51 protein-coding genes (1 of these 51 cut by a window edge) are annotated in these 55,885 nt (G+C 74.1%); 25 read left to right on the plus strand and 26 right to left on the minus strand.

Features of this window, described 5'->3' with window-relative positions; translation table 11 throughout:
* Positions 1–185 precede the first annotated feature (185 nt).
* The 3 genes from ACIA6B_RS02545 to ACIA6B_RS02555 all read right to left on the minus strand — a co-directional run bounded on the left by ACIA6B_RS02545 (position 186) and on the right by ACIA6B_RS02555 (position 5,205).
* The gene (locus tag ACIA6B_RS02545; protein WP_396770227.1) at positions 186–1,190 is read right to left on the minus strand and encodes a twin-arginine translocation signal domain-containing protein; all 1,005 of its coding nucleotides are present in this window, start codon (positions 1,188–1,190) and stop codon (positions 186–188) included.
* A 65-nt stretch (positions 1,191–1,255) separates the two neighbouring features.
* On the minus strand, positions 1,256–4,174 hold the full coding sequence (locus ACIA6B_RS02550) for a BTAD domain-containing putative transcriptional regulator (RefSeq protein WP_396770230.1): 2,919 nt from the start codon (positions 4,172–4,174) through the stop codon (positions 1,256–1,258).
* 56 nt (positions 4,175–4,230) lie between these two features.
* Complete coding sequence (locus ACIA6B_RS02555; protein WP_396770232.1) at positions 4,231–5,205, minus strand: Acg family FMN-binding oxidoreductase; 975 nt, start codon at positions 5,203–5,205, stop codon at positions 4,231–4,233.
* A gap of 176 nt (positions 5,206–5,381) precedes the next feature.
* On the opposite strand from ACIA6B_RS02555, the gene ACIA6B_RS02560 reads away from it, so the two are divergent.
* Positions 5,382–6,020: a response regulator transcription factor gene (locus tag ACIA6B_RS02560; RefSeq protein ID WP_107159411.1), complete on the plus strand. Its 639-nt coding sequence runs from the start codon at positions 5,382–5,384 to the stop codon at positions 6,018–6,020.
* Positions 6,021–6,032: 12 nt separating this feature from the next.
* On the opposite strand, the gene ACIA6B_RS02565 is transcribed toward ACIA6B_RS02560, so the two are convergent.
* A complete protein-coding gene (locus ACIA6B_RS02565) occupies positions 6,033–7,700 on the minus strand; it encodes a GAF domain-containing protein (protein WP_396771189.1) in 1,668 nt (555 codons plus the stop codon).
* Between the two features lie 92 nt (positions 7,701–7,792).
* Complete coding sequence (locus ACIA6B_RS02570) at positions 7,793–8,803, minus strand: Acg family FMN-binding oxidoreductase (protein ID WP_396770234.1); 1,011 nt, start codon at positions 8,801–8,803, stop codon at positions 7,793–7,795.
* 170 nt (positions 8,804–8,973) lie between these two features.
* Between ACIA6B_RS02570 and ACIA6B_RS02575 the strand changes: the two genes are divergently transcribed.
* Positions 8,974–11,313, plus strand: coding sequence for a heavy metal translocating P-type ATPase (locus tag ACIA6B_RS02575; protein WP_396770236.1), 2,340 nt, complete (start codon positions 8,974–8,976; stop codon positions 11,311–11,313).
* A 46-nt stretch (positions 11,314–11,359) separates the two neighbouring features.
* Here ACIA6B_RS02575 and ACIA6B_RS02580 read toward each other — a convergent pair whose 3' ends face one another.
* The 6 genes from ACIA6B_RS02580 to ACIA6B_RS02605 form a co-directional block, all read right to left on the minus strand.
* Complete coding sequence (locus ACIA6B_RS02580) at positions 11,360–12,223, minus strand: universal stress protein (protein WP_396770238.1); 864 nt, start codon at positions 12,221–12,223, stop codon at positions 11,360–11,362.
* Positions 12,220–14,622 (minus strand): phosphoketolase, encoded by a 2,403-nt coding sequence (locus ACIA6B_RS02585; protein WP_396770240.1) that lies wholly within the window; start codon positions 14,620–14,622, stop codon positions 12,220–12,222. The genes ACIA6B_RS02580 and ACIA6B_RS02585 overlap by 4 nt, the downstream gene beginning before the upstream one ends.
* A 128-nt stretch (positions 14,623–14,750) precedes the next feature.
* Positions 14,751–15,581: a universal stress protein gene (locus tag ACIA6B_RS02590; protein ID WP_396770243.1), complete on the minus strand. Its 831-nt coding sequence runs from the start codon at positions 15,579–15,581 to the stop codon at positions 14,751–14,753.
* 66 nt (positions 15,582–15,647) lie between these two features.
* Complete coding sequence (locus ACIA6B_RS02595) at positions 15,648–16,472, minus strand: oxidoreductase (protein WP_396770245.1); 825 nt, start codon at positions 16,470–16,472, stop codon at positions 15,648–15,650.
* Positions 16,469–17,032 carry a TetR/AcrR family transcriptional regulator gene (locus ACIA6B_RS02600; RefSeq protein ID WP_396770247.1) on the minus strand — a complete coding sequence of 188 codons (564 nt, stop codon included), beginning with the start codon at positions 17,030–17,032 and terminating at the stop codon, positions 16,469–16,471. Before ACIA6B_RS02600 ends, ACIA6B_RS02595 begins: the two co-directional genes overlap by 4 nt.
* Positions 17,033–17,098: 66 nt before the next feature.
* Complete coding sequence (locus ACIA6B_RS02605; protein ID WP_396770249.1) at positions 17,099–17,899, minus strand: PP2C family protein-serine/threonine phosphatase; 801 nt, start codon at positions 17,897–17,899, stop codon at positions 17,099–17,101.
* Positions 17,900–18,001: 102 nt separating this feature from the next.
* On the opposite strand from ACIA6B_RS02605, the gene ACIA6B_RS02610 reads away from it, so the two are divergent.
* From ACIA6B_RS02610 to ACIA6B_RS02635, 6 genes are all read left to right on the plus strand, one after another.
* Positions 18,002–18,238, plus strand: coding sequence for an HTH domain-containing protein (locus tag ACIA6B_RS02610; protein WP_107159391.1), 237 nt, complete (start codon positions 18,002–18,004; stop codon positions 18,236–18,238).
* Entirely contained in the window at positions 18,238–18,813 is a 576-nt protein-coding gene (locus ACIA6B_RS02615) for a Clp protease N-terminal domain-containing protein (RefSeq protein ID WP_396770251.1), read from the plus strand. The genes ACIA6B_RS02610 and ACIA6B_RS02615 overlap by 1 nt, the downstream gene beginning before the upstream one ends.
* A gap of 91 nt (positions 18,814–18,904) precedes the next feature.
* Positions 18,905–19,912: a diacylglycerol/lipid kinase family protein gene (locus ACIA6B_RS02620; RefSeq protein WP_396770253.1), complete on the plus strand. Its 1,008-nt coding sequence runs from the start codon at positions 18,905–18,907 to the stop codon at positions 19,910–19,912.
* A complete protein-coding gene (locus tag ACIA6B_RS02625) occupies positions 19,905–20,906 on the plus strand; it encodes a YihY/virulence factor BrkB family protein (RefSeq protein ID WP_396770255.1) in 1,002 nt (333 codons plus the stop codon). Before ACIA6B_RS02620 ends, ACIA6B_RS02625 begins: the two co-directional genes overlap by 8 nt.
* Before the next feature lie 76 nt (positions 20,907–20,982).
* On the plus strand, positions 20,983–22,473 hold the full coding sequence (locus tag ACIA6B_RS02630; RefSeq protein ID WP_396770257.1) for a phosphatase PAP2 family protein: 1,491 nt from the start codon (positions 20,983–20,985) through the stop codon (positions 22,471–22,473).
* A 5-nt stretch (positions 22,474–22,478) separates the two neighbouring features.
* A complete protein-coding gene (locus tag ACIA6B_RS02635) occupies positions 22,479–23,276 on the plus strand; it encodes an endonuclease/exonuclease/phosphatase family protein (RefSeq protein WP_396770259.1) in 798 nt (265 codons plus the stop codon).
* Between the two features lie 58 nt (positions 23,277–23,334).
* Here the strand turns inward: ACIA6B_RS02635 and ACIA6B_RS02640 are convergent, their stop codons facing one another.
* A complete protein-coding gene (locus tag ACIA6B_RS02640) occupies positions 23,335–24,213 on the minus strand; it encodes an alpha/beta fold hydrolase (protein ID WP_396770261.1) in 879 nt (292 codons plus the stop codon).
* The gene (locus ACIA6B_RS02645) at positions 24,210–25,172 is read right to left on the minus strand and encodes a TIGR03557 family F420-dependent LLM class oxidoreductase (protein ID WP_396770263.1); all 963 of its coding nucleotides are present in this window, start codon (positions 25,170–25,172) and stop codon (positions 24,210–24,212) included. The genes ACIA6B_RS02640 and ACIA6B_RS02645 overlap by 4 nt, the downstream gene beginning before the upstream one ends.
* 298 nt (positions 25,173–25,470) lie before the next feature.
* Between ACIA6B_RS02645 and ACIA6B_RS02650 the strand changes: the two genes are divergently transcribed.
* On the plus strand, positions 25,471–26,847 hold the full coding sequence (locus tag ACIA6B_RS02650) for a cellulase family glycosylhydrolase (RefSeq protein WP_396770265.1): 1,377 nt from the start codon (positions 25,471–25,473) through the stop codon (positions 26,845–26,847).
* 509 nt (positions 26,848–27,356) lie between these two features.
* Positions 27,357–27,926: a hypothetical protein gene (locus tag ACIA6B_RS02655; RefSeq protein ID WP_396770267.1), complete on the plus strand. Its 570-nt coding sequence runs from the start codon at positions 27,357–27,359 to the stop codon at positions 27,924–27,926.
* A 50-nt stretch (positions 27,927–27,976) separates the two neighbouring features.
* On the opposite strand, the gene ACIA6B_RS02660 is transcribed toward ACIA6B_RS02655, so the two are convergent.
* The 6 genes from ACIA6B_RS02660 to ACIA6B_RS02685 all read right to left on the minus strand — a co-directional run bounded on the left by ACIA6B_RS02660 (position 27,977) and on the right by ACIA6B_RS02685 (position 35,135).
* A complete protein-coding gene (locus tag ACIA6B_RS02660) occupies positions 27,977–29,224 on the minus strand; it encodes an RNA polymerase sigma factor (protein ID WP_396771191.1) in 1,248 nt (415 codons plus the stop codon).
* Between the two features lie 2 nt (positions 29,225–29,226).
* Positions 29,227–29,619 (minus strand): YciI family protein, encoded by a 393-nt coding sequence (locus ACIA6B_RS02665; protein ID WP_396771193.1) that lies wholly within the window; start codon positions 29,617–29,619, stop codon positions 29,227–29,229.
* A 102-nt stretch (positions 29,620–29,721) separates the two neighbouring features.
* On the minus strand, positions 29,722–31,947 hold the full coding sequence (locus ACIA6B_RS02670; protein ID WP_396770269.1) for an alpha-galactosidase: 2,226 nt from the start codon (positions 31,945–31,947) through the stop codon (positions 29,722–29,724).
* The gene (locus ACIA6B_RS02675; RefSeq protein WP_396770271.1) at positions 31,944–32,828 is read right to left on the minus strand and encodes a carbohydrate ABC transporter permease; all 885 of its coding nucleotides are present in this window, start codon (positions 32,826–32,828) and stop codon (positions 31,944–31,946) included. The genes ACIA6B_RS02670 and ACIA6B_RS02675 overlap by 4 nt, the downstream gene beginning before the upstream one ends.
* Complete coding sequence (locus tag ACIA6B_RS02680; protein WP_281935113.1) at positions 32,825–33,781, minus strand: carbohydrate ABC transporter permease; 957 nt, start codon at positions 33,779–33,781, stop codon at positions 32,825–32,827. The genes ACIA6B_RS02675 and ACIA6B_RS02680 overlap by 4 nt, the downstream gene beginning before the upstream one ends.
* Positions 33,782–33,803: 22 nt before the next feature.
* Positions 33,804–35,135, minus strand: a complete 1,332-nt coding sequence (locus ACIA6B_RS02685) for an ABC transporter substrate-binding protein (RefSeq protein WP_396770273.1) — start codon at positions 35,133–35,135, stop codon at positions 33,804–33,806.
* 228 nt (positions 35,136–35,363) lie between these two features.
* Between ACIA6B_RS02685 and ACIA6B_RS02690 the strand changes: the two genes are divergently transcribed.
* The 3 genes from ACIA6B_RS02690 to ACIA6B_RS02700 all read left to right on the plus strand — a co-directional run bounded on the left by ACIA6B_RS02690 (position 35,364) and on the right by ACIA6B_RS02700 (position 39,212).
* Positions 35,364–37,355, plus strand: a complete 1,992-nt coding sequence (locus ACIA6B_RS02690) for a beta-galactosidase (protein ID WP_396770275.1) — start codon at positions 35,364–35,366, stop codon at positions 37,353–37,355.
* Positions 37,355–38,131, plus strand: a complete 777-nt coding sequence (locus ACIA6B_RS02695) for a DeoR/GlpR family DNA-binding transcription regulator (RefSeq protein ID WP_396770277.1) — start codon at positions 37,355–37,357, stop codon at positions 38,129–38,131. Before ACIA6B_RS02690 ends, ACIA6B_RS02695 begins: the two co-directional genes overlap by 1 nt.
* 94 nt (positions 38,132–38,225) lie before the next feature.
* Positions 38,226–39,212: a sporulation protein gene (locus tag ACIA6B_RS02700; protein ID WP_396770279.1), complete on the plus strand. Its 987-nt coding sequence runs from the start codon at positions 38,226–38,228 to the stop codon at positions 39,210–39,212.
* Positions 39,213–39,275: 63 nt separating this feature from the next.
* On the opposite strand, the gene ACIA6B_RS02705 is transcribed toward ACIA6B_RS02700, so the two are convergent.
* Positions 39,276–39,656, minus strand: a complete 381-nt coding sequence (locus ACIA6B_RS02705; RefSeq protein ID WP_396770281.1) for a hypothetical protein — start codon at positions 39,654–39,656, stop codon at positions 39,276–39,278.
* A gap of 276 nt (positions 39,657–39,932) precedes the next feature.
* On the opposite strand from ACIA6B_RS02705, the gene ACIA6B_RS02710 reads away from it, so the two are divergent.
* Entirely contained in the window at positions 39,933–40,355 is a 423-nt protein-coding gene (locus ACIA6B_RS02710; RefSeq protein WP_281935104.1) for a hypothetical protein, read from the plus strand.
* Between the two features lie 55 nt (positions 40,356–40,410).
* Here the strand turns inward: ACIA6B_RS02710 and ACIA6B_RS02715 are convergent, their stop codons facing one another.
* The gene (locus tag ACIA6B_RS02715) at positions 40,411–42,627 is read right to left on the minus strand and encodes a HelD family protein (protein WP_396771195.1); all 2,217 of its coding nucleotides are present in this window, start codon (positions 42,625–42,627) and stop codon (positions 40,411–40,413) included.
* A gap of 245 nt (positions 42,628–42,872) precedes the next feature.
* Positions 42,873–44,027 (minus strand): outer membrane lipoprotein carrier protein LolA, encoded by a 1,155-nt coding sequence (locus ACIA6B_RS02720; RefSeq protein ID WP_396770283.1) that lies wholly within the window; start codon positions 44,025–44,027, stop codon positions 42,873–42,875.
* A 97-nt stretch (positions 44,028–44,124) separates the two neighbouring features.
* Between ACIA6B_RS02720 and ACIA6B_RS02725 the strand changes: the two genes are divergently transcribed.
* Together ACIA6B_RS02725 and ACIA6B_RS02730 are read left to right on the plus strand one after the other, a co-directional pair.
* Positions 44,125–44,781: a response regulator transcription factor gene (locus ACIA6B_RS02725; RefSeq protein ID WP_107159334.1), complete on the plus strand. Its 657-nt coding sequence runs from the start codon at positions 44,125–44,127 to the stop codon at positions 44,779–44,781.
* The gene (locus ACIA6B_RS02730) at positions 44,778–46,178 is read left to right on the plus strand and encodes a sensor histidine kinase (protein WP_396770285.1); all 1,401 of its coding nucleotides are present in this window, start codon (positions 44,778–44,780) and stop codon (positions 46,176–46,178) included. The genes ACIA6B_RS02725 and ACIA6B_RS02730 overlap by 4 nt, the downstream gene beginning before the upstream one ends.
* Positions 46,179–46,182: 4 nt before the next feature.
* On the opposite strand, the gene ACIA6B_RS02735 is transcribed toward ACIA6B_RS02730, so the two are convergent.
* Both ACIA6B_RS02735 and ACIA6B_RS02740 read right to left on the minus strand, forming a co-directional pair.
* On the minus strand, positions 46,183–47,886 hold the full coding sequence (locus ACIA6B_RS02735; protein WP_396770287.1) for a tetratricopeptide repeat protein: 1,704 nt from the start codon (positions 47,884–47,886) through the stop codon (positions 46,183–46,185).
* A 48-nt stretch (positions 47,887–47,934) separates the two neighbouring features.
* Positions 47,935–48,405 carry a MarR family winged helix-turn-helix transcriptional regulator gene (locus tag ACIA6B_RS02740; RefSeq protein ID WP_396771197.1) on the minus strand — a complete coding sequence of 157 codons (471 nt, stop codon included), beginning with the start codon at positions 48,403–48,405 and terminating at the stop codon, positions 47,935–47,937.
* 50 nt (positions 48,406–48,455) lie between these two features.
* On the opposite strand from ACIA6B_RS02740, the gene ACIA6B_RS02745 reads away from it, so the two are divergent.
* Together ACIA6B_RS02745 and ACIA6B_RS02750 are read left to right on the plus strand one after the other, a co-directional pair.
* Positions 48,456–48,977 (plus strand): VOC family protein, encoded by a 522-nt coding sequence (locus ACIA6B_RS02745; RefSeq protein ID WP_396770289.1) that lies wholly within the window; start codon positions 48,456–48,458, stop codon positions 48,975–48,977.
* Between the two features lie 48 nt (positions 48,978–49,025).
* The gene (locus ACIA6B_RS02750; protein ID WP_396770291.1) at positions 49,026–49,925 is read left to right on the plus strand and encodes a hypothetical protein; all 900 of its coding nucleotides are present in this window, start codon (positions 49,026–49,028) and stop codon (positions 49,923–49,925) included.
* On the opposite strand, the gene ACIA6B_RS02755 is transcribed toward ACIA6B_RS02750, so the two are convergent.
* A complete protein-coding gene (locus ACIA6B_RS02755; protein WP_396770293.1) occupies positions 49,891–50,409 on the minus strand; it encodes a potassium channel family protein in 519 nt (172 codons plus the stop codon). The genes ACIA6B_RS02750 and ACIA6B_RS02755 overlap by 35 nt on opposite strands.
* Before the next feature lie 114 nt (positions 50,410–50,523).
* Entirely contained in the window at positions 50,524–50,697 is a 174-nt protein-coding gene (locus ACIA6B_RS02760; protein ID WP_064498970.1) for a DUF4236 domain-containing protein, read from the minus strand.
* A 182-nt stretch (positions 50,698–50,879) separates the two neighbouring features.
* On the opposite strand from ACIA6B_RS02760, the gene ACIA6B_RS02765 reads away from it, so the two are divergent.
* From ACIA6B_RS02765 to ACIA6B_RS02795, 7 genes are all read left to right on the plus strand, one after another.
* A complete protein-coding gene (locus ACIA6B_RS02765) occupies positions 50,880–51,020 on the plus strand; it encodes a putative leader peptide (RefSeq protein WP_281935085.1) in 141 nt (46 codons plus the stop codon).
* A gap of 138 nt (positions 51,021–51,158) precedes the next feature.
* On the plus strand, positions 51,159–52,190 hold the full coding sequence (locus ACIA6B_RS02770; RefSeq protein WP_396770295.1) for an ABC transporter substrate-binding protein: 1,032 nt from the start codon (positions 51,159–51,161) through the stop codon (positions 52,188–52,190).
* The gene (locus tag ACIA6B_RS02775; protein WP_396770297.1) at positions 52,187–53,002 is read left to right on the plus strand and encodes an ABC transporter ATP-binding protein; all 816 of its coding nucleotides are present in this window, start codon (positions 52,187–52,189) and stop codon (positions 53,000–53,002) included. The genes ACIA6B_RS02770 and ACIA6B_RS02775 overlap by 4 nt, the downstream gene beginning before the upstream one ends.
* Positions 52,995–53,852 carry an ABC transporter permease gene (locus ACIA6B_RS02780; RefSeq protein ID WP_396770299.1) on the plus strand — a complete coding sequence of 286 codons (858 nt, stop codon included), beginning with the start codon at positions 52,995–52,997 and terminating at the stop codon, positions 53,850–53,852. The genes ACIA6B_RS02775 and ACIA6B_RS02780 overlap by 8 nt, the downstream gene beginning before the upstream one ends.
* An 11-nt stretch (positions 53,853–53,863) precedes the next feature.
* Positions 53,864–55,198, plus strand: a complete 1,335-nt coding sequence (locus ACIA6B_RS02785) for an LLM class flavin-dependent oxidoreductase (RefSeq protein WP_396770301.1) — start codon at positions 53,864–53,866, stop codon at positions 55,196–55,198.
* Positions 55,195–55,758, plus strand: coding sequence for a flavin reductase family protein (locus tag ACIA6B_RS02790; protein ID WP_281935076.1), 564 nt, complete (start codon positions 55,195–55,197; stop codon positions 55,756–55,758). Before ACIA6B_RS02785 ends, ACIA6B_RS02790 begins: the two co-directional genes overlap by 4 nt.
* Positions 55,752–55,885, plus strand: the 5' portion of a protein-coding gene (locus tag ACIA6B_RS02795) for a malonic semialdehyde reductase (protein ID WP_396770304.1). It continues 481 nt past the right edge of the window; the window shows 134 of its 615 coding nt (coding positions 1–134); it begins with the start codon at positions 55,752–55,754; the stop codon falls past the right edge of the window. Before ACIA6B_RS02790 ends, ACIA6B_RS02795 begins: the two co-directional genes overlap by 7 nt.

The raw sequence follows: 55,885 nt of genomic DNA on the forward strand, positions 1-55,885 counted from the left end.
GGCGCGCTCGCCGAGCCGCTCGAACCGGGTCAGGGCCGCGTCGAGGCAGCGCAGCGCGTCGTCCAGCCGGTCCAGGTCGAGGTACCGCTCGCCGCTCGGGGGCGGTGCGGCGGGGCCGGGTCCCGGCGGCCCCGCCGCTTCCCCGCGCGCCGCCGTCGCACCCGGCGGCGCACCCGGTCCGGCACTCAGGGGTGGGTGCCGACCTGGTTGGCCTCGGTCTCCCAGATGCCGTACTGCCGCTCGGCCGGGGGGAGCCCGTAGAAGCAGACGCTGTCGACCTGCCCGGCCGTCTCGTTCGCCACCGACGAGCCGAAGCTGACGTAGCGGTAGCCGCGGTCGGACTTCGCGCCGTCGATCCCGGCCTCGGTGACCTTCATGCTGAGGCCCGGGTTCCAGCCCCGCACGTAGTCGATCATCTTGTACGGGTTGTGCTCGCCGCCGCCGTCCGCGCCGCGCGTCAGGTAGCTGGAGCTGTAGCAGTGCACGGTGGCGACGTCCGGCCGGTACGGGCCGGTGAGCATCGCGCCCAGCCCGTCGCCGGTGTCCCGGACGAACGCGTCGAACCACTGCCCGGAGTTGCCGAACGTGAACCCGGAGCCGTCGCCGTTCCACCGGCCGGCCGGCATGTTGATCGCCCAGAGCAGGTTGCCCCGGTCCTGGGCCGGCTTGTTGTCGCGGATGGTGGCCAGCCGGTTCCACCGGGCCAGCCACGGGTTGTTCGGCTGGTGCCAGTCGGGTTCGTTGCCGATCTCCCAGACGAAGAGCGTGTTCGGGTGCGCGTCGACGTACGGCAGCAGTTGGTCGAGTTGCCGGCGGGCCAGGGCCGGGTCCGGGTCCTCCGAGGACTGGATGATCATCTCGGTGAGTCCGGTGCCGCGCAGCTCGTCGAGCTGCCCGTCGCTGAACTGCCGCCGGTTCGGGTCGCCCCAGAACATCGAGATGCGGGCGGTCTGCGGACGCATCCGGCGCAGCAGGTCCACCTTGCGGGCGAAGTCGATGTTGTTGGTGGCGCTGCCGGGCGAGACCACCGCGCCCCACTTCATGTAGTACGCGGCGGACGCCGGCGCGGGAACACCGAGCACGCCGCCCGCGCCCAGCACGGCGGCGGACGCGCCGACACCGCCGAGGAAACGGCGTCGGGACAGGCCGGGTCCGCCGGTCGGCGGCGGGACGGTGGTGTGATCGGTCATCGGGAGCCTCCCCTGGTCCGATGGGTTCCGCCCCCACCGTGCCGCCCGCCGGCCGTCCCGTCCTCTCAGCTCGCTCTCACCTCGCTCGCGGCACGCGCCCGCGCCTCGCCGAGCAGTCGCAGCGCCCGCTCACGTTCCTGCTCCTCGCCGTGCACGCGGCACAGCGCCAGGCAGCCGCGCAACGCGGACCGGGCCGCCGGGAGCCGGCCCAGGGCGAGATGGGCGGCGCCGAGACGACGCAGCGCGATCAGCTCGCCGATGCCGTCGCCGACCTCCCGGCTGCCGGCGACCGCCTCGGTCAGCTCCGCCACCGCCCGCTCGTACTCGCCGGTGCGCAGGTGCAGGTCGCCGAGGTGACCCCGGCTGATGGCGGCGCCCCGCCGGTAGCCCAGCTCCTCGCAGAGCGCCAACGCGCGGCGCAGCAACCGGCCGGCGTCCGCCTCCGCGCCGTCGCGCCCCCGCACCAGGGCCAGGCTGGTCGAGGTGTACGCCTCGCCGAACCGGTCGTCGAGCTGCCGGAACAGCGCCAGCGCCGCCCGGAAGGCGGTCTCCGCCGCGTCGGTGCGCCCGGCCACCCGGTGCGCCGCGCCGAGCCCGAACAGCACCTGCGCCTGCCCGGTGGGGTCGCCCAGCTCGACGGTGAGCGCCTCGGCCCGGCCCAGCGCGGTCATCGCGGCGGCGTCGTCGCGGCGCAGCCGGTGCGCGGTGCCGGCGGCCCGCAGCGTCAGCGCCTGCCCGGCGCGCTCGCCGAGCCGCTCGAACCGGGTCAGGGCCGCGTCGAGGCAGCGCAGCGCGTCGTCCAGCCGGTCCAGGTCGAGGTACCGCTCGCCGCGGGCCCGCAGCAGCCACGCCTGCCCGGTCTCGTTGCCGGCCGCCTCGCACGCGGCCAGCGCCGGCCCGATGGTGGCGTCCCAGTCGTCGAGGTGCTCGCGCAGCTCGAAGAAGCGGCCGAGCGTGTTCGCCAGGTTCCAGGCCGCCTCGTCGAGCCCGGCCGACGCGGCCCGCCGGACCGCGCCGGTGAGCGGGCCACGGGCCGCCTCGAACCACGACACCGGATCGGCGAGCACCACGTCCAGCTCGGCCGCCGTCCACCGGGACCAGCGCGGCGCCGCGCCGGCCGGGCCGCGTCGGAAACCACCGGGGGTACGCCGGTAGGCCTCGTCGGCCAGCGTCAGCCAGCCGCCGACCAGCCGGGCCAGCGCCGCCCGTCCGACGCCGGCCGGTTCCTCGGCCGCGCCGCGTTCCCCGGCGTACGCCCGGACCAGGTCGTGCAGCCGGTAACCGGCCGGGTCGACGTCCACCAGCCGGGCCTCGACCAGCCGTTCGGTGAGTTCCTCGGCGGCGGCCAGCGGCAGGTCGAGCAGCGCCGCGGCGGCCCAGGACGGCACCCGGGGCAGGTCCACCGCACCGAGCAGCCGCAGCAGGCGGCGTTCCGCGCCGGTCAGCTCCTGGTAGCTGGTCGCCAGGCTGGAGCGGACCGCCAGGTCGCCGGTGCGCAGCACGTCCAGTCGGGCGCGCTCGTCGGCGAGCTGGTCGGCGAGCCGCCGTACCGGCCAGTGCGGGCGGGCGGCGAGCCGGGCGGCGGCGATGCGGATGGCCAGCGGCAGGTGGCCGCAGCGTTCGGCCACCCGGCGGCAGTCGGCGTGTTCGGCGGTGACGCGGGCCGGCCCGAGCGCGTGGCGGAGCAGGTCGACGGCCTGCTCGGCGGTGAAGACGCCGAGGTCGACGTGGGCCGCCCCGGGCAGGGTGGTGAGCCGCCGCCGCGCGGTGACCAGCACCGCGCATCCCGGCTCGGCGGGCAGCAACGGGCGGACCTGGTTCTCACCGGCCGCGTTGTCCAGCACGACCAGCAGCCGCCGGCCGGCGGTGCGGGCCCGGAACAGGGCGGCCCGTTCGTCCGTCCCGGCGGGCACAGCGCGCGGGTCCTCGCCGAGGGCCTGGAGGAACCGGCCGAGCACCGCGCCCGGGTCGAGCGGCTCGCCGCCGCCGCGCAGGTCGACGAAGAGCTGCCCGTCGGGAAAGGCCGCCCGGACCAGGTGCCCGACGTGGACGGCGAGGGTGGTCTTGCCGCCGCCGGCCACGCCGGAGACGGCGACGACCCGCGGCGCGGTCGCCGTGGCGGCGGTGAGCCGGGCCACCAGGTCGGCGGCGACGGCGTCCCGGCCGACGAAGTCGGGGGCGTCCATCGGCAGTTGCGCGGCGGCCGGCGCGGGCACCCCGGCAGGGGCGTCGTCGAGCAGCGGATCACCGGCCAGGATGCGCCCGTGCAGGGCCTGGAGCGCCGGGCCGGGCTCCAGGCCCAGCTCGGCGACGCCGGCGGCCCGGCCCTCCCGGTAGACCTCAAGCGCCTCGGCCCGCCGGCCGACCCGGTGCAGCGCCCGCATCAGCCGCTCGCGCAGTTCCTCCCGCAGCGGCTCGTCCCGCACCATCCGGTGCAGCCGGGGAATCAGCTCGGCGTGCCGGCCGAGGCCGAACTCGACGTCGATCCGGTCCCGTTCGGCGGCGAGGCGCTGCTCCGTCAGCTCGGCGACGGCGGCGTGGAACCCGGCGACACCCGGGTCGCCGGGCAGCCGCACGTCGGCCAGCACCGGCCCGCGCCAGGCGGCGAGCGCGTCGCCGTAGCGGCGGGACGCCTCGGCCAGCCGCCCGGCGGCGGCCAGCTCGGCGGCCTCGGCGGTGGTGGCGGCGAAGACGGTGGCGTCGAGCGCGTCGGGGGCGACGACGAGCCGGTACCCGCCGGGGCGGGTGGCGATGGCGTCGCCGAGCACACCGCGCAGCCGCCAGATCAGCGTCTGCACCTGACCGACGGCCGTGTCCGGCGGTGCGTCGCCCCAGAGCGCGGCGAGCAGCAGGTCCAGCGAGACGACCCGGCCGGCGTGCACCAGCAGGACGGCCAGCACCGCCCGCTGCTTGGGGCTGCGCAGCGGGACCGGCTGCCCGGCCCGGATCACCTCGAGCGGGCCCAGGATCCGATAACTGACCATGCGGGCGACACCGTACCACCGGATCGACCGCGGTCGCTCCGGTGGCGGTGGTGGGGTCAGGCCCGCGCGACCGGCAGGTCGAGCACCTCGTCGACCGCGCGGCGGGGGGTGGCGCGGCCCGGTTGGCCGTACCCGACCCGCATCACCATCTGCGGCGTGCCGAACCGGCCCAGGGACAGCCGCAGCGCCTCCCGCGCGGCCGGCACCTCGATCGGCTGGGAGAGCATCGACACGGCGAGCCCGGCGTCGGTGGCGGTGAGCAGCACCCGTTGCAGGGCCTGCCCGGCGGCGACCTGGTCGGTGCCGGTGTTGCCGGGGGTGCCGAGTACGGCGACCAGCGGCTCCGGTTCGAAGTCCCGGCCGGGCGCCCGGTTGCGTCCGCCGAAGCCACGCTGCGGCAGCAGGTCCTGCGGTTCGGTCTGCGGGCCGCCGGCGGCGGCCGGCACGCCGTCCGGGGCCGGCTCGGAGCGGATCCACGCCGCCCGCTCCGCCACGTACGCGGGGTCGCGTTCCAGCACCCGGTGGGCGCTGCGGGCGACCTCGGCGAACGCGTTGACCGCGCTGGTGCCGATGACCAGCTCCAGCCAGCACTGCTCGGCGCGGGCCGCCTCGCCGAGTCGCCAGCGGGCCTCGGCCGGCACCGGGTCCGGCCAGAACGGCGCCCGGTTGCTGAACCGGCGGCCGATCGCCCCGTACAGGCTCTGCTCGGTCGGGGTGGGCCGGCGCGGCACGTCCGGCGTCAGCCGGGCCACCACGTCCGGTTCGGCGGGGTACGGGCGGAGCCGGACCGTCGCCGGGGTGCCCGCCACGGCCAGCGCCAGCCGCAGGTTGAACAGCGCCGCCCCGCACGCGATCCGCGCGCCCCAGCCGGTCGGGTCGGTGGCCGGCAGGCCGCGCAGCGGGTCGACGGCGACCTCGATGCCGCCGTCGTGCAGTCGGAACCGCCACGGCTGGGTGTTGTGCAGCGACGGCGCGCGTACCGCGTCGGTGACCGCGGCCCGCAGCTGCCCGACGGTGTATTCGGTCGTCATGGTCGTGCTCCCTCCGTACGGCGTCGGGCTTCCGGTTCCTACGGTGCGTCACCGGAAGCGGCCCTGAGCAGGGCCGGAGGTCCCCACCTGGGCGGGTCCGACCGGCCCGGGGCGACGCGTCGACGACGGGACCTTCGGCCCGTGCGGGGAGACCGGGCAGCGGGTAGAAAGGACTGATGATCCGGGTGTTCCTGCTCGACGACCACGAGGTCGTCCGTCGTGGCCTGGCCGATCTGCTGACCAGCAGCGGCGACATCGAGGTCGTCGGCGAGTCCGGCCTGGCCCAGGAGGCGGCGCGGCGGATTCCCGCGCTCCGCCCCGACGTGGCGATCCTCGACGCCCGGCTGCCCGACGGCAACGGCATCGACGTGTGCCGGGACGTGCGCGCCGTGGACTCGTCCATCAAGGGCTTGATCCTCACCTCGTACGAGGACGACGAGGCGCTGTTCGCGGCGATCATGGCCGGTGCGGCCGGCTACGTGCTGAAGCAGATCCGCGGCACCGACCTGGTGGACGCGGTCCGCCGGGTGGCGGCCGGGCAGTCCCTGCTCGACCCGGCGATCACCACCCGGGTGCTGGAGCGCATCCGCAGCGGCGTGGAGCAGCCGCGGGAGCTGAAGTCGCTCACCGAGCAGGAACGGCGGATCCTGGAGTACGTCGCCGAGGGGCTCACCAACCGCGAGATCGCCGGCAAGATGTTCCTGGCCGAGAAGACGGTGAAGAACTACGTCTCCAGCGTCCTGGCGAAGCTGGGGCTGGAGCGGCGCACCCAGGCGGCGGTGCTGGCCACCCGGCTGCTCGGCAAGACCCACTGACCCCCGGCCGGGTCAGTCGAGCGGGACGCCCCAGCGCAGCTCGGTGCCGTGCGGCTCGACCCGGCGCAGCGTGAACTCCCCGCCGAGCCGTTCGGCCCGCTCCCGCAGGTTGACCAGGCCGCTGCGGGCCGCCGTCGGGTCGCAGCCGATCCCGTCGTCGGTGACCGTGATCTCGACCCGGCCGGCGTCCACCGCGACCCGCACCGACACCCGGTCGGCCCGCGCGTGGCGGACCGCGTTGGACAGCGCCTCGCGCAGCACGGCCACCAGCTCGGGACGCAGCTCGTCCGGGACGGCGCTGTCGATCGGGCCGACCAGGTCCAGGTCGGGTCGGTGCCCGAGCGTCTCGGCGGCCACCTCGATGGCCTCGCGGATCTCGGTGCGCAGCGCCGCGCTCATCGGGGTGCGCAGCTCGAAGATGGTCCGGCGGATGTCGCGGATGGTGGCGTCCAGGTCGTCGACCGCCTGGTTGATGCGCTTCGCCACCTCGGGTCGGGCGTTCATCGCCCCGCTCTGGAGTTGCAGGCCGGTGGCGAAGAGCCGCTGGATCACCACGTCGTGCAGGTCGCGGGCGATCCGTTCGCGGTCCTCCAGGACCACCAGCAGTTCCCGTTCCTCCTGGCCGCGTGCCCGCTCCATGGCCAGCGCGGCCTGCCCGGCGAAGCTGGCCAGCAACGCGAGGTCGTCGTCGCCGGCCGGGCCGTGGTCGGGCCGGTGCGCGATCACCAGCACGCCGTGCAGCGTGTCGGCGGCGGCGAGCGGGGACACCACCGCCGGGCCGGCGACCACCGGCTGGGGCCAGGGCGCCGCCGCGGCCAGGTCGTCGACCTGCTCGTGCCGGCGCTCGGTGGCCGAGCCGGCGAAGCTGGTCTCGCCGGCCGGCAGCACCGCGCCGACCAGTTCCCGGGCGATCGGGTCCGCGCCGTCGACCACCTCGACGGTGAACTGCGCCTCGTCCTCGTCGTAGAGCAGCACCAGCGCCAGCTCCGCCTCGGCGACCTCGCGGGCGCGACGCGCCACGAGCGACAGCGCGTCGGTGCGGCGCACCTCGCCCAGCAGCACCGAGGTGATCTCCGCGGCGGCGGCGAGCCAGCGTTCCCGCCGGTGCGCCAGCGCGTAGAGGCGGGCGTTCTCGATCGCCACGCCGGCCGCGGCGGCGAGCGCGGACACGATCTCCTCGTCGTCCTCGGTGAACTCGGCGGCGCCCTGCTTCTCGGCCAGGTAGAGGTTGCCCCACACCTGGTCACGGATGCGCACCGGCACGCCCAGGAAGCTGTGCATCGGCGGGTGGTGCGGCGGGAAGCCGTACGACCGGGGGTGGCGGGTGATGTCCGGCATGCGCAGCGGCTTCGGCTCGTCGATGAGCAGGCCGAGCACGCCCCGCCCGTGCGGCAGCTCGCCGATGCGCGCGTGCAGCTCGGCGTCGATGCCGTGGACGATGAAGTCGTGCAGCATGCGGTCCGGCCCGATCACCCCGAGCGCGCCGTAGCGGGCGCCGGCCAGCTCGCACGCCGCCTGCACGATCCGTTGCAGCGTGCTGCGCAGGTCGAGGTCGGAGCCGATGCCGACCACCGCGTCGAGCAGCGCTCGCAGCCGTTCCCGGCTGGTGACCACCTCCCCGACCCGGTCGAGCATCTCCTGGAGCAGCTCGTCGAGGCGGACCCGGGACAGCGGGGACAACCCGAGCGACGGCGTGACGGGCTCGTGCCGGGGGTTCGGTGCGGCGGCCACCGGCCGATGCTATCGCCCGGTGGCCGCCGCCGACGAGGCCGTCAGGACGACTGGTCGCGCACCGCCGAGGTGTCGACGGTCTGCGCGGCGTCCAGCCGCGGGGTGTGCGGCGGCCCGGCGTGCTCCGGGTCGGCCAGACCGAGCCGCATGCTCAGGTAGGGGTGGCCCAGGCCGGCCAGCGTCTGCCGGAGCACCTCGCGGGTGCCGTCGACCTCGACCACGCCGGAGAGCGGCACCAGCGACACCCCGTGCCGGGTGGCTTCGAGCCAGGCGGCGGAGAGCGCCTCACCGGCGCGCAGCCAGCTCAGCGGCTCGTCCTCGGCGCCCCAGAGGATGGCGTAGACGGCGGCCTTGTCGTGGCCGGGGCCGATCGGCAGCGAGCCGGGGGTACCGAAGTCACGGCCCGGCACGGTGGTCTGCGCCGCCTGGTCGGGCAGCACCTCCGGCGGCAGGCCGGTGCCGGTGCCGGCCCGGTTGGTCCAGTACGCCAGCTCCTCGCGCAGCTCCGGGCTGTCCGCCTCGACGGCGGCGGCCTGCTGGGCGGCGCCGGCCAGCTCGATCTTCTGCATGTCGTCGAGGATCTGCAGGTTGACGCCCTCCAGGGTGGCGGCCCGGTCGATGTCGCCCAGCACGGCGGCGGGGATCGGCTCGTCGCTGACCGGACGCCGGTCGGTGTGCCGCACCCGCATGCACTGCACCAGGCGCATCGCGTCCGGGTCGGCGCCGGTGTGCCGCATCCCGGTGAGCCGGGCCATCAGGTCGGGCTGGTGCGGGTCGGGCAGGCGTTCCACCACCGGGATCCAGCCCTCGGCGGCCAGCGCCACCCGGGCGTGGTGCAGCGCCGCCCCGCAGCTCACCACCAGCAGCCGGCCCTCCGGGTCCATGGCGCTGAGGTGCCGCTCCCGGACCACCCGCAGCTCCAGCGCGTCCGGCCGGACCGTCCAGTGCCAGGGCTGGGTGTTGTGCACCGACGGGGCGTGGCCGGCCATCCCGGCGGCCTCCGCGAGCGCGGTGGTCAGCGGGCGATCGGTAGCCGGCGTCTCGTGGCTCATCGTCACGACCTTTCCTGTCTCTCCCCATCGTGCCCCACCTCCGGGACGCCCGGGTGGGGTTGCCGCTCCATCCTCGGGCATGTCCGGACGTGCCGCACGGGGTCCTTCGGCCCCTCGGATTACCCGCGTTCGCCCTACCTGCCCCGCTTCGGCACTGAGACGATCCGCACGTGGGGACCGAACCGCGCGGATGCGTACCCGAGCGGCCGGCCCGTGCCCGACGGGCCGCGACCGCCGAGTGGGCCCCGTTGGCGCTGCTCACGCTCGCCGTGCTGGGCGGCGCGGCGGCGTGGTTCGCGGGCGCGCGGGGCGCGGCCGACCTGGTCTGGGCCGCGGTCACCGTGGTGGCGCTCGCGCCGGCCGCCTGGACCATGCTGCGCCAACTGTGGCGCCGGCAGTTCGGGGTGGACGTCATCGCGGTGCTGGCGCTGCTCGGCGCGTTGCTGGTGCGGGAGTACCTGGCCGGCGCCGTGATCGCGGTGATGGTGGCCACCGGGCGGGCGCTGGAGGAGTACGCCCGGCGCCGGGCCACCCGCGACCTGCGGGCGCTGCTGGAACGCGCCCCCCGGCAGGCGCGGCGGCGCACCGCGGACGGCGGGATCGAGGTGGTGCCGCTGGACCGGGTCGTCGCCGGTGACCGGCTGGTGGTCGGCCCCGGTGACGTGGTGCCGGTGGACGGCACGGTCGAGGAGGCGGCCACGCTCGACGAGTCGGTGGTGACCGGCGAGTCCCGGCTGGTCGGCCGCGCCGTCGGGGAGCAGGTGGCCAGCGGCGTCGTCAACGCCGGCGCCGGCTTCGGGCTGCGGGCCGACCGCAACGCGGCGGAGAGCACGTACGCCGGCATCGTCCGGCTGGCCGGGGAAGCCACCGCGCGCAAGGCCCCGATGGTGCGGCTGGCCGACCGGTACGCGGCCGGGTTCGTGCCGTTCACGCTGCTGCTCGCCGCCCTGGCGTGGCTGCTGTCCGGCGAGTTCGTGCGGGCGGTGGCGGTGCTGGTGGTGGCCACCCCGTGCCCGCTGCTGCTGGCGACCCCGATCGCGGTGGTCTCCGGGCTGTCCCGGGTGGCCCGCCGGGGCGTGCTGGTGCGCGACGGCGGTTCGCTGGAGCAACTCGGCCGCGCCCGTACCCTGCTGCTGGACAAGACCGGCACGCTCACCGCCGGCCGGCCCCGGGCCGCGGAGACGGTGGTCGCGCCGGGCGGCGACCGGGACGAGGTGCTGCGGCTGGCGGCGTCCGTCGAGCAGCTCTCGCCGCACGTGCTGGCCGCCGCGCTGGTCCGGCAGGCCCGCGAGCGGGGGCTGCCGCTGGCCGGGCCGACCGACGTGACCGAGGAGCCGGGGCGCGGCGTGACCGGCCGGGTCGACGACCGGACGGTGCGGGTCGGCCAGCTCGACGGCGAGCCGCCGGCGTGGGCGGACCGGGTCCGGGACCGGGCCGAGCGGTCCGGCCGGTCCACGGTCTGGGTCAGCGACGAGCACGGGCCGCTGGGCGCGATCCTGCTGGAGGACCCGGTCCGCCCGGACGCCCGGCGGACCGTCCGGCGGCTGCGCGAGGCGGGGCTGACCCGGCTGGTGATGGTGACCGGCGACCGTCCGCGTACGGCCCGGCAGGTCGCCCAGGTGGTCGGCGTGGACGACGTGATCGCGCGCTGCGCGCCGGCCGAGAAGGCCGACCGGGTACGCGCGGAGTCGGCGCGGGCGGTGACCGTGATGGTCGGCGACGGCGTCAACGACGCCCCGGCGTTGGCCGAGGCGCACGTCGGGGTGGCGATGGGCGCCACCGGGGCGACCGCCTCCGCCGACGTGGCCGACGCGGTGCTCACCGTGGACCGGCTGGACCGGCTCGCCGACGCCGTCGAGATCGCCCGGTACGCCCGCCGCATCGCGGTGCAGAGCGCCATCGTCGGCATGGGCCTGGCGGTGTTGGCGATGCTGGTGGCCGCCGCCGGCCGGCTGCCCCCGGTCGCCGGCGCGTTCCTCCAGGAGGGCATCGACGTGCTGGTGATCCTCAACGCGCTGCGGGCGCTCGGCGGCGGGCTGCGGCAGCGGGAGGTGCCCCCGCACACCCGGGAGCTGCTCGACCGGTACGAGCGCGAGCACGGCGGCGTCCGGGACGTGCTGGCCCGGTTGCGGGACACCGCCGACCTGGTGGCGACCCGCCCGGACGACCCGGGGTGCGTGCCGGCGGTGCGCGACGTGCACCGGCGCCTGGTCGACGAGGTGTTGCCGCACGAGGCGGCCGAGGAACGGCAGCTCTATCCGGCGCTGGCCGGCCCGCTCGGCAGCGACGAGGCGACCTCGACGATGAGCCGGGCGCACGTGGAGATCGTCCGGCTGGTGGAGCGGATCGGCGGGCACCTGGCGGCGCTTGACGGCGGGCTGCCCGCCGAGGAGGTGCCCGACCTGCTCGCCGCGCTGTACGGCCTGGACGCGGTGCTGCACCTGCACCTGGCCCAGGAGGAGGAGGACTACTTCTCCCTCAACCCCGCCGACGGCCCTCCGGGGCGTTAGGAGGGCCCCTTCTTATGCAGAATGCGTTAGGAAGGGGCCCCTCCTTCTACTCCCGGACCACCGCGACGGGGCAGTGCGCGTGCTGGATGAGCTGCTGGCTGACCGAGCCGAGCAGCATGCCGCGCAGCCCGCCCCGGCCCCGGCTGCCGACCACCACGAGCTGTGCCGCCCGGCTCGCCTCCACCAGCAGCGACGCCGCGCTGCCGGGCACCGCCGAGATCTCCACCGGCACGTCCGGGAAGCTCTCCCGCCACGGCGCCAGCTCCGCCTCGGCGGCGGTCCGCTCGCCGGCGGCGACGTCCTCCGGGTCGAAGTCCGGCGGCACCCACCGGTCACCCGGCGGCTCCCAGACCCGCAGCACCCGCAGCGGCACGTCCCGCTGGGCGGCCCGCTCCACGGCGAAGCCGAGCGCCCGCAGCGCCGAGGGGGAGCCGTCCGAGCCGACCACCACCGGCCCGGACGTGGCGGCCTGGCCGTCGCGGACCGCCACCACCGGGCAGTGGGCGTGCGCGCTGACCGAGACCGCGGTGGAGCCGGCGAGCAGGCCGCCGAAGCCGCCGTGCCCCCGGCTGCCGAGCACCAGCATCCCGGCCTCGGTGGAGCGTTCCTGCAACACCAGCGCGGGCGGGCCGTCGAACACCTCGCCGTGCACGGTGATGCCGGGCCGCTCGGCGGCGGCGTCCGCCGCCGCCTTGCGGACCAGTTCCTCGACCTGCCGGCGGGCGTTCTCGTCCGGCCAGATGCCCGGGGCCACGCCGGGGCCGACCCAGCCGGCCACGGTCAACCACTCGAAGACGTACGCCAGCCGCACCGGCCGGCCCGACCGGCCCGCCTCGTCCAGCGCCCAGTTCAGGGCCACCGACGCGTCGGTCGAGCCGTCGTAGCCGACCACGATCTCGTCGTTGCTCATTCGCCACCTCGCACGGCCGGGTCGGTCTCGCGGATCCAGCGCCACTCGGCGACCCGGGGGTCGTCCTCGCCGTACTCGCGGGTGTGGTCGCGGCAGGCCTGGCGCGCGTCCACCATCTCCTGGCGCAGGTGCGCGGCGCGCGAGCGCAGCCCCGGCACCCGGTCGATGGTGTCGATGACCAGGTGGAAGCGGTCCAGGTCGTTGAGCATCACCATGTCGAACGGCGTGGTGGTGGTGCCCTCCTCCTTGTAGCCGCGCACGTGCAGGTTCTCGTGGTTGGCCCGGCGGTAGGTGAGCCGGTGGATCAGCCACGGATAGCCGTGGTAGGCGAAGATGACCGGCCGGTCGCGGGTGAAGATGGTGTCGAACTCGTTGTCCGGCAGGCCGTGCGGGTGTTCCGAGGGCGGTTGCAGGCGCATCAGGTCGACCACGTTGACCACCCGCACCTTCAGGTCGGGCAGGTGCCGGCGCAGCAGGTCGGCGGCGGCGAGCGTCTCCAGCGTCGGCACGTCGCCGGCGCAGGCCAGCACCACGTCCGGCTCGGCGCCGTCGTCGGTGCTGGCCCAGTCCCAGATGCCCAGGCCGCGGCGGCAGTGCTGGATCGCCTCGTCCATGGTCAGCCAGTTCGGGGCCGGCTGCTTCCCGGCCACCACCACGTTGATGTAGTGCCGGCTGCGCAGGCAGTGGTCCATGGTGGAGAGCAGCGTGTTGGCGTCCGGCGGCAGGTAGACGCGGACCACCTCGGCCTTCTTGTTGACCACGTGGTCGATGAAGCCGGGGTCCTGGTGCGAGAAGCCGTTGTGGTCCTGCCGCCAGACGTGGCTGGAGAGCAGGTAGTTCAGCGAGGCGATCGGTTCCCGCCAGGGGATGTGCCGGGTCACCTTGAGCCACTTGGCGTGCTGGTTGACCATCGAGTCGACGATGTGGATGAACGCCTCGTAGCTGGTGAAGATGCCGTGCCGGCCGGTCAGCAGGTAGCCCTCCAGCCAGCCCTCGCAGAGGTGCTCGGAGAGCACCTCCATCACCCGGCCGTCGGGGGAGAGGTGGTCGTCGCCGGGCTCGCGGCGGCCGACGAACGCCCGGTCGGTGACCTCGAACGCCGCGCCGAGCCGGTTCGAGGCGACCTCGTCCGGGCCGAACAGGCGGAACGTCTGCGGGTTGCGGGCGATCACGTCGCGCACCCAGGGGCCGAGCGTGCCGGTCGCCCCGGCCACCGTGCCGCCGGGCTCCTCGACGTCGACGCCGTAGTCACGGAAGTCCGGCAGCTCCAGGTTGCGCAGCAGCTTGCCGCCGTTGGCCACCGGGTTCGCGCTCATCCGCCGGTCGCCGGTGGGCGGCAGCGCGGCCAGCTCGGCGACCGGGCCGCCGGTGGCGTCGAACAGCTCCTCCGGCCGGTAGCTGCGCAGCCAGCGCTCCAGCTCGGCCAGGTGCGCCGGGTTGTCGCGCACCTCGGCGATCGGCACCTGGTGGGCGCGGAACGTGCCCTCGACCTGCTTGCCGTCCACGTCCGCCGGGCCGGTCCAGCCCTTCGGCGTCCGCAGGATGATCATCGGCCAGCGGGGACGCTCGACGTCGCCGCCGGAGCGGGCCCGGCGCTGGATCCCGGCGATCTCGTCGACCGCCCGGTCCAGCGTCGCGGCGAGCAGGTGGTGCACCGTCGCCGGGTCGTCGCCCTCGACCAGGTACGGCTGGTAGCCGTAGCCGCGCATCAGGTCGCGCAGGTCGTCGGCGGGAATCCGGTCCAGCACCGTCGGGTTGGCGATCTTGTAGCCGTTGAGGTGCAGGATCGGCAGCACCGCCCCGTCCCGTGCCGGGTTCAGGAACACGTTGGACAGCCAGCTCCCGGCCAGCGGGCCGGTCTCCGCCTCGCCGTCGCCGATCACACAGGCGACCAGCAGGTCCGGGTTGTCGAACGCGGCCCCGTACGCGTGGCTCAGCGCGTACCCCAGCTCGCCGCCCTCGTGGATCGAACCGGGCACCTCCGGCGCCACGTGGCTGGGGATGCCGCCGGGGAACGAGAACTGGCGGAACAGCCGCTGCATGCCGGCCTCGTCGCGCGGGATGTGGTGGTACAGCTCGCTGTAGGTGCCCTCCAGCCAGGTGTTGGCGACCAGCGCGGGGCCGCCGTGGCCGGGGCCGGTGACGAAGATGGCGGAGAGGTCCCGGTCGACGATGACGCGGTTGAGGTGCGTGTAGAGCAGGTTGAGGCCGGGGCTGGTGCCCCAGTGGCCGAGCAGGCGGGGCTTGACGTGCTCGGGCTTGAGCGGCTCGCGGAGCAGCGGGTTGTCGAGCAGGTAGATCTGCCCCACGGTCAGGTAGTTCGCGGCCCGCCAGTAGGCGTCCAGCCGGCGCAACTCGTCGTCGGTCAGGGGGCTGTGCAGGTCCAGCGCGGTGTCCATGCTGCGTTAGCCTCTCGCGGCTCGGGGTCGGCTGCCACTCGGGGCGGAACCCTCCGTCCCCGGCCCGTCCACCCTCGCGCCCGGGCGGGGGTGTCGGTCAGGGCCGTAGGTCCCGGGTCGGGCGGGCGTCATGCCCCCTCCCGGGCGCCCGGGTCGAGCCCCCGGACGACGATCAGCGGGGCCGGCGAGTGGTAGAGCAGGGCCTGGCTGACCTCGCCCAGGCTGGACCGCACCGGCCCGTCGCCGCGCGCGCCGACCACCGCGAGCTGCGCCGACCGGGAGCGGTCGAGCAGGACGTCGGCGGGCTCGCCGCGGACGGTCTGGCAGTCGGCGGCCACCCGGGGGTGCCGGACGGCCTGCCGGTTGACCGCCGCTTCCAGCAGGCTGTCGTCGGTGTCGCGGCGCTCCGGTTCGACCACCCGGACGGCGAGCAGCCGGGCGCCCCGGCGTTCGGCGCAGTCGAAGGCGTACCCGAGCGTGTGGCGGGCGCCCGGCGAGCCGTCGTAGCCGACCAGCAGCGGCCCGGGCGGGGCCGGCTCGGACCGGCCGACCAGGACCGGGCAGCCGGCGCGGGCGGCCAGCTCGACGGCGGGCGCGTCGGCCGGTACGCAGGCCGGGCAGGTGGAGATGCCGCCGTCGCCGAGCGCGACCAGGAAGGCGGTGCCGGCGGCCCGCAGCAGCGCCTCGACCGGCGAGCCCTCGACGATCTCGCCGCTGACCGGCACCCCCGGCGCGGTGTCGGCGGCGAGCTGGCCGGCTTGCTCCAGCAGGCGTTCGGCGTCGACGCGGGTGCCGCCGGCCGGAGCGGGGCCGCCGGTCGCGGCCCAGTTGAACGCGTGCAGCAGGTGCAGCGGCCGGTCGTGCGCGGCGGCCTCGCCGGCGGCCGTACGGACCACCGTCAGGGCCTCCGCCGACCGGCCGACGCCGACCACCACCGCGCCGTGGCTGGGTGCGGCCATTCCGGCTCACCTCCCGACCGGGTTCTTCACCCACGGTAGTCGGGAGGCCGGGTCGGCCGGAGCGGGTCAGCGGAACTGGAGGCGGTTGACCGTGTCGAAGAACCGGGCGCCGAACAGCCGGCGGGTGTGCACCATCGCCCAGGCGGCGGCGGTGACCAGGTAGCGGGTGCGGGGGCGACGGGCCAGCACGGCCCGCTCGATCACCCGGGCCACCGCCTCCGGCGGAGCGGCGAGCACCGGGTTCCGGTAGGACTTCGCCATCGACGCGTCGACCGCGGCCACCATCCGGCGGTACGGCCCGGTCGGCTCGGTGCCGGCGCCGAGCGAGGACGCGGCGACCGCGCCGAAGCCGGTGCGGATCAGGCCCGGCTCGACGACCGCCACGTCCACCCCGAACGGCCGCACCTCCTGGCGCAGCGCGTCGGAGATCGCCTCCACCGCGTACTTGCTGGCGTGGTAGTAGCCGCCGCCCGGGAAGACCAGCCGGCCACCCATCGAGCTGACGTTGACGATCCGGCCCCGGCCGGCCCGGCGCATGCCGGGCAGCACGAGCTGGGTGAGCCGGGCGAGCCCGAAGACGTTGGTCTCGAACTGGGCCCGCACCCGGTCCATCGGGGCCTCCTCGATCGGGCCGTACTCGCCGTAACCGGCGTTGTTGACCAGCACGTCGACCTGGCCGTGTGCGGCTTCCACCGCGGCGACGGCGGCGCGCATGGACGCCTCGTCGGTTACGTCGAGGGCGAGCAGCCGGGCGCCGGTGTCGGCCAGGTCGGCGATCGCGTCGACCTTGCGGGCGGTGGCGTACACGGTGAGGTCGGGGCGGCGGGCGAGCCGGGCGACGGTGGCCCGGCCGATGCCGGAGGAGGTGCCGGTGATCAGGACGGTGGTCATGCGTGGTCTCCCGGAGAGGTCAGGCCGGCGACGAGCAGCGCGACGCCGTCGCGCAGCCGCTGCCGGGGCAGGTCGGGGTCGGTGAGGTCGGCCTCCAGGCCGCGGGTGAGCGCGACGAGCACGTCGGCCACCGCGCGGGCCCGGGGCCCGGCGGCGTCCGCCAGCGCGCCGGCCACCAGGTCGGTCATCTCGGCGGTGTACGCCTCGACGAGGTCGCCGGTGAGCTTGCCGCTGGCGTCGAGCAGCTCGGTGGCGTGCGGGCTGTCCCGGTGCAGCGTGAGCGTGAGTTCCAGCTTGGCGGCGAGCACGTCGTGCAGCCGGTCGGCCAGCTCGCCGCCTCCGGTGGCGGCGGCCTGCCGGGCCCGGTCGAGCGTGTCGGCGAAGAGCCGTTCGGCCAGTCGCCGGTAGGCGTCGTTCTTGTTGCGCACGTACTGGTAGACCGCCGGCCGGGACATGCCGGCGGCGGCGGCGATGTCGTCCATGGTGGTGCGCCGCATCCCGTGCCGGGTGAAGCACGCGTACGCGGCGGCCAGGATCGTCTCCAACCGGTCGTTCGACATGCTGACAAGTCTTGCACAAAACGTCAGGACGTCAAGCGTGTCGCCGGTCACGCCGGAGCGGGATGGTCAGCGGGGGGCGGGCAGGGCGGGGTGTACGCGCACCACGACGGCGGTGGCGTTGTCCGCGCCGCCGGCCGCCAGGCTGGCGTCCAGCAGTGCCCGGACCGTCCGCGCCGGCTCCTGGCGGGCGGCCAGCAGGTCCCGCAGCCGGTGGTAGCCGAGCTGGTCGCTGACCCCGTCGGTGCAGAGCAGCCAGGTGTCCCCGCGACGCAGCCGGGCGGCGAGCAGGTCCGGTTCCGGCTGGTCCGGGTGGCCGACGTAGCGCAGCAGTTGGTAGCGGGCCCGGGCCGCCTCCGGGGAGTCGGCCGGCCACCAGCCGTGCAGCAGCCCCAGCCAGGCCATGGTGTGGTCCACCGTGACCAGTTCCAGCAGCCCGTCGCGCAGCCGGTACGCCCGCGAGTCGCCGAGGTGCACGAGCCAGCCCCGGTCGCCGTCCGGCTCGACCACCAGCGCGGTGAGCGTGCAGCCGGTCAGCCCGGCGTGGGTGGCGCCGGCCCGGCGGACCCGGCGCTGGGTCTCGGCGGCGGCGGCGTGCAGCCCGGCGGCGTCGACGACCGGCCACCCGGCGCGGACCCGCCCGACGAAGGTCTGCGTCGCGGTCGCGCCGGCCGCCCGGCTGCCCTCGCCCTCGCCCATGCCGTCGCAGACCACGGCCAGCGGCAGGTCCTCGTCGACGTGCAGCACGTCGTAGTTCACCGGATAGCGGTGCCCGACCACACTGCCGCCGGCGACCTCCAGCGTGAGCCGCCCGGCGGTCAGTCGGCGGGTGGCCCCGACCGGCCGGTCCGGTGGGCGGCGGTGGAACACCAGCGGACCGTAACACCGGCACGGGCGGCGAACGGGCAGGTCGGGGCGTGTCTCGTGTCAACCGGGGTTGACGACGCGGCGATGTCAACCTACATTGACAGCATGAGTCAGGCAACGGAACTCGCGGCGGCCGCCGGCAGCACCGACCCGAAGGTCGGCCTGCGGGCCGTGCTCGCCCTGCGCCGGCTGCTCGAACGGCTCGAGGTGGTCCAGGTGGACAACGCCCGGCGACAGGGCTGGTCCTGGCAGGAGATCGCCGACGCGCTCGAGGTCAGCCGACAGGCGGTCCACAAGAAGCACGCCGGACGGCCGGCGGTGCGCGAAAGCTGGGAGGCGTGATGTTCGAACGATTCACCGACCGGGCCCGGGCCGTGGTGCACCACGCGCTCGTCGAGGCACAGACCGAGGGCCGGCGGCCGGTCGGCACCGAGCACCTGCTGCTCGGTGTGCTCGCCGACCGCGACAACCTGGCGGTCCGGCTGCTGGCGGCCGACGGCGTCGACGCCGACGCCCTGCGCGCGGCGGTGGCCCGCCACACCGCGCAGGGCGTCGACGGGCTCGGCGCGGCGGACGCGGCGGCGCTGCGCGAGATCGGCATCGACCTGGCCGCCATCGTGGCCCGGATCGAGGAGTCGTTCGGCCCGGACGCGCTCCGCGAGGCGACACCGCGCCCGCGCCGGTGGTGGCGTCGCCGGCACGACAGCGGCCGGTTCTCGCCCCGGGCCAAGAAGGTGCTGGAGCTGTCGCTGCGCGAGGCGCTCCGGCTGCGCCACCGGCACATCGGCACCGAGCACATCCTGCTCGGCCTGCTCCGGGAGGGCGACGGCCTGGCCGCGCAGGTGCTCACGGAGGCCGGCGTCGACGTCGACGACCTGCGGCGACGGGTCGACGCGGCGCTGCGCGAGGCGGCCTGACCCCCCGCCGGAATCCAAACCTGATTGCGGTCCTCGCAACGACCCCGCCCGCCGGGTCGCCGCCGCGCCCGGTGTCCTGCACACTGACGCCGTGGACGGTGCAGACGACAAGCTTCCGGTGACCGCCGAGAACCGGACCCCGCGCTCCGCCGTGGTGGTGAACCCGGTGAAGGTGGCCGACCTCGACGAGTTCCGCCGGATCGTGGACGGCGCGCTCGACGCGGCCGGATGGCCGGCCCCGACCTGGTACGAGACCACGGTCGAGGACCCGGGCCGAGGCCAGGCGGAGGAGGCGGTGAAGGCCGGCGCCGAGGTGGTCTTCGCCTGCGGCGGCGACGGCACCGTGATGGCCTGCGTGACCGCGCTGGCCGGCACCGACGTGGCGCTGGCGGTGCTGCCCCAGGGCACCGGCAACCTGCTCGCCGCCAACCTCGGCCTCTCCAACGACCTGGCCGCCGGGCTGGAGGTCGCCGTCGAGCGTGGAATGCGCCGGCTCGACGTCGGCGTGGTCGACGACCAGTGTTTCGCGGTGATGGCCGGGATGGGCTTCGACGCCCAGATGCTCGACTCCACCTCCGAGACCACCAAGAAGCGGATCGGCTGGCCGGCCTACCTGGTCGGCGCCGCCCGCCACCTGCGGGACCGGCCGATGCGGGTCTCGGTCCGCATCGACGGCCGGCCGCCGCTGCGCCGCCGCGCCCGCTCGGTCCTGGTGGCCAACGTCGGCCGCCTCCAGGGCGGGGTGCGCCTGCTCACCGACGCGGAGCCGGACGACGGCTGGCTCGACGTGGCGGTGCTGACCCCGCGCACGCTCGGCCACTGGGTCGCCATGGGCTGGGCGCTGGTCCGCCGCACCGGCAGCGTGCCCCGGATGGAGGTGTTCCGGGCCCGCACCGTCGAGATCGCCAGTAACCGGGCCCAGCCCCGGCAGCTCGACGGCGACCTGATCGAGCCGGGCCGCTCGCTCACCGCCACCATCCGGCCCGAGTCGCTCTGGCTCTGCGTGCCACGCCCGGCGGACCACCCCGACCTGGCGGAGGACGCCCGGGCCGCCGCTGAGCGCGGCGAGCGCCTGATCGACGAGGCGCGCCGTGAGTAGCACCAAGCTCGTCCCCGAGACCCGGTTGATGGCCGAGAACGAGCTGTCCGCCGACGACGCCTGGCGCACCCTGCGGCGGCACGGCGGCTGGTGCCTGCTGCGCGACGCGTTCATCCGGTTCCGCTACGGCGACGGCTTCAGCCACTCCCGGGCCCTGGCGTTGCAGCTCTGCCTCGCCGTGGTGCCGTTCCTGATCGCGCTCACCGGCCTGATCACCGACCTCGGCGCGGACGAGGGCGGCAAGGTCGTCGCCGACACGGTCCTGGCGATCACCCCGGGCCAGAGCGAGACCGTGGTGCAGGAACTGCTCTCCGACGCCGACCGCACCGAGGACGCCGGCGAGCTGGCGCTGACCCTCGGTCTGATCACCGGGCTGGTGGCGCTGACCACCACGATGGCGCAGATCGAGCGCGGCGCCAACCGGATCTACGGCGTGGAGCGGGACCGCCCGGCGTTTCCGAAGTACGTCCGCGCCGCCGTCCTCGCGGTGGTCGCCGGCGTGCCCGCGCTGACCGGGTTCCTGATCCTGGTCGGCGGCGGCGCGCTGGGCGACTCGGTGCGCCGGCACTACGAGTGGGGCGACGTCGCCACCGTCGTCTGGGACGTGGTCCGCTGGCCGCTGAGCCTCGGCCTGACCGTGCTCGCCGTGGCGGTGTTGTTCCGGCACGCGCCCCGGCGTAAGCAACCCGGCCTGTCCTGGCTCTTCTTCGGCGCCGGCATCGCCATCGCGCTGTGGTGGCTGGCCAGCCTGCTGCTCGCCGCGTACGTCAAGTACAGCGGCGGTTTCGGCCAGACCTACGGCGCGTTGACCGGCATGATGGCGCTGCTGCTCTGGGCCAACCTCACCGGCATGGCGCTCTTCGGCGGGCTGGCCTTCGCCGCCCAGTTGGAGGCCATGCGGATCGGGGTGGAGGAGCCGGCCCAGCCGGATCTGTGGGAGCCGGAGGCGCAACGCGAGGAGCTGTTCGACACCGGGGAGATGACCGCGCTCTGACGCCGCGCCGACGCGGCGTGTGAGAGCCACGCCGATCGGGTACAGCGCGCCTCGCAGAAGAAAAGGGAGGTGCGGTGTGACCGCGGTCAAGGAAGCCGGGCGCCGGCCGCTCGGCCACTTCGCCGAGCGGAGCCTGGTCGGGCTGCTCGCGGTGGCCGGCGCGGGCGTCGCCTTCGGCGTGCTGCTCATGCTCGTCCGGTTCCGCTGGAGCCCGCTCCAGGACGCCGACCACGCGGCGGCCGAGTGGTTCAACAACCTCGTGGCCCCGCACCACCCGCTGGTCACCGTGCTCCAGGCGATCACCGATCTGGGCGGTCGACCGGTGCTGATCTGGCTGATCACCATCGCCGTGGTGGGCCTGCTGATCCGCCGCCAGTCCCGGCTGGCGGTCTACCTGATCGTCACCGGCGTGGGCGGGCTGATCCTCGACCCGTCGCTCAAGGCGCTGGTGGGGCGGCTGCGCCCGGTGGTGGACGTGCCGATCGCCAGCGCCCCCGGCAACAGCTTCCCCAGCGGCCACGCGCTCGGTTCGTTCGTCGCGTACGGCGCGCTGCTGCTGGTGTTCCTGCCCGCCATGGCGCCGCGCTGGCGCAAGCCGGCCATCGCCATCGCCGCCGTGCTGGTCTTCCTGGTCGGGCTGACCCGGATCGCGCTGGGCGTGCACTACGTGTCGGACGTGCTCGGCGGCTGGCTGCTCGGCGCGGCCTGGCTGGGCGTCACCGCGTACGCGTTCCGACTGTGGCGACGCGAGCGCGGCCGGCCGGTGCCGCCGCTGAGCGACGGCCTGGAGCCGGAGGCGGGCGAGGAGATCAAGCCCGCCCCGGCCGAGGAGAAGGTGCTGGAGCACCCCCGCTCCGCGGTGGCCGAGCTGCTGGTCGGCTGGGTGATCGTCTTCGGCGCGCTGTACGCCTTCGGCATGTACGTCAGCTACCACGCCAAGGGCACGTTCTTCGACACGCTCGACACCGAGGTCCCGCGCTGGTTCGCCGCCCGGCACACCGACGCGCTCACGAACCTGAGCTGGTGGTGGAGCAAGTTCGGCGACACGCACGCCATCCTGCTGGTCTCGCTGGTGTTCTGCCCGATCGTGCTGGCCCTGTGGCGCCGCTGGCGACCGGTGCTGTTCGTGGTGCTGGCCATGTTCGGCGAGCTGAGCCTGTTCCTGTCCAGCGCCCGGGTGGTGGAGCGGCCCCGCCCGCCGGTGGAGAACCTGGACGGCCAGATGCCCACCTCGTCGTTCCCGTCCGGGCACATCGCGGCGACCATCTGCCTCTGGGTCGCCATGGCGATCATCGTGTTCCCGCGTACCGACCGCTGGTGGCGGTGGCTGTTCGTGGCGATGGCCGTGATCATGCCGGTCGGCGTGGCGACCTCCCGGATGTACCGGGGCATGCACCACCCGACCGACTTCATGGGCGCGATCCTGCTCGGCACGCTCTGGCTGTCGCTGCTCTGGTGGGTGATCCGGCCCAACGCCGACGTCGCCCAGGGCAACCAGCCGGCGATCGAGTCCGAGCAGGTGGACGAGCTGGACGACGAGCTGGCCAAGGCCGGCCGGCCGGACTGACGACCATGCTGCGGGTGATGACCTGGAACATCCGCACCGGCGGTCGGGACCGTGACGGCACCGACCGCCGGGACCGGATCGTCTCGGTCGTCACCGCGCAGCGCCCGGACGTGCTGGCCCTCCAGGAGCTGCGCGGGCTGGACCGCACGGTGGGCGGGTTGGCGGAGCGGACGGGCCTGGTGCCGTACCTGGCCCCGTCCTGCTTCGGCCAGCCGGTGGCGGTGCTGGTCCGTCCGCCGCTGCGGGTGCTGGCCGCCGGGCGGGTCCGCCGGCCGTTCCACCACGCCGCCGCCCTGGTGCGGGTGGCCACCGGGGCGGGGCCGCTGACCGTGTTCAGCACCCACCTGAACCCCTGGTCGGGCGGGCGGCGGCGGCTGGAGGCGGGCTGGCTGGCGGCGGCCGTGCGGCGGGCCGGGGGAGAGCTGGCAGTGCTCGCCGGGGACCTGAACACGCTGGAGCCGGCCGTCGACCACACCGCCCGGCTGGCCGGGCTCGCCGCCGCGTACCGGCGTCGGCACCTGCGCAGCGACGGCCGTACCGTGGACACCCGCGCGGTGGCCCGGCTGCTCGACGGCGGCCTGGTGGATCTCTGGCCGCGCTCCGGCGGTGACGGGCCGGGCGGGCTGACGGTGCCGACCGGCCACGGCGGCGCGGAGTTCGCCGGGATGCGGCTGGACTACCTGCTCGCCACGCCGGCCCTGGCCGACCGGGTCCGCGCGGTCCGCGTGATCCGCGACGCGGAGGCCGACACCGCCTCCGACCACTACCCCGTCCTGGCCGAGCTGGACCTCACCCGGTCCTAGAGGATCAGGTTGAGCAGCACGGTCAGCACCACCGAGGCCACGATCGAGAAGAGGATCATCAGGAGGCAGCCGAACCCGCCGCCGGCGGGCCGGATCTCGGTGTTTCCGATGCGCATGACGTCAGCTCCTCGTCGTTCGGGGTGAGCAGGCCGCGGATCGCCCGGGCGACCGGGCCGGGTGCGGTGGTGACCACGTTGTGCGCCGCGCCGGGCACGGTGACCGCGCGACCGTCGGGCAGCAGCCGGGCGGCCTCGGCCCGCCAGCCGGCCGGCACGACCGGATCCCGGGCGCCGGCCAGCACCAGCGCGGGCGCGGTGACCCGGACCAGGTCGGACTCGACGGCGTTGCGCACCGAGTGGGACAGCGTGGCGAACACCCGCCACGGCCGCGCGTCGCGCACGTCGCGGAGCAGGACCGGCGCCTGCCACGGCGCCTCCCGCAGCGTGTCCACCAGCCACCGACCGAGTTGGCCGCGCCGGGAGCGGGCGGCCGGGTCGCTGGTCGGGCCGGCCAGCACCAGGGCCCGGACCAGGTCGGGGTGGCGGGCGGCGAGCGCGGCGGCCACCTCCGCGCCGAACGAGTGGCCGAGCAGGCAGACCGGCCCCAGCCGGTACGCGGCCAGCCAGTCGATCAGGAACGCGGCGTGCCCGGCGACGTCGAACGCGGTGCCGGGGCGCTCGGTCAGCCCGGAGCCGGGCAGGTCCGGCACGTACACCGGGTGGTGGGGCGACAGCGCGACGGCCAGCGGGGTGAGGTAGCGGTGCGACACGGCCAGGCCGTGCACCAGCACCACCGGTGTCGCGTCCGGGCCCGGTGCGGCCGACCGGCGGGTGTGCGTGCGCAGCCCGCCGACCGGCCGGAAGTCGCTGGTCAGGCCGGCCGCCGGCCGGGGCGCGGCGAGCGCCCGGCGCAGGTCGGCCGGCCCGAAACCGGTCACAGCTCGCGCAGCCGGGGCAGCAGTTCCTCCTGGGCCCAGTCGAGGAACATCGGCTGACGGTCGCCGCCGACCTGGACCAGCGCCACGTGGGTGAAGCCGGCGTCGACGAACTTCTTGAACGCCTCGACGTGCCGTTCGAGGTCCGGGCCGCAGGAGATGCCCTCGGCCACGTCCTCCTCGCGGACGAACTGGGTGGCCGCGTCGAACGCGTCCGGGTTGGGCAGGTCCGCGTTGACCTTCCAGCCCATGCCGAACCAGCGGAACTGGTCGTGCACGATCTTGCGGCACTCGTCCTCGTCGGGGCCGTAGCAGATGGCCACCTGGCCGTAACGGGGGCGACCCGCGCCGCCGGCCTCCTCGTACATGTCGACGAGGTGGGACAGCGGGTCGGTGGCGATCATGGCGTCCGCGTACTCGGCGGCGAGCGTGGCGGACTGCCGGCCGGACGCCGCCACCGCCATCGGCACCGGCCGTTCGGGCCGGTCCCAGACGTACGCGTCGGGCACGTCGAAGTGGTTGCCGGAGAACGTCAGCGTCTCGCCGTTGAGCAGCGGCCGGATGATCTGCAACGCCTCCTCGAACATCTCGTGCCGCTGCTGCACGTGCGGCCAGCCGCCGACCACGTGCTCGTTGAGGTTCTCCCCGGCGCCGAGGCCGAGCGTGAACCGCCCGTCCGACAGCACCCCGATGGTGCTGGCCTTCTGTGCCACCACCGCCGGGTGGTAGCGGCGGATCGGGCAGGTGACGAACGACAGCAGCTCCGGCCGGGTGGTGGCGTGGGCGACCGCGCCGAGCACCGACCAGGCGTACGGCGAGTGGCCCTGCGACTCCAGCCACGGGTAGTAGTGGTCGGACATGACCAGGTGGTCGAAGCCGGCGGCCTCGGCGCGCACGGCGTGGTCGACCAGTTCCTTCGGACCGGCCTGCTCGCACATCAGGGTGTAGCCGACGTTCACCATGGCGCCTCTCCTCCCGGGTGGATCGTCCCGGGATACCCCGTCGGGAGCGTGTCAACCTTGACGGGCGGTTTGCGGCTGCCTACAGTCCGCTTAACCGGTTCAGACCGGAGAGGCGCACCATCCTGTGGTGGGGATGACCGCCCCGGTGGCGGCCCGTGACGACGCGGGCCGCCACCGGACTTAACCGGTTGCCTTCCGAGGCCCATCGGCCTACGCTGATGCCGGCGTCCGGGACAGTCGTCACCATCACCGCACCCCCCACTCGGGCACGGGGGAGATCTCCCTCCAGAGGACAGCCATGAAGAAAATGCTCTCCGCCGCGGGCGTCGCCCTGCTGACGGCGCTCACCGCCGTCTTCGCCTTCGGGCAGCCGGCGCAGGCCGCGACCGGGTTCTCCGTCTCGAACGGCCGGCTCTACGACGCCAACGGCACCGAGTTCGTGATGCGTGGCGTCAACCACGCGCACACCTGGTACCCGCAGCAGACCAGCTCGTTCGCCAACATCAAGGCGCTCGGCGCCAACACCGTCCGGGTGGTGCTGGCCAGCGGTGACCGCTGGACCAAGAACAGCGCCGCCGACGTGGCCAACGTGATCTCACTGTGCAAGGCCAACCGGCTCATCTGCGTGCTGGAGGTGCACGACACCACCGGCTACGGCGAGGACGGCGCCGCCACCACGCTGGCCAAGGCGACCGACTACTGGCTGAGCATCGCCGACGTGCTCAAGGGCCAGGAGAAGTACGTCATCGTCAACATCGGCAACGAGCCGTTCGGCAACCAGGGCTACAGCGCCTGGACCACCGACACCTCGAACGCGATCAAGCGGCTGCGCGCCGGCGGCCTCACCCACACCATCATGGTCGACGCGCCGAACTGGGGCCAGGACTGGTCGTTCACCATGCGCGACAACGCCGGCACCGTCTTCAACGCCGACCCGCAGCGCAACACCGTCTTCTCCATCCACATGTACGGCGTGTTCGACACCGCCGCCGAGATCAGCGACTACCTGGGCCGGTTCCGTACCGCCGGGCTGCCCATCGTGGTCGGTGAGTTCGGCTTCAACCACTCCGACGGCAACCCCGACGAGGACGCCATCATGTCCTACGCCCAGACCAACCGGATCGGCTACCTCGGCTGGTCGTGGAGCGGCAACGGCGGCGGCGTGGAATACCTGGACATGACCACCGGCTTCAACCCGGCCCAGCTCACCACCTGGGGCCAGCGCATCTTCAACGGCGCCAACGGCATCGCCGCCACCTCGCGTGAGGCCTCGGTCTACGCCGGCAGCTCGCCGAGCCCGACCACCAGCCCGACCACCAGCCCCAGCCCGACCACCAGCCCGACCCCGACCCCGCCGCCGACCACCACGCCCCCGCCGGCCGGTGGCTGCACCGCCACCCTCACCGTCGTCAACTCGTGGCAGGGCGGCTTCCAGGGCGACGTCAAGGTGACCGCCGGTTCCGCCGCGATCAGCGGCTGGACGGCGACGTGGACGTTCGCCAACGGCCAGACCGTCAGCCAGGCGTGGAACGCCACGGTCAGCGGCAGCGGCTCGGCGTGGACCGCCCGCAATGTCGACTACAACGGCCGGCTCGGCGCCGGCGCCAGCACCACGTTCGGCTTCATCGGCAACGGCAGCGCCGCCACCCCGGCGGTGACCTGCTCCGCGAGCTGACCGACCGCGCAACGGGTGGCCGGGTCCGCACGGACCCGGCCACCTTTCTTCGCGTACGCGGTCAGCCTCGCCGCTCAGTCGTTACCCGCTCTCCGGTCTGGTCGGATCGGCCTACCAACTTGATGGCGCAGACGAGTCACCCTCGGCGACCCGTTCACGCCCTCAACCTGGTAGGGCCCATGCACGCTGATCGGCGCTCACCTACTTTCCTGCATCTCGATGCGGCCCGTTCCGGTCCGGTTCGGAAGGTGACGCACTCGCCGCTGAGTACGGCCCGGCGCACCGTCGCACGCGCCGTGGACACCCTCGAGGCGCGCGCATTGCCGTGGGCGTACCGGGGTCGGGAACGTACGTCACCGAGTGGTAGGCACCCGATGACGATGTTCAGGAACGGCGCCGATCCAGCTCCGTGATCACGGGGTGAGGGGTGAGTGGGGCTGGTCAGCCTGCCGTACGATCTGGCGCGCGTCGGACCGACTGGTGAGGCGCGATCGTCGGGAGGGGACGCGATGAGCACGCCGGGGACCAGGGGACGACCGTCGGGGCTGGTGATCGGCTCGCTCGTGGCGATCTCGTTCGGGACCGTCTTCGTCTTGGTGAACAGCGGCGGCCTGCCCGCGCCCTGGCCGCTCGTGCTGCGGATCGCCGGCCTGCTGGTGGCCGCGCTGCTCCTGGTCGGTCTGTTCCGGGTGGCCCGGCAGGCGCCGCCCGGTGCGCAGGGACCGGAGGCGGCGGGGTTCATGGACCGCCGCTACTGGGTCGTGGTGGCGCTGGAGGCGGTCGCGCTCTTCGGCGGCCTCGCCGTGATCAACAACGTGTTCGACCGGCCCGCCGTGTCGGTGGCCTGGGTCGCGGTGGTGGTGGGCGTGCACTTCTTCGGCCTGGCGGCGGTGTGGCGGATGCCGCGCTACCACTGGCTCGGCGCGGTGATGACCGCACTCGGCGTGGCCGGCTTCCTCACCCACGCGCTGGGCGGTGACGCGGGAGCCGTCGGCCTGGTCTCCGGCGTGGGCTGCGGCGCGGCCCTCTTCGCCACCGTCGCCCTCGCCCTCCGCGACACCACCTCGCGCGCGAGTTGACCAAGGAGTTCGCGTCGCGAACCGGGCGGATGCCGACGCAAACTCCTTGATCAACGAAGGTGGCGCAGGCGGGCGGCGCGGGTCAGTAGGTACTCCTGTTCGGGGCGGCTGGTGGTTCTCGCGGCGGCGGCGCGGTAGTGGGTTGCGGCGGCGTCGTGGTCGCCGGCCATCTCGTGCAGGTGGGCGCGGGCCGCGTCGAGCCGGTGTGAGCCGGCCAGCCGGGGGTCGGTGGCCACGGCTGCGAGCGTGTCCAGGCCGGCGGTCGGGCCGTGCACCATGGCGGTCGCCACCGCGCGGTTCAACGCCACCACCGGGCTGCCGGTGAGCCGCTCCAAGACGTCGTACAACGCGAGGATCTGCGGCCAGTCGGTGGCCGCCGCGGTCGGCGCCTCGTCGTGCAGCGCGGCGACGGCGGCCTGGATCTGGTACGGCCCCACCGGGCCCCGGGTCATCGCGTCGGTGACCAGCGCGGTGCCCTCGGCGATGGCGGCGGCGTCCCAGCGGGACCGGTCCTGCTCGGCCAGCGGGATCAGCTCCCCGGACGGGCCGCTCCGGGCGGCGGCGCGGGCGTCGGTGAGCAGCATCAACGCGAGCAGCCCGGCCACCTCGCTGTCGCCGGGCAGCAGCCGGTGCATCTCCCGGGCCAGCCGGATCGCCTCCTCGCAGAGGTCGACCCGCCGCAGGTCGTCGCCGAGGCTCGCGGTGTGCCCCTCGGTGAAGATCAGGTAGAGGACGTGCAGCACGGCGGCGAGGCGGGCCTGCCGATCGGCCGGCTCGGGCAGCCGGAACGGCAACCCGGAGTCGCGGATGCGCTGCTTGGCCCGACTGATCCGCTGCGCCATGGTGGCCTCGGGCACCAGGAACGCGCGGGCGATCTCGGCGGTGCTCAGCCCGCCGACCGCCCGTAGCGTCAGCGCGATCGCCGACGGGGTGGTCAGCGACGGGTGGCAGCAGAGGAAGAGCAGCACCAGCGCGTCGTCCCGGTCGCCGGTCACCGGCTCGTCGGCGGCCGGCGCGGTCCGCCTGTCGTCGCCGGAGCGCCGGGCCGCGCGGTCCTCCCGGTCCCGCCGGGCCGTCTCGGCCCGCACCAACTCGATCATCCGCCGGTACGCGACCTGCGTGAGCCAGCCACGCGGATGGTCCGGCAGCCCGTCGACCGGCCACTGCCGGCTGGCCGCGAGCAGCGCCTCCTGCACCGCGTCCTCGGCGGTGGCGAAGTCACCGAAGCGGCGGGCGAGCACGCCGAGGACCTGCGGCACCAGTTCGCGCAGCAGGTCCTCGACGGTGTGGTCGGCCAGGGTCACATCTCCTGCGGCGGGCCGGACATCACCGGGTGCACCTCGATCGGCATGTTGAGCGGCCGGCCGCCGGGGCCGGGCGCGGTGGAGATGAACGCGGCGATCTCGACCGCCCGCTGCGGCGTCTCGCAGTCGACGATCCAGAAGCCGGCCAGGAACTCCTTGGTCTCCGCGAACGGCCCCTCGGTGACCACCGGCGCGCCGTCGGCGCCGGCCCGCACGATTCGGGCCTGCGGCGGGCCGCCCAGCCCTTCGCCCTGCACGAACTCGCCGTCGGCCATGAGCTTCGCGTTGACCTCGCCCATGAAGTCGAGGTGCGCCCGGAACTCCTCCGGCGTCCAGGTGTCCACCGGCGGGATGTCGGTCCCGGCGGCGCTGAACTGCATCAGCAGCATGTACTTCACGATTCGCTCCTCACGCCGAGCACCGATTGTCGGTGCTTCCACCCGGCGGTAGAAGCTGCCACCCCGGTTCTCGACATCCGCCGGCGAAGTTTCTCAGGAGCTTTCGGTGACCTCCAGCAGCAGCGCCTGCTCCGGGTGCAGCGCGGGCAGGTGCAGGCCGACCGTGCCGAGCACCGACCCGGGCAGCGTCACCCCGGCGCCGGACGCCAGCCAACCCGGCGGGGCCAGCTCCAACAGCGCCGGCTCCGGCACCCCGGCCGGCAGGCGCACCAGATAGCGCCGCGTCGGGTCCAGCCCCGGCAGCCGCACCGCGCCGGGCACCTGGGCGACGGAGGTGGCGACGCGGCTGACCGCGTACACCGCCCGGGAGCGGTCGTGGGCGACCACGCCGTGGGCCTGCACGGCCGGGTCCGGGTGGTCGACCCGGACCACCCGCCCGCCGTGCAGCAGCGGGCGCAGCCGCTTGTGCAGCGCCACCCAGGCGGCCAGTTCGGCCCGCGTGGGGGCGTCGATCGCGGCGATGTCCCACTCGATGCCGTGGTGGCCGAAGAGCGCGGTGACCGCCCGGAAGCCCAGGTCGTGCACGCGGTGCGTGGTGTGCGAGCGGTCCGGCCCGATGTGCGTGCCGATCAGCTCCGGCGGCAGCAGCAGCCCGGTCCAGCGTTGGATGGAGAGCCGTTCCAACGCGTCGTTGCAGTCGCTGGCCCAGACCCGGTCGGTGTGGCGCAGGATCTCCAGGTCGACCCGGGCGCCGCCGGACGAGCAGCTCTCGATCTCCAGGCCGGGGTGCCGGGCGCGCAGCTCGTCCAGCAGGCGGTAGACCGCCACGGTCTGCCCGTGCACGCCGGGCCGGCCGCCGTGCCCGGCCTCGGTGAGGTCACGGTTGTGGTCCCACTTGAGGTACGCGATGCCGTCGTGCCCGTTGAGCACCGCGTCGAGCCGGTCGCGCAGGTACGCGTACGCGTCCGGGTGGGCCAGGTCGAGCACCTGCTGGTGCCGCCACGCCGGCGGCAGCCGGCCCGGTGTCTGGAGCACCCAGTCGGGATGGGCGCGGAACAGGTCGGAGTCGGGGTTGACCATCTCCGGTTCGACCCAGAGCCCGAACTGCATGCCGTGCCCGCGTACGTGGTCGATGAGGGGTTGCAACCCGTCCGGCCAGACCTGCTCGTCGACCCACCAGTCGCCGAGCCCGGCCAGGTCGTGCCGCCGGCCGCGGAACCAGCCGTCGTCGAGCACGAAGCGCTCCACGCCCACCTCGGCGGCCCGGTCGGCGAGCGCCCGCAGCCGGTTCAGGTCGTGGTCGAAGTAGACCGCCTCCCACACGTTCAGCGTCACCGGGCGCGGCGTGCGCGGATGACCCGGCCGGGCCCGCAGGTGGGTGTGCAGCGCGTGGCTGAGCCCGTCCAGCCCGTCCGCCGACCGGACCGCGTACAGCAGCGGCGTGGCGTACTCCTCGCCGGGGGCGAGCACGATCTCGCCGGGCGCGAGCAGTTCACCGCCGCCGAGCGTGGCCTCGCCGGTCGGTCGGCGCTCGGCCACCGTGACGTGGTCGCCGCTCCACGCGGTGTGCACCGCCCACACCTCGCCGTGCCCAAAGTCGAAGCCGGGGACGCCGGCGACCAGCAGCAACGTGGCGTCGTGCCCGGTGCGGCCGTGCCGCCCCTCGCGGACCCAGGCGCCCATCGGCCACGGGTGCCGCTGCGGCGCGCGTTCCCGGCACCAGCGCCCGGTCAGGTCGAGCAGCTCGGTGGCGACCGCCGGCACCGGCAGCACGGGGGTCAGCTCGCGTAGCTCGTAGCGGCCGTCGCCGTCGTTGCGCAGCCGGTGCCGCAGCGTCAGCACGCCCGCCGCATCCAGCGTGATCTCGATCGTCAGGCTCAACCCCGCGCCCGGATCCGCCGCCCGCACCACCACCCGCCCACCGGAAGGCACGGGCCCCCTGTTAACGCCTGGCGCAGGTGAGGGGGCCCCTCCTAACCGTTCCTGCCCGGCGGCGGGAGGCGACGGTGGGACGGGCTCGTCGTGGACGTCGAGCCCGGTCTGCCGGAACGCCGTCGACCAGTCCCGGCCGTCGCGGTGGCCGGCCAGGCCGGGCCGGCCACCCCAACCGGCGCTCGCCTCGGGCAGCAACGACAGCACGGTCGGCGCGTCGAAGCTGCTCGGCACCACCGGCGGCACGGTGACGTCGACGAGGGCGGGCAGTTCCTCGGCGGACAGTGGCCCGAGGTCGGCGCCCCAGTGCACGACCCGGGGCAGCCCCGGGCCGCGCGCGTCGAGCACCAGGCTGGTTCCCGCCCGGCGCAGGTGGACGATCGTCATCCCTTGGAGGCTCCCAGCGTCAGGCCCCGGACGAACTGCTTCTGGAGCAGGAAGAAGATCACCAGGGTGGGGATCGCGACCAGCACCGAGCCGGCCGAGACGAGGTTGTTGTCGGTGAAGAACTGGCCGCGCAGGTTGTTCAGTGAGCTGGTCACCGGGAACTTGTCGCCGGTACGCATCAGCACCGTCGCCCAGAAGAACTCGTTGTAGATCCAGGTCACCTCCAGCGTGGCCAACGCGGCCAGGGCCGGTCGGCACAGCGGCAGGGTGACCTGCCAGTACTGCCGCCACACGCTTGCCCCGTCGACCATCGCGGCCTCGTACAGCTCGTGCGGCAGCGCCTTCATGTAGTTGCTCAGCACGAAGACGCAGAAGCCGCACTGGAACGCCACGTTGACCAGGATCAGCCCCCAGTAGCTGTCGTAGAGCAGCTCCGAGTCGCTCATCCAGGCCGGCAGCGGGATCTGCGTGAACATCCGGAACAGCGGGATCAGCAGGGACTGCTGCGGCAGCAGGTTCGCGGCGGTGAACAGGCCCAGCAGCGCGATGTTGAGCTTCCAACTGAACCGGGCGATCACGAACGCCACGCAGGAGGCGAGGAAGAGCGTGAGCAGCACCGCCGGCACGGTGATGTAGAGCGAGTTGAGGAAGTGCTTGCCGAACTCGGCGGTCCGCCACGCGGTGACGTAGTTGTCGATCGTCCAGCCGCCGAACGAGACGTAGCCGTGCACGGCGGTGTACTGGTACGAGCGGAACGAGGTGAGCACCGCCCAGAACAGCGGGAACAGCCAGCCGACGGCGATCGTACCCAGGAAGAGGTGCAGCACCACCCGGGCCGGCCGCAGCGGCCGGCGGCGGCCGGGGGAGACGGCGGCGGTCATCGCTTGTCCTCCCGCATGACGGTCCAGAGGTAGACGGTGATGAAGATCAGGGAGACGGCCAGCATGATGGTGGCCAGCGCCGAGCCGAAGCCGATCCGGCTCGCCTCGCCGACCACGTTCTGGGTGACCAGCGCCGAGATCAGCTCCAGCCCGTTGCGGCCCTTGTTGATGACCCAGACCAGGTCGAACGCGCGCAGCGACTCGATCACGGTGACCACCAGCACGATGATGTTGATCGGGCGCATCACCGGAAAGACGACCCGGAAGAACGTGCTGGTCTCCGAGGAACCGTCCACGGCGGCGGCCTCCCGCAACGACGGGTCGACGCCCTTGAGGCCGGCCAGGTAGAGCAGCATGATGTAGCCGACGTGCCGCCAGCCGGCGGCGACCAGCACCGCCCAGATGTTCACGTTCGGGTCGCCGTACCAGTCGGTGTCGCCGCCGAACACGCCGTTGAGCAGGCCCTGGTCCCGGCTGTAGATGAGCTGCCAGATGAAGCCGACGAGCGCCAGTGAGAGCACCACCGGCAGGTAGAGCGCGGTCTGGTAGAACCGGCTGCCGCGTAGCTCCTTGTCGAGCAGCACGGCGAGGAACATCCCGATCGGGGTGGCCACCACGAAGAGCGCGGCCAGCCAGAGCAGGTTGTTCTGCACCGCGGGGACGAACGGCGGGTAGTTGTTCACCACGTCGTCGTAGTTCTTCAGCCCGACCCAGTCGATCTCGCCGAGCGGGCCGATGCCGTCCCAGTCCGTGCCGGAGAGCAGCACGGTCGCCGCGGCCGGCAGCCAGACCAGGGCGAGGACGAGCAGCAGGGGCACCAGCACCATCAGCGTGATCACCACGCGGTCGGTGCCGGACAGGAGCCGTAGCCGGCGACCGCGACCACCTGTGGTGGTGGTCGCGGCCGGCGGCGGCACGGCGCGATCCGCTTGGATCAGGGGCAGGTCGGACATGGTGTCCTTCCCCCTTCCGCCGTCAGCTTGTGAAGATCGACTTCTTCTGGTTCTCGACGCTGGTGAGCATCCCGCTGATGTCCTTCGGGTTCTTGATGAACTGCTGGAGGGCCGGGATCATCACGGTGGAGGCGAAGTCCGGCCGGGTGTCCCGGTCCAGGAACTGCGCGATCTCGGTGGCGGAGCCGACCAGTTCGGCGGCCTTCTTCTGGAGCGCGGTGTAGCCGGCGGTGTCCGCGCCGCTGTTCGCGACCAGCGTGCTCGGGTCGTTCTTGACCGTGATGTTTGCGGCGTCCTTCGAGCCCAGGTACGTCAGCAGCTTGGTGGCGGCGTCCTTGGACTTCGGCTTGCGGGCCATCATGTACCCGTCGATCGGCGCGTCCAGGGCCTTCGCGCCGATCGTGGAGTCGACCTCCGGGAACGTGAAGAAGTCCAGGTCCTCCAGGTCGGCGCCGCTGAACTGCTGGCCGACGAAGAGGCCGAGCAGGTACATGCCGCTCTTCTTCTGCTGCAACGACTGGGCGGCCTCCTGCCAGGTGCGGCCCAGCGCGTCCGGCTGGTGCAGGGGGAGCAGCCCGGCCCAGGTGTCGAAGACCTTCTTCACCTTGTCGGAGGTCCATGCCTCCTTGCCGGCCATCAGGTCGACGTGGAACTGGTAGCCGTTGATCCGCAGGTTGAGGATGTCGAACGTGCCCATCGCCGGCCAGCCGTCCTTGTCGGCGAAGGCGATCGGGGTCAGGCCGTCCTTCTTCATCTGCGCGCCGAGCGTGTTCAGGTCGTCGAGCGTCTTGGGCACCTGGTAGCCGCGCTGCTGCCAGACCGACTTGCGGTAGAAGACCGCCCACGGGTAGTACGACGCCGGCACGAAGTACTGCTTGCCGTCGTCGCCGGTGGACGCCTTCTTGAACGCGTCGGAGTAGCCGTCGAGCTTGCCCCACACGTCGCTGAGGTCACCGGCCAGGCCCTTGGCCGCGAAGAACCGCATCCGGTAGCCGGCGAACCAGGTGAACACGTCGTCCGGCTTGCCCTGTAGGTAGTTGTTGATGTTCTCCTGGAACGTGTTGTGGTCGACCGTGTTGACGTTGACGGTCACCCCGGACGATGTCTTGAAGCCGTCCACCACCTTGGCGACGACGTCCTTGGGTTTCGGGTCCGACTGGTTCGAGCCGAGCGTGACGCTCTTCGCGTCGCCGCCGGAGTCGGAGTCGGAGTCGCCGCAGCCGGCGAGCGCGCCGGTGCCGAGCAACGCGCCCGCGCCGGCCGCGCCGGCCAGCAGCGAGCGCCGGCGCAGGCCGGCGACGGACGGGGGAACGAGCCGGGCGAGGTACTCGGCCTGTGAGCGGGGACGGGACATGGTGCCTCCTGCGGGGACGAGGTGGCTACGAGATCCACCGAGAATCCACACGTCCGAACAGAAATAGCCGGTGGCGGTTGAAGCTACCCGTTGGATCAGCGCTGTCAAGAGGGTGAAAGGGCGGCGATAACCGTGCTGTGGCAGCGAAAAGGCGTGGTAAACGTTGTAACTACTGTCGATGTTGGAAAGTGTTGACTTGGCTGTCGTTCACGGGCACCCTCAGCTCTCATGCGGAACTGGCACGGCGAGGGCATCTGGTACGGCGCCGACTACAACCCGGAGCAGTGGCCGGAGGACGTGTGGCCCGAGGACGTCGCGCTGATGCGCCGCGCCGGGGTCAACCTGGTCTCGGTCGGCATCTTCTCCTGGGCCCTGCTGGAGCCGGCCCCCGGCCGGTACGAGTTCGGCTGGCTCGATCGCGCGCTCGACCTGCTGCACGACGGCGGCATTCGCGTCGACCTGGCCACCGCCACCGCCAGCCCGCCGCCGTGGCTGGCGCACCGGCACCCGGAGACGCTGCCCCGCCGCGCCGACGGCGCCGTGTTGTGGCCCGGCGGCCGGCAGGCGTACTGCCCCAGCTCGCCGATCTTCCGGGACCGCTCGCTCGCCCTGGTCGAGGCGGTCGCGACGCGGTACGCCACCCACCCGGCGGTCGTGCTCTGGCACGTCTCCAACGAGCTGGGCTGCCACAACGTGCACTGCTACTGCGACGTCAGCGCCGCGGCGTACCGGCGCTGGCTGCGCGAACGCTACGGCGACCTGGACGCGCTCAACGCCGCCTGGGGCACCGCGTTCTGGAGCCAGCGCTACCACGACTGGGCCGAGGTGAACCCGCCGCGCGCCGCGCCGACGTTCGCCAACCCGACCCAGCAGCTCGACTTCCTGCGCTTCTCCTCCGACGAGCAGCGCGCCCAGCTCCGCGCCGAACGCGAGCTGCTCGGCCGGCTCGTCACCCAGCCGGTCACCACCAACTTCATGATCGGCACCGGCATCAAGTACCTGGACTACCATTCCTGGGCGGCCGACGTGGACGTGGTCGCCAACGACCACTACCTCACCGCCGCCGACCCGCAGCCACAGGTGAACCTCGCGCTCGCCGCCGACCAGACGCGCGGCGTGGCCGGCGGCGCGCCCTGGCTGCTCATGGAGCACTCCACCAGCGCGGTCAACTGGCAGCCCCGCAACGTGGCCAAGACGCCCGGCCAACTGCGCCGCAACAGCCTGGCGCACGTGGCGCGCGGGGCCGACGGGGTGCTCTTCTTCCAGTGGCGGGCGTCCCGGGCCGGCGCGGAGAAGTTCCACTCCGCGCTGGTGCCGCACGCCGGCCCGGAGACCAAGGTGTTCCGCGAGGTCAGCCGGCTCGGCGCCGACCTGCGCGCGTTGGCCGAGGTACGCGGCAGCCGGGTCGACGCCGACGTCGCCGTGCTGTTCGACTACGAGGCGTGGTGGGGCGCGGAACTCGACTCCCACCCCAGCGTCGACGTCACCTACCCCGACCGGTTGGCCGCGCTGCACGCCGCGCTCTGGCGGGCCGGCGTCACCGCCGACGTGGTGCACCCGTCGACGGACCTGTCCGGCTACCGGCTGGTCCTGGTGCCCACGCTCTACCTGACCCGCGACGCGGACACCGCCGCGCTGCGCCGTTTCGTCGACGCCGGCGGCACCGCGCTTGTCACCTACTTCAGCGGCATCGTCGACGAGCACGACCACATCCGGCTGGGCGGCTACCCGGGCGCGTTCCGGGACCTGCTCGGCGTACGCGTGGAGGAGTTCTTCCCGCTGCGTGCCGGCGAGACGGTCCGCCTCGACGACGGCGCCGACGCCGACGTGTGGACCGAGTGGCTGCACGCCGAGGGCGCCGAGGTGCTCGCCGCGTACGCCGACGGGCCGCTGCCCGGCGTGCCGGCGCTGACCCGCAACGCGGTCGGCGCGGGCGCCGCCTGGTACGTCGGCACCCGGCTCGACGACGCGGCGACCGACCGGCTGGTGGCCCGACTGCTCACCGAGGCCGGCGTGCGCCCGCCGGTGCCCGCGCCGGTCGGCGTGGAGGTGGTCCGGCGTCGCTCGGCGGAGCGGAGCTGGCTGTTCGTGGTCAACCACACCGACGACGCGGCCCGGCTGCCGGTCACCGGCGTCGAACTGCTGACCGGCGAACGGTGCGACGGCGACCTGGTGGTGCCGGCGGGGGAGGTGGCGGTGGTCCGCGAGGAGCCGGTCTGATGCTCGCCCAGCAACGGCAGAGCGCCATCCTGGAGCTGATCCGCCAGCGCGGCGGCGTCCGGGTCAGCCACCTGGTCGACCGGTTCGGCGTGTCGGACATGACCATCCGGCGTGACCTGGAGGTGCTGGCCGAGCGCGGGCTGATCGACAAGGTGCACGGCGGCGCGACGCTGGCCGGCCCCGGCTCCACCGAGGAACCCGGCTTCGCCGCCAAGTCGGTGCGGCAGCGGGCCGAGAAGCAGGCCATCGTCGAGCGGGCCGCCGGGCTGGTCGAGCCGGGCATGGCGGTGGCGCTCTCCGCCGGCACCACCACCGCCGCGTTGGCCGCCCGGCTCGCCGGGGTACGCGGGCTGACCGTGGTCACCAACTCGATCCCGGTCGCCGACGCGCTCTACCAGAACCCCCGCGCCGACCAGAGCGTGGTGCTCACCGGCGGCATCCGCACCCCGTCCGACGCGTTGACCGGCCCGGTCGCCGAGGCGGCCATCGCCGCGCTCAACGTGGACCTGCTCTTCCTCGGCGTGCACGGAATGAGCCGCCGCACCGGCTTCACCACCCCCAACCTGCTGGAAGCGGCCGTGAACCGGCGGCTGATCGGCGCCGCCCGCCGGCTGGTCGTGCTCGCCGACCACACCAAGTGGGAGACGATCGGCATCGCCACCATCGCGCCGCTGGACGAGGCCGACGTGCTGATCACCGACGAGGGCCTGCCCGCGGCGGCCCGCCGGGAACTCGGCGAGCAGGTGGGCGAGCTGATCGTCGTGCCGGGGGCCTGACCTTTCAGGCATTTCCCAGCCATTGCGGTTAGGGTGCCCTGCACAGCCCGCGGACTCCACGGTGGAGCCCGCGGATGGCGGAGGCGGAGTGGCGATGGTCTTCAAGAAGATGTTGAGCGCGTTCGGCGTGGGCGGCCCCAGCGTCGACACCGTGCTGACCAACCCGAACACCCGGCCCGGGCTGGCCCTGGACGGGCACGTCAACCTGGTCGGCGGCGACGCGCCGGCGCGCATCGAGCGGATCACCGTCGGCCTGGTCACCCGGGTCGAGATCGAGGGCGGCGACACCGAGTACGCCGGCGTCATGGAGTTCCACCGGATGCCGGTCAGCGACGCGTTCGAGCTGGCGCCGAAGCAGCAGCTCGCCATCCCGTTCCAGATGCCGGTGCCGTGGGAGACCCCGGTCACCGACGTCTTCGGGCAGCGGCTGCACGGCATGACCATGGGGCTGCGTACCGAGCTGGCGGTGGCGCGGGCGGTCGACAAGTCCGACCTGGACCAGGTCTCGGTGCACCCGCTGCCGGTCCACGAGCGGATCCTCGACGTGTTCCAGGCGCTGGGTTTCCGGTTCAAGCACGCGGACCTGGAGCGCGGCCACATCTACGGCGTGCCACAGACGCTGCCGTTCTACCAGGAGATCGAGTTCTACGCCGCGCCGCAGTACGCGCAGACCGTCACCGAGGTCGAGCTGACGTTCGTGACCAGCCAGCAGGGCGTCGAGGTGATCCTGGAGTGCGACAAGCGCGGCGGCTTCCTCAGCGCCGGGCACGACGTCTACGGGCGGTACTCCGTCCCGCACAGCGACGCCTCGCGTACCGACTGGCCGCAGGTGGTCGACGGGTGGCTGCGGGAGACCACGTCCCGGTACGGCGGCCTGCGCGCCCAGGGCTTCGGCGCCCCGCAGGGCCACTACGGCGCCCCCGGTCACTACGGTCCGCAGGGCCACCACGGTCGTCGTGGCGGCGGCATGGGCGGCATGGTGGCGGGCGCGGCGCTGGGCGTCGCCGGCGGTCTGGTGGCCGGCGAGATGCTTGAGGACGCCTTCGAGGGCGACGACGGCGGGGACTTCGGCGACGAGTGACGGCACGCGACGACGCCCCCGGGACGGATCCCGGGGGCGTCGTCGTCTCAGGAGCGCCTCCGGTCAGTGCCGGGGCTTGCGCTCGTCGCCGCTGCGGAAGTTGCTTCCGGCCTTGGCCAGACCGCGGCTGCCGAGGTAACCGATGGTCAGCAGCGTGATGAAGAACCAGGCCTGGTTGGCGCGGAAGATGTCCACCCCGACCGAATTCTTGCCGACGAGGTACGACGCCACCAGCACGCCCGCGACGGACGCGAGGTAGATCCAGAACTCGGTCGTCGCGAACGACGGCTTGGTCTCGGTGCCCGGCGCGGCCATCGCCCGGTCCCGGTGCCCGTCGTGCATCATCGGCATCTGCTGCGTCGACGTGTCCTGCATGCGCGTCCGGTTCTGCACGTCCGACATCGGCCGGTTCATCGGCCTGGTGGATGCAGCCTGCGTGCTCATCTGTCCTCCTCAAGGATGCGATGAGTCGTTACCTGCACACCCTCGCCCCGCTACCGCGGGTCGGCCACGGCACGGTTCGCGCTCGGTGGCGGGGGCACCCCCCGACTACCCGACCCCGGAGACAAGCTAACCGTCGGATGACCGGCCGCTCCGGCCCGTCGTGGGTACCCCCGGGGAACCGGACCTCCGGGTACGGAACGGACGCCACCGGTTTCAGCCCTCCGCGCCCGGGCACGCACCACGGACACCCACACGACAAGCTGCGAGGTGGTTGACGTGCGTGAGGACGACATCCGGCAGGACGCCGCCCGGCAGGCCGAACAGCGGGTCGCCGGCGGCGTGTACGGCGAGGGCGCGCTGGACGAGGTCACCGTGCCGCCGACCGACGAACAGCGGGTGATCCAGGAGTCGGACCCGGACGACCCGGCGCACGTGGCGATCGACCCGGACGTGCTGCGCGACGGCGGGCCGACCCGCGGCCAGGGCGCGGTCACCACGACCGGCGGCACGGCCGGCCCGGCCAGCGTGCGCCGGGTGGCCCGGCAACCGGAGCGGCACCCGGGCAAGGTGGCGCCCACCACCACCGGGGACGCCACCACCGGCGGGCTGAGCACCCCGGCCGGCGGTTCCACCAGTGACGCCTCGGCCCCCGGCGCCCAGGTCGCCAACGTCACCGACGAGGGCGCCAACCCGGGCTGACAGTTGTTGAGAAGGGGCCCCTCCTCTACCGGAAGCGTTGAGAAGGGGCCCCTCCTTACGTCCGGAGGATGCCGAGGCGCTGGGTGGCGCGGGTGAGCGCGACGTAGAGGTCGCTGTGGCCCCGGGGCGACTCGGCGACGATCCGGTCCGGGTCCACCACCAGCACCGAGTCGAACTCCAGGCCCTTCGCCTGTTCGGTGGTCAGCACCACCACCCGGTTCGCCAGCTCCGGCTGCTCGCCGACCGCCGCCTCGGGCAGCGCCGCGACGACCGCGCCGCCCAACTCGGCCACCCGCCCGGTCGGCACCAGCACGCCGAGCCGCCCGTCGCCCAGGGACGCGGCCTCCCGCGCGGTCACCTCGACCAGTTCGGCGACGAGCCGGTCCGCCGGGACGGTCCGGTCCCACGGCGGTACGCCGGTGGCGCGTACCGAGCGGGGTGGGCGCAGCGCCGGGTCGATCTCGGCGAGCACCTCGGCGGCGACCGCCATGATCTCGGCCGGGGTGCGGTAGCTGACGGTCAACTCCGCCAGCCGCCACCGGTCCGCCACGTACGGCGTGAGCGCCTCGCCCCAGGACGGCGTGCCGGCCAGCGCGCCGGTCTGCGCCACGTCCCCGACGATGGTCATCGACCGGCTCGGGCAGCGGCGCATCAGCAGCCGCCAGGCCATCGGCGACAACTCCTGCGCCTCGTCCACGATGACGTGCCCGAACGCCCAGGTGCGGTCCGCGGCGGCCCGCTGGGCCGTGGTGAGCCGGTCGGACTCCTCCTGCCGCTCGGAGAGCCGGGCGGCGTCGATCAGGTCGGTCACGCCGAGGATCTCACCGCCGTCGGCCTCGTCCTCCACGTCGATCGAGCGGGAGCCCCGCCAGATCTCCAGCACGCCCTCGGCGTACTCGCGTTCCATCGCGCGGATCCGGTCCCGGCGCGCGGCGGCGGCGCGTTCGTCCTCGCCGAGCAGCTCGGCGGCCTCGTCGAGCAGCGGCACGTCGGCCGGCGTCCAGCCGCCGGGCTCCCGGTGCAGCGCGGCCCGCTCGGCGTCGGTGAGCATCGGCGCGGCGGTGGCGATCCGCTCCGGCGACGTGAACAGGTCGGCGAGCAGCCGCTGCGGGGTGAGCACCGGCCACAGCTCGTCGAGCGCGGCCACGATCTCCGGCTCCTCGCGCAGCTCGCGGCGGATCTCCGCGCGGTCCGCCTCGGAGAGCAGGTTCTCCCCGCCGAGCGGGTCGGCGCCGATCCGCTCGGCCACCTGGTCGGCGAGCGCGTGCACGATCTCCACGTCGAACAGCGCGCGGGCCAGGTTGTGCGGCCGGCCGGTGCGCCGGACCCGGTCACGGGCCTGGCGGACCGTCTCCGGGTCGAGCGTGAGCACCTCCCGCTGCGGCAGCTCGACGGTGATCGGCTCGGCCGGCACCCACTGCCGGTCCCGGACCGCGCCGGCGAGCACCTCGGCCAGCACCGCGCGGCCCTTCAGCGCCGCGGTGGTGGCCGGCTCGGTGCGCCGGGCGTGCACGCCCGGGAACAGGTCGGCCTGGGTGCGCAGCAGCACGCCGGTCTCGGCCAGCGCCGGCAGCACCTGCGAGATGTAGCGCAGGAACGTGGCGTTCGGGCCGACCAGCAGCACGCCCCGGGTGGATAGCTGCTGGCGGTGGGTGTAGAGCAGGTACGCGGCCCGGTGCAACGCCACCGCGGTCTTGCCGGTGCCGGGCCCGCCCTGCACCACCATCACGCCGGGCAGGTCGGCACGGATGATGCGGTCCTGCTCGACCTGGATCGTCTCGACGATGTCGCGCATCCGGCCGGTGCGTCCGGCGTTGAGCGCGGCGAGCAGCGACGCCTCGCCGGTGACCTCCTCGTGCGCGGTGGGGGAGGCGGCGGTGATGTCCAGCACCTCGTCGTTGAGGCCGGTGACCTTCCGGTCGCGGGTGCGCAGGTGCCGACGCCGGCGTACGCCCTGCGGGTTGGCGGCGGTGGCCAGGTAGAACGGGCGGGCGGCCGGGGCACGCCAGTCCATCAGCAGCGGGTCGTACTCGCCCGAGGTGTCGAAGATGCCGATCCGGCCGATGTAGCGGGCGGCGCCGTCGTCGCCGTCGAGGCGGCCGAAGCAGAGGCCGGACTCGACGGCGGAGTACTGCTCGACCTGGTCGGCGTACATCGCCACGGTGGAGTCGCGCTGCGAGCGGGCCTGCTGGGTGCCGCCGGTGTGGCGCAACTCCTCGTCGAGCCGGCGGGCGGCCTGCTCGCGCAGCCCGTCCAGCCGGTCGTAGAGCATCGAGACGTACTCCTGCTCGCGACCGATCTCGTCGTCGTCCTGGTGCAGCTCACCCGACACGTCGGAGTGCGTTGACAAGCGGGCTCCTCATTGACTAAAATTGCCGCAGGAATGGCATTCATAAGCCATTCCTTTTTTGTGCCTGAACTGAGAAAGATAGCGCGTCGCCCGCCATTCGACCAAGCCCGGACACGGCTCGGGGCCCGGCCGGCGCACGCCGACCGGGCCCCGAGCCCGACGTTCGATCAGCCCTTCGCGGCCTGGTAGAGCCGCTCCGGCGTGACCAGGCCGGCCACCACCCGGCCGTCGTCGGTGAGCAGCACGCTGAACAGCTTGCCGCTCAGCAGCCGCCCGCTGCCCCAGTCGCCGCTGACCTTCGGCAGGTCACCGAGCACCTTCGCCAGCATGTCGGCGTCCGGCGCGCCCGCGCCGGCCTTCGTGCCGCCGGCCTTCGCCGCGCCGTCGAGCCCGGCCGCGTCGCCGAGCGTGGCGACCACCACCGTGGTCCAGCCGGTGCCGACGGTACGCACGTCCGGCCGCTGCCCGTCGTCCTTGCCGAGCGCCTTGCCGTCCTTGCCGTCCTTACCGAGCGCCTTGCCGGCCGGACCGGGACGCGCGTCGGCCGACTCCTCGGTGACCTTGACACCGGGCGGCGGGTTGAACCGGAACTGGTCGGCGTCCGGGGTGCGGAAGTCGACCTGGGTGAACGCCACCTCGAACGCCGGCTCGTCCTGACCGTCGGCCAGCACCTCGAAGCGCAGCGGCACGTGCTCCTTCGCGTCCAGCGCGATGCGCACCTGGTGCACCAGCGACGCCTTGTCGCGCGGCGTGAGCACCAGCTCGTACGCGTCCCGCCCGGCCACGGTGGCGGACCGGCCGACGGTCACCGCGGTGGTCGGGTCGATCGCGGCCAGCGCCTGCTGGGCGGCGTCGGCCGGGGTGGCCGGCGCGGACGGCAGGTCCTTGCCGTCGGCCGGCAGCTTCCGGTGGACGGCGGTGTTCTCCCGGCTGCTCCAGGTCCAGACGTCGCGGCCGTTGCGCAGCACGTCCTGCTCGCCGAGCGTGTCGACCAGGGCGAGCCGCTGCCGGTCCTCGCCGCCGTACCAGACGCGCAGCGTGTGCGTGCCGGAGACCAGACCGGCGAGCTGGTTGCCGCTGGCCTGGCCGGCGAGCGCGGCGATCGGCGGCAGACCCAGGTCGGCGCGCTGCACGACGGTGCCGGAGAGCCCGTCCAGGCGGGACGTCCGCAGGTCGTCGAGCAGTTGGGCGGCGCTGCGCGGGGGCAGGGCCGGGTCGGCGGCGGCGAACGTGCCGACCGCGGCGCCGCCGCCGATCACGGCGACCCCCGCGGTCACCGGGACCAGCCAGCGCAGCACGGCGCGGTTCTTCATCACAGACATCAGTGTGCACCTCCTTGCGCTCCATGCTGCGGGATCGTCGCTGTGAGGACGCTGAGCCGATCCCCTACGGGTGACCCGGTGGTGGCACCCTGGACCGGTGCGGTTGCTGGTGGTGGAGGACGAGACGCGGCTCGCCGCGGCGTTGCGCCGGGGCCTGTCGGCGGAGGGCTTTGTGGTGGACGTGGCGGCCACCGGCCCGGCCGGGCTGGACGCGGCCCGGCACGGCGACTACGACGCGATGATCCTCGACGTGATGCTGCCCGGCCTCTCCGGCTACGAGGTGGTGCGCCGGTTGCGCGCCGAGCAGCGCTGGCTGCCGGTGCTGATGCTGTCCGCCAAGGACGGCGAGTACGACCAGGCCGACGGCCTGGACTGCGGCGCCGACGACTACCTGACCAAGCCCTTCTCGTACGTGGTGCTGCTGGCCCGGCTGCGGGCGCTGCTGCGCCGGGGCGCGCCCCGCCGGCCGGCCGTGCTCACGGTCGGTGACCTGCGGCTGGACCCGGCCCGGCGGCGGGTCACCCGGGCCGACGCCGAGGTGGCGCTGACCAGCCGCGAGTACGCGCTGCTCGACTACCTGATGCGCCGCCCCGGCGAGGTGGTGTCCAAGACCGAGCTGCTGGACCACGTCTGGGACGCCTCGGTGGACACCGCCCCGAACGCGGTGGAGGTCTACGTCGGCTACCTGCGCCGCAAGATCGGCCGGGAGCGGTTGGAGACGGTCCGGGGCGCCGGCTACCGGCTGGCCACGTGATCCGCCCCCGGCGCCGGCTCGGCCTGCGGGCCCGGCTGCTCGCGCTGGGCGTGCTCGGCCTGGCGCTCGGGTTCGCGCTCGGCGGCGCGCTGCTGCTCGGCGCGCTCGGCTGGACGCTGCAACGCTCGGCCGACGCGGAGGCGTTGCGGACCGCGGACGCGGTCGCGTTGCTCACCGCCGAGGACGCGCTGCCGGACCCGCTGCCGGTGGCCGGCGGCCAGTTGCGCGTGCAGGTGGTGGACGCGCAGAGCCGGATCCGGGCCGCCTCGATCGACGCGGACCGGCTGGTGCCGATGCTCGGCCCCGACGAGTTGCGGCCCGGGCAGCGGCAGCGGCTGGTGGTGGACGGGCAGCGGGTCGGCCTGTCCGGGCCGGTCCGGGTGGTGACGGTGCCGGCCGGGACCCCGGCCGAGCCGCGTACGGTGCTGGTGGCCAAGTCGCTGTCCGACGTGCGGCACAGCCTGCACGTGGTGCGCAACCTGCTGCTGGTCGGCTTCCCGCTTCTGGTGGCGGCCCTGGCAGTGGTGGCCTGGCGGGTGGTGGGCGCGACGCTGCGTCCGGTGGAGGAGTTGCGCAGCGGCGCCGCCGAGATCACCGGGCGGGCCGGGGCGGAGCGGCTGCCGGTGCCGGCCGGGCAGGACGAGATCCACCGGCTCGCGGTCACGCTCAACGACATGCTGGACCGGCTGGCCGCGTCCCGGGACCGGCAGCGGGCGTTCGTGGCCGACGCCGCGCACGAGCTGCGCAGCCCGCTGACGAACATGCGTACCGAGCTGGAGGTGGCCCGGCGGCTCGGGGACGGCACCGACTGGCCGGCGGTCGCCGACGACCTGCTCGCCGACACCGAGCGGCTGAGCCGTCTCGTCGACGACCTGCTCCTGCTGGCCCGCCTCGACGAGGACGACGCGCGCCCGGCACGGCCGGCCGCGGTGGGTCCGGTGGAATTGGGTGAGCTGCTGCGCGCCGTGGCGGCCCGCTACCCGTCGCCGCCGGTGCGGCTGGCGGTGCCGGCCGGGGCGTGGTGGACCGAGGGGGACCCGGGGGAGCTGCGCCGGGTGCTGGTCAACCTGGTGGAGAACGCGATCCGGCACGCGTCCGCCGAGGTGCGGCTGGCGGTCGCCGGGCCGGAGGGCGCGTACCACCTGGTCACGGTGACCGACGACGGGCCGGGCATCCCGGTGGCGGACCGGGAGCGGGTGTTCGCCCGGTTCACCCGGCTGGACGACGCGCGGGCCCGCGACGCCGGCGGCGCGGGCCTCGGCCTGGCCATCGTGCGGGAGCTGGTGCGCCGGGCCGGCGGCACGGTGGAGCTGGCGGACGCGACGCCGGGCGCCGCCGCACCGGGGCTGCGCGCCACGGTACGGCTGCCCGCGCTGACCGAGCCGGACCCGGAGTGACAGGTCAGCGGCGTCGCTTGGTGCAGACCGGGGCGGCGCGGGCCACCGTGTCGGTGGACCAGACCAGCGCCACGGTGAAGCAGTAGTCGGTGGTGCGGTCGAGCCCGTAGGCGATGTAGTCGCCGGAGCCGGCGGGCAGCGTCGCGAAGGTGTGCTGCGGCTGACCGGCACGGCCCCCGGCGACCACCACCGGTCCTTCCGCGCCGGCCGGGTACGTCCAGCTCAGCACGATGCTGTCGCGCCGGTCGGTGAGCGCGAACCGGCCCGGTGGGGTGCCCGGGGAGGCGGCCGGCCGGGCGCTGGCGGTGGGCCGCGCGGAGGTCGGCGGCGGCCCGCTCGACGGTGGCCCGCCCGACGGGGCGGCCGGGGTGTCGCGGTCACCGTCCACCCGGGATACGCCGGCGATCACCGCGATGGTGCCCAGCAGCAGCGCCACCACCACGCCGAGCACCGCCAGCGGCAGCCAGGGCCGTTCGCGCCGGGGCGTGGCGGGTGGCCGGGGCACGTGCACCGGCAGGTAGCGCGACGACGGCCCGTGGGCCGGCGGCACCCGGTGCACGCCGGGCGGCGCGTCGGCGGCGAGCCCGACCACGGTCGGCGGCACCGCGTCCTCGGCCGGCGGCCAGGGCTGCTCGGCCGGCTCGCCGGCCCGCCAGGGCTGCTCCGCCGGCTTGCCGACCCGCCAGGGCTGCTCGGCCGGCTCGCCGGCCTCCCAGGGCTGGTCGGCCGGCTGCCGGCGCGGGTCGGCCGGCTCGTCCGGTCGCCAGGGCTGCTCGTGCTCCGGCGGCCACGGGTAGTCGTCGAACGACTCGGCGTCGGCCTCCGGCGCGGTGCGGGGCGTGGGCACGTGCCCGGCGTCGGTGGCCCGGCCCGGCGGGTGGTAGAGCGGCGTGCGCACCGGCTCGTCGAGCGCGGGCGGGCTGTAGGGCGGCAGGTCGGGCGGACCCTCGACGGGCGGGGCGACCCGGGCGGCGGGCACCACCGGCGTCGTGGGCGCCTGTGGTTCGGGCTCGGCGCAGACGTGGTCCGGGTCGGCGGCGGCCCGGGCCAGGCCGGCCACCTGGACGGCGAGCGGGTCGTCCACGGCGAGGTGCTGGCGGCACAGGTCCTCGGCGAGCGCCAAGTGCTCGTGCGCCTCGGCGTACCGGCCGCAGTCGCGTTCCATCGCGCCGAGCTTGGCCAGCATCTTGATGCCGCTGGGGTGGTCGTCGCCGTAGACCTCGCGGTGCAGCTCCCAGGCGTCGGCGAGGCGGTCGCGGGCCACCTCGCACTGACCGCGGGCATACTCCACGGTGGCCAGGTCGGCGTGCGCGGCCAGCACCCGCTGCGACTCGGGCCCGTCGCGGGCGGTCAGCTCGATGATGACGTCGGAGTAGAGCCGCGCGGCGCGGGCGTCGCTGCCGACCCGGTGCAGCACCGCGGCCAGCGTCGCGGCGGCGGTGACGGTGCGCTCGTCGGAGCGGCCGAACAGGCGGGTGGCCGCCGCGTACGCGAACGCGGCCCAGCCACGCGCGGAGTGCGGTTCGCCGAGCGCGACGAGCAGCCGCGCCTGGAGGCCGGCCGCCTCGGCCAACTCGGGGGAGGCGTTGCCGGGGCGCGGGTCGGCGTCGCTGAGCGCGTCGGCGAGCAGTCGTTGCGCGCCGGTGAGGTCGCCTTCGGACACCAGATGGTGCGCCTGGAGGGTCAGGTCAGCGAAGCCGGAGGACACGCCCCATCGTGCTCATCCGGCGACGGTAAGTACAACCCCCGGAGTGGATCAGTTTGGTGCCGATTGGGTCAAGTGATCGGCGAGCGTCTCGCTGATCCGGCGGAGCTGGTCGACCTGGGCCGGGCTGAGCGCGTCGAACAGGTGCCGGCGTACCCCTTCGACGTGGCCGGGCGCGGCGGCGTTCAGGGTGGCGAAGCCGTCGTCGGTGAGCACGGCGAGCTGGCCGCGCCGGTCGGTGGGGCAGTCCTCCCGGCGGATCCAGCCGGCGGCCTCCAGCCGGGCGGCGGCGTGCGAGAGCCGGCTGCGCGAGGAGCCGGTGGCGTCGGCCAGCTCGCTCATCCGCAGCCGCCGGCCGGGGGCCTCGGAGAGTCGGACCAGGATCTCGTAGTACGCGTGCGGCATGCCGGCGTCGCGTTGCAGTTCGCGGTCGAGCGTGTCCATCAGCGCGCGGGAGGCGGCGAGGAAGGCGCGCCAGGTCCGCTGTTCGTCGGGGTCCAGCCACCGGGTCATGACGCCCATCATACCGCCAATGGTTGAACGCTCAATTAAAACGCGGTACCGTCGAGGGCATGGGAATCCACCGGCTCAACCACGCCGTCCTCTACGTCAGTGACCTGGAGCGCAGCGTCGCCTTCTACCGCGACGTGCTGGGCTTCCGCCGGGTCCCGATGACGCCGGACGGCTTCCGCGGCGCCGCCTTCCTCCAGGCGCCCGACTCCACCAACGACCACGACCTCGGGCTGTTCGAGGTCGGCGCGGCGGCCGGGCCGTCCCCGGCTGGCCGGGGCGCCGTCGGCCTCTACCACCTCGCCTGGGAGCTGGACACGCTCGACGAGTTGGCCGCCACCGCCGAGCGGCTGGCCGCCGCCGGCGCGCTGGGCGGCGCGTCCGACCACGGCACCACCAAGAGTCTCTACGGGCGCGACCCCGACGGGCTGGAGTTCGAGATCGTCTGGATCGTCCCGGCGAACCTGCTGGACGACGCGGCGCTCGCCGCCCGTAAGCGGATCGGTCGGCTCGACCTCGACCGCGAGCGGCAGCGCTACGGCGGCCAGACCCGGGGCGGCGTGGGCATCTCCGTCCCGGCCTGACCGGGGTTCCCGGCCGGGCACGTGGTCGGGTGCGGTAGAAACGGCACCATGTCGACCGACGCCGTCCTGCGCGAGCTGCTCGTCCGTCAGCTCGACCACTGGCTCCCCGCCGCGCTGCACCGGGCGCGGCGGGCCACGCTCGCCCTGGCGTACGCCGGGGGAGAGGCCGGTGGCGCGGAGGCGGCGCTGCGCGTGGTGGCCGAGTTCGCCGACCGGCTGCGCGGGCGGCGACTGACCGTGCTGGTGCTCGCCGACGGCGACGCGGAGCTGCCGGCGCGGCTCGGCGCGGTCGAGGCCACCCTGCCGGCCGACGTCGCCGTGCACCTGGTGCCCGGCCGGCCGGACCGGCTGCCGGTGGCGCTCAAGGCGGCCGGCGCGGCCGGCGCGCCGCTGCTCGCCGTGGTCGACGGCGGCACGCACGACCCGGCCCTGTTGACCGCCGTGGCGTCCGGCCGCCCGGCCGAGCTGCTGCTGGTCACCGCGCCCGGCCGGTCGCTGCGGCCGGCGCTCACCGCTGCCGGTTTCCCGTTGGTCACCGAGGTCGAGCTGGTGCCCGAGGACGGGCCGGCCCGCCTGCTCGGCTACGCCACCGGCTCCGACCGCGGCCTGGAGACGGTGAAGGACGCGCTCTGGGCCGTCGACGAGTACGCCGGCGTGCGCTACCGCGACCCGGCCGACCCGGCGGGGCGGCTGCTGGACATCACGCTCGACCCCGAGCCCGGCTCGCTGCGCCGCGAGCTGCTCGCCGAGCTGGCCCGTTCCGGCCCGCGTACGGTGACCGAGCTGCGCCGGTTCGCGGCCACCGCCACGGTCTACCGGGCCGCCGACGCCAACCGCGCGCTCACCTCGCTGCTCACCGCCGGCGCGGTGACCCGCGACCCGGAGCCCGGCCGGCTCGGCGGCGACGTGGTGATCAGCGCCGGGCCGACCGCTGGGTCATCTGCCTGACCACCACCGACGCGCCGGTGGCCACCACGCCGATGCTGAACACCATCTGGGCGCAGACCGCCACCCGCGCGATCTGCCCCTGCGCGTGCACGTCGCCGTAGCCGATCGTGGTGAGCGTGGCCAACGCGAAGTAGAGCGCGTCGATGCGGGTGTGCAGCCCGACGAACTCACCGGGGCGGGTGTTCGCCACCACGTAGTCGGCGAGCGCGAAGACCAGCAGCCCGGCGATCAGCGCGACGGCGAGCCGGGTGAGCGCGCGGTCCTCCGCGTCGCCGGTCGGCTGGTCGCGGGTGAGCTGGCGACGGACCTGGCCGGTGACCAGGAACGCGACCGTCGCCACCAGCAGCACCGTGGCGACCGAGCGCAGCGCCAGCCGCAACCCGTTCGGGTCCGCCTCGACCGGCACCAGGAAGTAGCCGACCAGCAGCAGCGCGCAGGCCGCCACCGCCCGCCGCCGTATCCGCCGCAGGGTCAGGTGCACCATGTCGCGATTGTCCGCCTCGGACCGGGTCGCGGCGGCGGAACACCGGACCGGACGACGAAATCCGGTGCCGACGGAGCGTCGGCACCGGATCTCCCCGGAGTTGCTCGCCCCGGGTCAGGCCTTGTCCTGCTTCCAGGAGAGCGGCCCCGGAAGGTCCACGCGGTGGGCGCGGGTGTTCGAGTTCCAGGACCAACGGCCGATCTTGATGCTCCACGAGGAGAACCCGTTCTGGGTGAAGTGGAGGATCAGCGGCCCGTACTTCTTGCGCTTGCGGAACTGAACGCCCATCGGAGGTGCCTCCTTCGATCTCCCTGCCTCTGCGAGGAGGAACATGCCCGGATCGACGAAACGCGAAACCCGGTCCGGTCCGGTCTGGACGGTGGGCGTCGCGCCCGGCACAATCTCTATCCAACGGGTAGGTGTTAAGGAGTCGTAAATGCTGGTGGAGACGGGTCGTAACAAAGCCAGCGATGAAAGTCTCACTGACTGGAAGGGCGTTGACCGGCGGGGACAACGGTCGGCAGCATGAGGGCATGTCGCAGCGGGACGAGCTTCTCCTCACCGCTCGCGTGCACGTCGACCTGGTCCGGCACGCGAGCGCGCTCTGTTGAGCCGAACGCTCGTCGTTCCCCCTCCTCCGCCCGTCCGTTCCCGTCGCCGGCGCATCGTGGCCCGGCGCGGCACGGCGTGCGCTCCGCCCCCACGTGGGCCCCCTCCACCGCATCGTGGACAGATCAGGAGACACCGCCATGCCCTCGACCCGATCACCCCGGCGTGCCCTCGCCGCCGCCGTCGCCCTGCTCGCCCTCACCGCCGCCACCGGCTGCGGCGCCGACGCCGGCGCCGCCGGCACCCAGACCACGGAACTGCGCTACCAGGGTTCGGTCGGTCAGGTGACGCTCCCCGAACTCGCCGCCGACCTCGGCTACCTCGGCGACGTCACACTCAACTGGATCGGCAACGTCACCGGCGGCCCGGCCGACATCCAGGCCACCGCCACCGGCCAGAGCGACGTCGGCGGCGCGTTCAACGGCGCGATCGTCAAGCTCCAGACCGCCCACGCGCCGATCACGGCCGTGGTCAGCTACTACGGCTCCGACGCGCAGACCTTCCAGGGCTACTACGTGCGCGACGACAGCCCGATCCGCGGCCCGCGCGACCTGATCGGCAAGCGGGTCGGCATGAACACGCTCGGCGCGCACGCCGAGGCCGTGCTGCGCACCTGGCTGGCCCGGGGCGGGCTGACCGCCGACGAGATCGGCCGCGTCGAACTGGTCGCGCTGCCCCCGGTCAACACCGAACAGTCGCTGCGCGCCAAGCAGATCGACGTGGCGGTGCTCGGCGGCGTGATCCGCGACAAGGCGGTCGCGGCCGGCGGCATCCGCACCGTGTTCACCGACTACGAACTGCTCGGGGCGTTCAGCGCCGGCAGCTACGTCTTCCGCGACGACTTCATCGCCCGCAACCCGGACACGGTCCGCGCGTTCGTCACCGGTGTGGGCAAGGCCATCGAGTGGGCGCGCACCCAGCCCCGGGAGACCGTGGTGGCCCGACTCAGGCAGATCATCGGCAAGCGGGGCCGCAACGAGGACGCCACCCTCGTCGACTACTGGAAGTCCAGCGGCGTCGCCGAGCCCGGCGGCGTCATCACCGACCGGGAGTTCGCCACCTGGATCGACTGGCTGGCCGACGCCGGCGAGCTGAAGGGCCCGCGTCCCCAGCCCGCCGACCTCTACACCAACCGGTTCAACGCGTTCGCCAACCCCGGCGGTGGCGCATGAGCACCGACAAGATCCGCTTCGACCGGGTACGCAAGGTCTTCCCGGGCCGGCGTGGCGGCGGCGCGGTCACCGCGCTCGACGAGGTGACCCTCGGCGTACGCCCCGGCGAGTTCCTGGTCGTCGTCGGCCCCAGCGGCTGCGGCAAGTCCACCCTGCTCGACCTGCTCGGCGGGCTGGCCACCCCCACCTCCGGTCAGGTGCTCGTCGACGGCCGCCCGGTCACCGGGCCCGGCCTGGACCGGGGCATCGTCTTCCAGCAGTACGCGCTGCTGCCCTGGCGCACCGCCGCCGGCAACGTCGCGTTCGGACTGGAGGCCAAGGGCCTGCCCCGCGCGGAACGCGCCGAGCTGGTCGCGTACCACCTCGACCTGGTCGGTCTCACCGGCTTCGCCGACCGCTACCCGCACGAACTGTCCGGCGGCATGAAGCAACGCGTCGCGATCGCCCGCAGCCTCGCGTACGACCCGGACGTGCTGCTCATGGACGAGCCGTTCGCCGCGCTCGACGCGCAGACCCGTGACCTGCTCCAGGACGAGCTGGTCCGGATCTGGCAGGCCACCGGCAAGACCATCGTGTTCATCACGCACGGCATCGACGAGGCCGTGCACCTGGGCGGGCGGGTCGCCGTGATGACGTCGCGCCCCGGCCGGATCAAGCAGGTCATCGACATCGAACTGGGGGACCGGGAGGCGGCCGAGGACGTCCGCTCCACCGACGCGTTCCGGCACCACCGGCACCAGATCTGGACGCTGCTGCGCGACGAGGTACGCGCCGCGCAGTCCGCCGTCCGCGAGGAGGCCCGCGTTGGTTGACATCGCCGAACGACCCGCCGCGACGGCGGCCCGGCCCGCCGTGCCCCCGGCGGTCGTCGCCCCCGCCCGGACCGGCCGGCTGCTCGCGCTCGGCGGCCGGGCCCTGCACCGCAGCGTCGCGCTGCTGGCGCTGGCCGCGATCTGGGAGCTGGTGCCCCGCACCGGCCTGGTCGACCGGGTCTTCCTGCCCCCGCTCTCCGAGGTGCTCGTCGCCTGGTGGGAGCTGCTGCGCAGCGGGCAGCTCGCCGACCACGTCGGCGCCAGCCTCACCCGCTCGCTGACCGGGCTGGCGCTCGCGGTGGCCACCGCCATCCCGCTCGGCCTGCTGATCGGCTGGTACCGCCCCCTCGCCGACCTGCTCAGCCCGCTGCTGGAGGTGTTCCGCAACACCGCCGCGCTGGCGCTGCTGCCGGTCTTCGTGCTCATCCTCGGCCTCGGCGAGACCTCCAAGATCGCCCTGGTGGTCTACGCCTGCTCCTGGCCGATCCTGCTGAACACCATCGCCGGCGTGAAGGGCGTCGACCCGCTGCTGGTGCGCTCGGCCCGCTCGATGGGCCTGGACCACCTGCGGCTGTTCCAGAAGGTGATCCTGCCGGCGTCCGTGCCGACCATCTTCACCGGCGTCCGGCTGGCCGGGGCGTACTCGATCCTGGTGCTGGTCGCCGCCGAGATGGTCGGCGCCAAGGCCGGCCTCGGCTACCTCGTCAACTACGCGCAGTACAACTTCGCGATCCCCGACATGTACGCCGGGATCATCACCATCTCCGCCATCGGGCTGGTGGTCAACCAGCTCCTCGTCGCCGGGGAACGTCGCTTCTCCACCTGGCGCGTCGACGTCACCACCGCCTGAGAGGAACCGCCATGACCCGCACCCTGCACCTGAACGCCTTCCTGATGGGCGTCGGCCACCACGAGGCCGCCTGGCGGCACCCACGCACCGACCCCGGCCGCCTCGCCGACGTACGCCACTTCCAGGAACTGGCCCGCATCGCCGAGCGGGGCACCCTCGACTCGGTGTTCCTCGCCGACGGGCTGGCCGTCGGGCCGGCCGTCCGGCACAACATCCAGGCCGTCTTCGAGCCGCTCACGCTGCTCGCCGCGCTGGCCACCGTCACCGAGCGCATCGGCCTGATCGCGACCGCCTCGACCACCTACACCGAACCGTTCCACCTGGCCCGCGCGTTCGCCTCGCTCGACCACCTCAGCGGCGGCCGGGCCGGCTGGAACATCGTCACCTCCGCCCAGGCCCGCGAGGCCCGCAACTTCAACCTCGACGACCACCCCGCGCACGCCGACCGGTACCGCCGCGCCGCCGAACACGTCGACGTGGCGATCAAGCTCTGGGACAGCTGGGAGGACGACGCGCTGGTGCTCGACACCGCCGGCGGCGTCTTCGCCGACACGGACCGGGTGCACGAGATCGCGCACACCGGCGAGCGGTTCCGGGTGGCCGGGCCGCTCAACACGCCCCGCCCGCCGCAGGGCCGCCCGCTGCTGGTGCAGGCCGGCTCGTCCGCCGACGGCATCGCGTTCGCCGCCCGCTACGCCGAGGCCGTCTTCACCGCCCAGCAGACCCTCGCCGACGGCCAGGCGTTCTACGCCGCGCTCAAACAGGCCACCGCCGACGCCGGCCGCGACCCGGAACTGATCAAGGTGCTGCCCGGTATCGCACCTGTCATCGGGGGTACCGAGAAGGAGGCCCGTGCCCTCGCCGACGAACTGGAGGCGCTGATCGTGCCCGAGCACGCGCTCGCCCAGCTCTCCGGCATGACCGGGCTGGACCTCACCGGCCGACCTCTCGACGGGCCGCTGCCGGACCTGCCCGACGCCACCACCGTGCAGGCCCACCAGAGCCGCTACCAGCTCGTCGTCGACCTGGCCCGCCGGGAACGGCTCACCCTCCGGCAGCTCATCGGCCGGCTCGGCGGCGGGCGCGGGCACCGCGTCGTGGTCGGCACCCCGGAGCAGATCGCCGACCAGATCGAGCTCTGGTTCACCCGGGGCGCCGCCGACGGCTTCAACGTCATGCCACCACTACTACCCCACGGACTGGAGGCCTTCGTGGACCACGTCGTACCCCTGCTGCGCCGGCGCGGGCTGTTCCGGTCCGAGTACGCCGGGCGCACCCTGCGCGACCACTACGGCCTGCCCCGGCCGGCCAGCGTCCACGCCGCCCGAGAGCTGGTGGCGTCGTGACCACCGTGGACCGGCCCGGCACCGGCACCGTCGAGCTGCGCCCGGTCGACGTCGACTCGTTCCGCGGCCTGCTGCGCCGGCAGGCGTCCACGGTCACCGTGGTCACCACGCCCGGCCTGCGCGGCGACCGGCTCCTGCCGACGCTGCCGCCGTCCGGGTTCACCGCCACCTCGTTCACGTCGGTGTCGCTGGACCCGCCGCTGGTCTCGGTCTGCCTCGGCCGCGCGTCGTCGAGCTGGCCGACCGTCGCGCACGCCGAGCACGTGGCGGTGCACCTGCTCGCCTCCGGCCAGCAGGAGATCGCGCAGATCTTCGCCACCAGCGGCATCGACCGGTTCACCGCCCACCCCGGCTGGACCACCGGCCCGTTCGGGGTGCCGCTGATCGGCGACGCGCTGGCGGTGCTGCTGTGCCGGGTGGTCCGGCGGATCGAGGCCGGCGACCACACCATCGTGCTCGGGGAGCCGCTCGCGCTCGGCGCCGGCGAGGACGGCGACCCGCTGCTGCACCACCGGGGCCGCTACACCACCACCATCGAGGACTGGTCCGAGTCGTGGTGAACGCACCCCCCGACGAGCTGCTCGCGCTCGACCGGGCCGCCCAGGACCTGCTGTTCCGGGCGGCCCGCACGGCCAACGCGTTCACCGACGAGCCGGTCGACGAGGCGCAGGTCCGGGCCGTGCACGA

The organism is Micromonospora sp. NPDC051141, from assembly GCF_044455765.1.
Lineage (GTDB): Bacteria > Actinomycetota > Actinomycetes > Mycobacteriales > Micromonosporaceae > Micromonospora.

What these genes read in the sequence shown, in the direction of transcription:
- ACIA6B_RS02550 (WP_396770230.1), bottom strand. Translation starts at nt 4,174, where the DNA reads ATGGTCAGTTATCGGATCCTGGGCCCGCTCGAGGTGATCCGGGCCGGG.
- ACIA6B_RS02655 (WP_396770267.1), top strand. Translation starts at nt 27,357, where the DNA reads ATGAGCACGCCGGGGACCAGGGGACGACCGTCGGGGCTGGTGATCGGC.
- ACIA6B_RS02650 (WP_396770265.1), top strand. Translation starts at nt 25,471, where the DNA reads ATGAAGAAAATGCTCTCCGCCGCGGGCGTCGCCCTGCTGACGGCGCTC.
- ACIA6B_RS02785 (WP_396770301.1), top strand. Translation starts at nt 53,864, where the DNA reads ATGACCCGCACCCTGCACCTGAACGCCTTCCTGATGGGCGTCGGCCAC.
- ACIA6B_RS02610 (WP_107159391.1), top strand. Translation starts at nt 18,002, where the DNA reads ATGAGTCAGGCAACGGAACTCGCGGCGGCCGCCGGCAGCACCGACCCG.
- ACIA6B_RS02750 (WP_396770291.1), top strand. Translation starts at nt 49,026, where the DNA reads ATGTCGACCGACGCCGTCCTGCGCGAGCTGCTCGTCCGTCAGCTCGAC.
- ACIA6B_RS02765 (WP_281935085.1), top strand. Translation starts at nt 50,880, where the DNA reads ATGAAAGTCTCACTGACTGGAAGGGCGTTGACCGGCGGGGACAACGGT.
- ACIA6B_RS02595 (WP_396770245.1), bottom strand. Translation starts at nt 16,472, where the DNA reads ATGACCACCGTCCTGATCACCGGCACCTCCTCCGGCATCGGCCGGGCC.
- ACIA6B_RS02680 (WP_281935113.1), bottom strand. Translation starts at nt 33,781, where the DNA reads ATGTCCGACCTGCCCCTGATCCAAGCGGATCGCGCCGTGCCGCCGCCG.
- ACIA6B_RS02695 (WP_396770277.1), top strand. Translation starts at nt 37,355, where the DNA reads ATGCTCGCCCAGCAACGGCAGAGCGCCATCCTGGAGCTGATCCGCCAG.
- ACIA6B_RS02615 (WP_396770251.1), top strand. Translation starts at nt 18,238, where the DNA reads ATGTTCGAACGATTCACCGACCGGGCCCGGGCCGTGGTGCACCACGCG.
- ACIA6B_RS02705 (WP_396770281.1), bottom strand. Translation starts at nt 39,656, where the DNA reads ATGAGCACGCAGGCTGCATCCACCAGGCCGATGAACCGGCCGATGTCG.
- ACIA6B_RS02745 (WP_396770289.1), top strand. Translation starts at nt 48,456, where the DNA reads ATGGGAATCCACCGGCTCAACCACGCCGTCCTCTACGTCAGTGACCTG.
- ACIA6B_RS02690 (WP_396770275.1), top strand. Translation starts at nt 35,364, where the DNA reads ATGCGGAACTGGCACGGCGAGGGCATCTGGTACGGCGCCGACTACAAC.
- ACIA6B_RS02600 (WP_396770247.1), bottom strand. Translation starts at nt 17,032, where the DNA reads ATGTCGAACGACCGGTTGGAGACGATCCTGGCCGCCGCGTACGCGTGC.
- ACIA6B_RS02715 (WP_396771195.1), bottom strand. Translation starts at nt 42,627, where the DNA reads ATGCTCTACGACCGGCTGGACGGGCTGCGCGAGCAGGCCGCCCGCCGG.
- ACIA6B_RS02700 (WP_396770279.1), top strand. Translation starts at nt 38,226, where the DNA reads ATGGTCTTCAAGAAGATGTTGAGCGCGTTCGGCGTGGGCGGCCCCAGC.
- ACIA6B_RS02580 (WP_396770238.1), bottom strand. Translation starts at nt 12,223, where the DNA reads ATGAGCAACGACGAGATCGTGGTCGGCTACGACGGCTCGACCGACGCG.
- ACIA6B_RS02590 (WP_396770243.1), bottom strand. Translation starts at nt 15,581, where the DNA reads ATGGCCGCACCCAGCCACGGCGCGGTGGTGGTCGGCGTCGGCCGGTCG.
- ACIA6B_RS02645 (WP_396770263.1), bottom strand. Translation starts at nt 25,172, where the DNA reads ATGGTGAACGTCGGCTACACCCTGATGTGCGAGCAGGCCGGTCCGAAG.
- ACIA6B_RS02685 (WP_396770273.1), bottom strand. Translation starts at nt 35,135, where the DNA reads ATGTCCCGTCCCCGCTCACAGGCCGAGTACCTCGCCCGGCTCGTTCCC.
- ACIA6B_RS02665 (WP_396771193.1), bottom strand. Translation starts at nt 29,619, where the DNA reads ATGCTGCTGATGCAGTTCAGCGCCGCCGGGACCGACATCCCGCCGGTG.
- ACIA6B_RS02545 (WP_396770227.1), bottom strand. Translation starts at nt 1,190, where the DNA reads ATGACCGATCACACCACCGTCCCGCCGCCGACCGGCGGACCCGGCCTG.
- ACIA6B_RS02670 (WP_396770269.1), bottom strand. Translation starts at nt 31,947, where the DNA reads ATGACGATCGTCCACCTGCGCCGGGCGGGAACCAGCCTGGTGCTCGAC.
- ACIA6B_RS02635 (WP_396770259.1), top strand. Translation starts at nt 22,479, where the DNA reads ATGCTGCGGGTGATGACCTGGAACATCCGCACCGGCGGTCGGGACCGT.
- ACIA6B_RS02555 (WP_396770232.1), bottom strand. Translation starts at nt 5,205, where the DNA reads ATGACGACCGAATACACCGTCGGGCAGCTGCGGGCCGCGGTCACCGAC.
- ACIA6B_RS02770 (WP_396770295.1), top strand. Translation starts at nt 51,159, where the DNA reads ATGCCCTCGACCCGATCACCCCGGCGTGCCCTCGCCGCCGCCGTCGCC.
- ACIA6B_RS02720 (WP_396770283.1), bottom strand. Translation starts at nt 44,027, where the DNA reads ATGTCTGTGATGAAGAACCGCGCCGTGCTGCGCTGGCTGGTCCCGGTG.
- ACIA6B_RS02560 (WP_107159411.1), top strand. Translation starts at nt 5,382, where the DNA reads ATGATCCGGGTGTTCCTGCTCGACGACCACGAGGTCGTCCGTCGTGGC.
- ACIA6B_RS02760 (WP_064498970.1), bottom strand. Translation starts at nt 50,697, where the DNA reads ATGGGCGTTCAGTTCCGCAAGCGCAAGAAGTACGGGCCGCTGATCCTC.
- ACIA6B_RS02570 (WP_396770234.1), bottom strand. Translation starts at nt 8,803, where the DNA reads ATGAGCCACGAGACGCCGGCTACCGATCGCCCGCTGACCACCGCGCTC.
- ACIA6B_RS02675 (WP_396770271.1), bottom strand. Translation starts at nt 32,828, where the DNA reads ATGACCGCCGCCGTCTCCCCCGGCCGCCGCCGGCCGCTGCGGCCGGCC.
- ACIA6B_RS02740 (WP_396771197.1), bottom strand. Translation starts at nt 48,405, where the DNA reads ATGGGCGTCATGACCCGGTGGCTGGACCCCGACGAACAGCGGACCTGG.
- ACIA6B_RS02775 (WP_396770297.1), top strand. Translation starts at nt 52,187, where the DNA reads ATGAGCACCGACAAGATCCGCTTCGACCGGGTACGCAAGGTCTTCCCG.
- ACIA6B_RS02755 (WP_396770293.1), bottom strand. Translation starts at nt 50,409, where the DNA reads ATGGTGCACCTGACCCTGCGGCGGATACGGCGGCGGGCGGTGGCGGCC.
- ACIA6B_RS02585 (WP_396770240.1), bottom strand. Translation starts at nt 14,622, where the DNA reads ATGGACACCGCGCTGGACCTGCACAGCCCCCTGACCGACGACGAGTTG.